This window comes from Paenibacillus silvae (genome assembly GCF_014639235.1).
Taxonomy (GTDB): Bacteria; Bacillota; Bacilli; order Paenibacillales; family Paenibacillaceae; genus Paenibacillus; species Paenibacillus silvae.
The window spans coordinates 1-57671 of record NZ_BMFU01000006.1 but is presented as its reverse complement, the minus strand read 5'-3'; the positions used below and the strand labels follow the sequence as shown (position 1 = coordinate 57671).

The window sequence follows — 57671 nt, the reverse complement described above, 5'->3', positions numbered from 1 at the left end:
CAAACGGGAGCTCGGTGAGCGGAGGCTCTTGTTCTTCATCAGATTCTTCTTCATGAACGGTAGTATGTTCTCTGTCTTCCAACCAGCGGTCCAGCATCCATTCCAGTTCCTGAATCCACAGCTGCAGCTGCTCTGCGCTGATGGCCTCAAGCTCTGTGAACGGATCAAGCCACTCAGCCACGGCAGCAGACACACTGGCAGCGCGACAGCTCATGGCTGCAATACGCATGGACTCTTCGAAGGAGGTGAGCCGCTTGCCTTTATTTCTGCTAGTCGTTTCTGTGGTGGCGTGAATACGCTGACGTGTGAGCAAAATATTACGCCTCCACAATGTGGAGCTAGCTTCCAGGTAGGCTGCTGATATGCCATCAGGGTAGTTCTGACAAGACGATATGCCAAAATGAAGCCGGCGCTGAATGGTCTGCTCCAATCCATCATTAATGGTACCAAGAATGTGTTCCAGTGAGGACTGCGAACCCCAGTGAAGCAGCACAATTTCATCAGGCTGATTAAGCTGATGGAAACTAACACCTTCTGCCGGAGTGCTCAGCATCTCTGCGCAGACATTCAGCACCGAGAATATCAGCAGGTCCGGCTGGCTGCGATATTTAGCCAGACAATCGGCATCCAGATGCGACAGGCTGGTGACGGCCACGCTGCATGCCGGAATATGGCAGGGCAGATTCAATTCCTCCTGTAAACGCTGAATGTGCGCGGATCTGCTGCCTCTGCCGATCGCCAGCTCTGTCAGCAGACGATCCTGATAATGCGGCCGCATCCGGTTCACGACGATGGACTGTCTGGCAGATTCTGTACGTGAAGTCTCCTCATCCATCCAGGCCTTAACCGCCTTGAGCAAAGAGGCATTCAATTCTTCGGCCTCAACGGGCTTCAGCAAATAATCCATGCCGCCGTGGCGGATGGCGTGCCTGACCAGTTCAAAGTCGTCATACCCGCTGATGACAATGACCTTACTGTGGGGGTTATGAGCTGATATCCATTCAAGCAATGCCATGCCATCCTTGCCAGGCATGCGCATATCACTAAGTATGATTTCCGGCTGATGTGCTGTAATCGCTTCGATTGCTTCGTGTCCATCTGCTGCTTCCAGCAATATGTCTATGCCTAGTTCCTCCCAATTACCGAGAAGCTGGATGGCATGACGGACATGTTGTTCATCATCGACAAGCAGTGCTTTCATGTAGTTCACTCTCCCGCATATAGTTTGACTAGAAGTTTCACACCGCCTGACCGGATATTATGCATTTCGATTCTGGCAGGTTTGTCCGGGTGGGAGTTCAGGGCAAGTCTGCGTGCAACGTTTCGAAGGCCGATGGATTCCGTCATTTCGGATTCCTGCATCATTTCCGTTGCTGTTTCCTGTGGTTGAAGCCAGCCTCGGATTTCACTGAGTTTGTCTTCAGGAATAGCGGGTCCATTGTTGATCAATTCAATTTCAATCCAGTGTTCATTTACGAAGCGGCTGGTGATGGAGATGTAGCCTTTTCCTGGCTGTATATCTGCACCATGTTTAAAGTAATTTTCAATTAACGGCTGCAGTGTCATCCGGGGCATCTGTACAGATAAGGTATCCTCGGCAAATTGCATCTGCACTTCAAGGCGTTCACCGAAGCGTTCCTGCTGAAGCTCCAGATACAACCGGGCATGTTCCGCTTCTTCACGAAGAGTTACACAGGTCTGGTCCCGCATGCTGTAGCGAAGCATTTTGGATAGAGAAGATAGCAGGGTATAAGCTCGTTTTCCTTGCTGCTGCAGCGCCAGTGTACCGATCGACTGCAAGGTGTTGTAGAGAAAATGTGGGTGAATCTGTGCTTGTAACGCTTTGAGCTGATTGGTCTTGTTAGCAAGCTCAAGCTGGTATTCCCGCAAAATAAGGTTATTGACCGTATCCATCATATCCCGAAAATGTCTAGCAAGTACCCCGAATTCATCCCGGCTCGACAGGTGAATATCCACATGCAGGCGACCTGCCTGAATCTGGTTCATATACCGCATCAGCTGTTTGAGCGGACCTGTAATGCGAATGGAAATAAACAAGGTTGCGACGATTACAAGTACAAGCGCTGCAATGGCAATCATGGCATTATTCCAGGTGAGCGAAGTAGCTCTTGCATATAACGTTTCGTTAGGAATCTGTTTCACGATGGTCCAGTCTGCATAGCTGTTTCCGAGCTGCTGATATACATACATCGAATGATCCTGCTCGAAATGCCCCTCTGCAATCCGCGCTTCACCGGTATGAGCCTGACCGTCCCGCAGTGCGTTCGCTGCCACCGATTGCAGATGATTGGCATCACCCGCCCCTTGTACCTCAGTGCGTCCTTGATAGACAATCCGATTCTGCCCATCCACGACATAGATCTGTTCTTTGTCCGGATCATACAGTCTGCTGCAGATTGCAGCAATGCTGTTCATGTTAAGGTCAATAGCCAGCACACCAAGTCGTTCAGGGGAAGGGATGTCCCGAATGATTCGATGCAAGGTTATGACCGTTCTTGGTGAATCATCGGGAGAAGCGGCCTTGAAGCCATAGGTATGGCTCATATGTGCGGATTCCACCCAGATATCGGAGCTTCCTGACCCTGCCTGGCCATGCAGTGAATCGGAATAGGCTTGCTTGCGTCCCTCCCGTTTCGGAAAAGGGCTTGTAATCAAGGTGGACTGGTTGGATGCAAAGGAATGCAGGTAAAGCTGAAATACATCCGGTACAGCGGCCTTGATCGTTTGCAACGTGGTATACACCTCGGCAACAGCCCGGTAATCACCCGGGAGTTTGGCGAGATTGCGCAGGAAGTTAGGGTCATTGTATACGGTGAGCGAGGCTCGTGCCACATTATCAACGTAATTGTTGAGATTTGTCGAAGCCTGATAGATAAGACGTTTGTTCTCTTCCAAGGCCTGTTCCCGCAAGGCTGTCTTGGTTTGGATAAACGTCATGCTGATGGACGTCAGCAGCGGGATAGTGGTTGCAATCAGCATAAAGGCAATCAGCTTGGTGCGGATACTGTAATATTTGGACATCAGTTACACCCCTTCTGGCTGCTCGTCAAGAGAGGACAATATTTTACACCCAACTGTTCACGAGTGTCGGTGTTTCCCTTCACGATTTTGGAGTTTAATAAAAAAAGAGACCAATATCATCCATCTATAGAAGGGGAGAACGATATGAAGCATCGCAAGTCTTCACAGCTGTTACAGCAGCTTGTGTTCGTGGGTCCCTCCGTTGTATTTTTTATTCTCATCATCGTGGTCCCTTTCCTGCTTGGCATGGTGTATTCCTTCACGGACTGGAACGGGGTATCTGCCAGCGTTAACTGGGTAGGGCTTGATAATTTCGTGCATATTTTTGCAAACGATCCCAAGTTTCAGACCGCGTTCTGGTTTACGGTACGCTTTACTGTGGTGGGGGTGCTTCTCACCAATGTGATCGGTTTTTTTCTGGCTTATTTTCTGACCAAACCGCTCAAGACGAGAAATGTGCTGCGTACTATCTTTTTTATGCCTAACGTCATCGGCGGGCTGTTGCTCGGCTTTATCTGGCAGTTCATATTTGTGAAAGGGTTTTCAGCAGTAGGCGACGTGACCGGCTGGTCCTTTTTCAACCTCCCGTGGCTGGGCGATGAACCGACAGCCTTCTGGGGAATTGTGATCGTATTTGTATGGCAGACCGCTGGATATCTGATGGTTATCTACATCTCATCATTGACGAATGTATCCCCTGATCTGCTGGAGGCCGCTGAAATTGATGGAGCCAGCCGCTGGCAGGTGTTACGGAGCATTATTTTACCACTCATTATGCCTGGTGTAACGATCTGTTTGTTCCTGGCGATCTCCTGGTCCTTCAAAATGTTCGATCTCAACCTGTCGCTCACCAAGGGTGGTCCGTTTGGATCAACCGAGTCGGTTGCACTGAACATCTATAACGAAGCCTTTGTTAACAACCGATACGGTATTGGAACCGCGAAAGCATTTATATTCTTTATCATTGTAGCAATCATCACGATGGTTCAGGTACGTGTGACGAAGAGCAAGGAGGTAGAAGCCTGATGGAGACAACGAAAAATTACCGTTTCGGTACTGTGATCACTGAGATTGTCATGGTGCTTATCGGCTTATTGTTCCTGATTCCGTTTTACTTCCTGTTTGTGAACTCGGTCAAAACGTTTGGTGATCTGCTCACCAACTCGGCTGCATGGCCGGAGGCATTCCAATGGGGCAATTATGCTAATGCCTGGGAGAAAATCAGCTTTCCGTCAGCGCTCATCAATTCGCTAATCGTAACGATTGTCAGCAATCTGCTGCTCGTGCTGATCAGCTCTATGGCCGCATACCGCATGGTACGCAGCAATACACGGTTTAACCGGATTCTGTTCGGCTTGTTCATCGCTGCGATGGTGATTCCGTTTCAGTCTATCATGATTCCACTTGTTACGGTAACCAGCAATCTGGGGCTGATCGACAGTCTGGGTGGACTGATCATCTGTTATCTCGGGTTCGGGGCCCCAATGTCGATCTTTCTGTTTCACGGCTTCGTCAAATCGGTTCCTCTGGAGATTGAAGAGGCTGCCCGGGTTGATGGAAGCTCGGTATACGGGGTATTCTTCCGGATTGTTTTCCCGCTGATGAAGCCGATGTATGTAACCGTCATTATTCTGAATACACTCTGGATCTGGAATGACTATCTGCTTCCTTCCCTGATCCTGCAAAGCTCCAATCTGCGCACTATTCCGATCGCAACCTTTGCGCTGTTCGGTCAATATACGAAGCAGTGGGATCTCGCACTGCCGGCTCTGGTGCTGGGCATCATGCCAATCATTATTTTCTTCCTGCTCATGCAGAAGTATATTATCCAGGGTATTACTGCGGGGTCCGTGAAGGGGTGAGTGCGATGGCAGGTCGCTCCGGCATTATGTGTGAGGGAGTGCGATGGCTGGTCGCTCCGGCTTTATGAGCGCTTCTGGTCGCTGTTGCTCCTCGGGGGCCTGAATGTATGAGAGCAAGGAAGCCCCCGAGTATCAAAGGCGAACGCTCCGCTCCTCCAGCGCATCATAAAGCCTCCGCTCCGTGCCACGCACGGAGGTGGCAAAGGGCCCATCTGCCCGCAGGGCTTGGGCAGATGGGCTGGAACAGGGCTCTTAAACATGGGATTACAAATGCAATGTGGACTTATAATCTCATGAAAGAGTATTGCAAAGGAAATCGAAAAAAGCTGGGGATAACTGCTACTCTCAAGGTTGTTCCGTCATGGGAGCGGATTGTGTAACTTCTTAATCTAAGATCAGCTGCGCATGCACACATTGTGTGAATGTGTCGGTTCATCTATATAGTATTAAAGAGAAGAAGAGGACAAAGCATGGGTCATTTGAAGTAAAAGCAGGTCAGAGCAAGAGAGGAAGAACGAGTAAGCGGTTATACTGAAACTACGACAGGGGAGAGTGTATCTATGAAAAGAATGACAAAGTTAACGCTGCTGATGTTAATTGCTTTTTCGGTGATGCTTGCAGGGTGCGGGAATGGTGACAAGAGCGGCAGTCCCGTAAATACAGATGCTCAGAATGGCGGCGGTGAAGCTGCGGCTGGCACCAAAACGATAAAAATTTTCCAATACAAAGTTGAAATTGCTGAAGCACTTAATCGTCTCAAAGCTGAATATGAATCTTCCCATCCAGGCATCAAGCTGGATATTCAGACAGTAGGGGGCGGAAGTGACTATGGTGCAGCGCTCAAAGCCAAGTTTGCGGCAGGCGAACAGCCGGACATTTTCAACGTAGGTGGATACCGTGAACTGGATACCTGGCTTGAATATCTGGAGGACCTGTCCGACGAGCCATGGGTCAAGGATGTACTGGAAGTTGCCAAAGAGCCAATGACCAAGGATGGCAAGCTGTATGGACAGCCGCTCGCGCTGGAAGGGTACGGTTTTATTTATAACAAGGATCTGTTCGCCAAAGCGGGCATTACAGAAATCCCGACAACGCTGGAACAGCTGGATCAAGCGGCGAAGAAGCTTCAGGATGCAGGCATTACACCATTCTCCAACGGTTATCAGGAGTGGTGGGTGCTGGGAAATCACAACGTCAATGTAGCCTTTGCGAATCAGGCGGACCCGGTAAAATTCATTCAAGGACTGAACGAAGGCACAGAGAAGATTCCAGGCAACCCTGTGTTTGATGAATGGCTGAATCTGCTGGACCTGACGCTGAAATACAGCAACAAAAACCCGCTGACGACAGACTACAACACACAGGTAACGCTGTTTGCCAGCGGCGAGGCGGCGATGATGCAGCAGGGGAACTGGACACAGGTGCAGATTGACGGTATCAACCCGGACTTGAATCTGGGCATTCTGCCAATGCCCATCACAAATGAACCTAACGACAAGCTGTTTGTAGGCGTACCTAACAACTGGGTTGTGAACAAAAACTCCCAAGTGAAAACCGAAGCTAAAGCATTTCTGGACTGGCTTGTTACATCCGATATTGGCAAGCAGTATTTGACGAAAGAATTCAAGTTTATCCCGGCATTCAGTTCGATTCAGGCTTCTGAGGAGGAGCTGGGTGATCTGGCGACAGATATCATGAAATACAGTCAGGCCAACAAAACATTAAGCTGGAACTTCAGCCGTTTCCCTGAAGGGGTTCCGCAAGAGTTCGGCAGCACAATTCAGGCATATGTAGCAGGTAAGTCTGACAAAAAGGCATTGCTTGATGGCTTGCAGCAGAACTGGGATAGTTTGAAAAAATAACGACAACATACGTATTCGAAGTCAGTTGCATCTTTTGCAGCTGGCTTTTTTGCTTCCCTGACATTGTACCGGTGTATCTTGAAAATGTGGATAACTGTGCTGCTTTACAGATTTCGAAATACAACTTTTACATCAGCTTGATACTATATGTGGATATCATGTGTGTATATCATCTAAATGTGGACAACTTTTCAGGAAACAGGATGGCGATATATTTTTATCAACAGATATGCTTGCATTTGTTAAAATAGTACTATATAGTTCTAGTTATGAATAACAAAAACGATAGTTCAAATCAAGATTATTCTAAAACGTCCAGACCCAGAGGCTCTAATCCAGTGAACCGCACCAAAGCGGTTGAAGTGGCTGCGCAGCTTTTTCTAAGGCAAGGTTATGCTTACGTCAGTATGGATGAGGTAGTGCGAGTCAGTGGTGTATCCAAATCCAATATCTATTATCATTTTAAAAATAAGGAGGAATTGCTTCAGGCAGTTGTTCAGTTCTGGATTGCCCAATACGAATCAGAGCTATATCTGCTGCTCAGCCAGCGTGAACGGGGCGTGGAGGAACGAATTAACTCCTTCCTGGCACTGCTTTCGGCAGGTATAGAAAGTCGAAACTTTGAAGGGGCATGTCCGTTTGTCACCCTTTATATGCAGGCACCCGATAGTGCCTCCCAAGCGAAGGAAAGCATCTCGATCTTTTTCCGGGAGCTTATACCTATGGTGGAGAAGCTGCTCCAGCAAGGGGTGGAACGCGGAGAATTCCGCAAAGGAGTTGAGCCTGGAGCGGCAGCGGCCCTGTTCGTTGCTGCACTTGAAGGTTCGCTGATCCTAGCCGGAACTTCTCGTAATCTGGGCATTATTGAACAGTCGGCACGAACGTTTTGTCAAATGCTTCGCTAAGCGAGGCTCTTTTTTTAAACTTTTTAGTACTGTTTGGTACTAATATAGATGGTATCATAGGAGTCTAAGACGAAAAATGAAGACCGAACTCAAAACTAAAAAAAGACTAAATAGTGTGGAGGTTTAATAGATGAATCAAACAGCGTTAGCACAAACCGTTCTGCTGATGACAGGCAGCACCGGTTTTATTGGAAGGGAAACCGTCAAACAACTTGTGGAGAAAACAGATATACATATGCTGCTTTTGGTTCGCTCTGAAGAGCGGGCCAGAACCGTACTGGAGAGCTACGGTGTGAGCAGCTTTGAACGGATTACGTTTATCGTAGGCGATTTATCTCTGACAGGTTTGGGGCTTGTTCAAGCGGATCGTGAACGGATCAGGAAGGCGAATGTCATACTTCATGCAGGGGGCACGATGGACATTACACTGGGACGAGAGACAGCGAACAAAATCTTTATGCATGGGGCGAGAGAAATAGCGCAGTTAGCAAAGGATATCCAGGATAACGGAGGATTGCGGCATTTTATTCATGTCGTTGGTTATATGAGTCCTTACGGGCAGGAGGGCGAGCAGCAAGAACAGACAAAGGTGAAACATGCAGACAGCCAAGAGAGTGCGTATGAAGAGATGAAATTTCAAGCGGATGGGTTTATTCGAACGCATGCGCAGACACATGGGTACCCTCTATCTGTCGTAAATCCCAGTACGGTGGTTGGCCCGCGTCCGACGGGTGAGACGGAGCAGACAGGCGGCATTGGATTGCTGATTGGCGCTGTGCAGAGAGGTTTCATGCCGGTTGTACCTGGTGGTTCATCTTACTGGCTGCCGCTCGTGGAGAATGATGTGGTGGCAGAGACACTGGTGTTTTTGACGCAGGATGAGACTCCTCTTGGGGGGACTTACCCGCTGTTGGCACGTAAAGAGGATAGTCCGAACATGAAGGAAATGCTGAATCAGATCACGAAGCAGCTGGATGTGCCCAGACCGGCAGGAGTACTACCGCTATCTTGGATTCAACGCCTTATGAAGCTTGGGGGAAGCCGCATCAGTGGTATTCCCGCACAGTCACTGGCTTTTATTACAGATAGGAGATTTCCGGTACAAGAGACAGAGGTGCTGTTGAAGCGAATGGGGAGAAGCTGGCCTGATATTCGGGAGCAGCTCCCGTTCATTATTGCGGATCTGGACTACCGTCTTCTACCCAAGCACGAAATGAAGGCTTATCCAGACCGCTATACTCGTTCACGATTAGGGAATTTGGCGAGGTTAGGCTGGGAAGGTGAAGGGGAGCCGTGGGTGATTGTGCATGGTTTACTCCAAAGCGCCGATGACTTGCTTCCCTTGGGATCACGGCTGAGGGAACTTACGGGCAATCCCGTCTGGATTGTTGATCTCGCAGGATTTGGTCGCTCACCTGTTCACCAGGAACAAGATGCATTTAACGGTCAGGTGAACGAACTTGTGCATGCTTTGGCAGAAATGCCGGTTCCCATCAAACTTGTTGGTCATTCTGTAGGTGCCGCTGTTGCAGCCGCAGCATTGAAGCGGAGCGGGCGTACCGATATTCGTCTAGCCTTGCTCCAGCCTGCTGCGGACAACGGAGGAGATGCACGTTTAAAACAAATGCTTCGCCTGCCGCGTCGTGTAGGTCGCGCGTTGCTTCGCTCCAGATCTCAGCAGAGTTGGGCACGAATGTTCCGTGAGGGTAGCAGCAGATCAGGTGATAATGACGAGAGCATGGTGACAGGAACAGCCCAGAGGGTACATTCTTATCTTCGCTCACCTCGTATAGCGGGCGCACATCTGGATCTGCTGAGGTGGATTCACTTGGGGCATACCAAGGAGACGGGCAGCTTCTGGGAGAAATACGGAAGTTTCCAGGGAATGGACTATGAACAGGATCAGTTGGTTGTTTGGGCTGACAGGGATCAGGAATATCAATTTCCAGCTGCATTACAAAACGGTTATAAGAAGGTTGATGTGCCGTACGGTCACTATTTTCCAGTATTCCAGTTTGAACAGACAGCGGAAATCCTCGTCGATTGGGCTGGTGGAACACATGTGAATAATATCAGCTAGGAAGTCTGTAATCCAGTACTGTAAGTGAAAGGCTTTCCACAATATGTCCACAGGAGAGGATAAGCAGACGAAAAAAGACAAAGTTTACGTTAGATTTACAAACAAATACACAACATGTCCACATTGAAATTGCGAATATCCACATAAAACAACGTATATATCCACAGATTGTGAGCAATATGTGCACAACTTATCCACAAAATAGGTATAACTCACTCTTTTCATCTGGAAAAAGCAAAATCAAAGCAGGATCTGATGTGTTGTCCACAGAAATTAGAATATATTTCGGCATACGTTGAATCCGGAAACGAAAACGGATTAGAAGTGCGATTCTTGTTGTGGAAAGCCTAAACATTTGCGCCAAAAGTGCCGATACAACATGTAACGACTAATCGTCTCATGACGACAGCCAAAAGTATGTTGAAGATTCTGATTTTACGGAATGAGAGGGTATGGGGACAATTATGAGTGAAGATGTAGTAATGCAATATATTAATTTCTCGGTCGGAGAACAGATTTTTGCACTTCGTATTGATGAGGTGCATGAAATTATCAGAATGGTAGAGGTTACAACGGTTCCTTTTGGCAGTCCCGAGATCAGAGGATTCGCTTCATTGTACGGTAAGGTGGTTTCGGTCGTGAGCCTTCGTGTGCTGCTGGGCATGCCGGAGCAGGAGGATACGCCATCGACACGGATTATCGTTGTTCCCTACAAGAACGGGTTTGTGCCTTTGATTGTGGATATGGTGGATTCGGTGGTGACGTATGATCGTTTTGAGGAGCCTGCTGAGGAGCATCGCCGTTTCATGATTGGTGTGTTTGATAAAATCGGTTTCTGTGCAGATCACCGCGCGGGTATTCTGAATCTGGATGTGCTGCTGGGCAGTCTGATCAGATCTTAATCATTAATAAAAAAATATAGCGGCAGCTTCGGCTGCTTAATCGTTTCATCTTAATAACGAAATGTTCCTTATCCGTTTTCTGGATCAGGGGCATTTTTTTATGCAGCAAAAGAGTGATATCTGCATTTTTTAAGTGTAAAGGTTTTTAAATCCGTTCATTTTCGTATATGATGGAGAGTAACAATGCGAAGGGATGACGGGAGACTGTAATGATGCAATCGCTGTATGGAGTATGGCTTGGAGACGTATTTTTTTGTTTTTCCGGTGAGACATCGGAACCGCGTGTAGATGCTTGGAGCCACGTGGTGAGAAGGCTGCAATTCGGCGACGAGGGTCGTCTGTTTCAGCCTGCCGCGCTGCGTCTTGCAGAGCTGCGCTGGCCGAATCCGCTTCGGAATGTGGCAGAAGCCAAAAATACGAAACGGCGGCAGCTGCTTGGTCGCACTCTGGAAGGGCTCGCGGTTTCCCCGAAGGATGCCTTCAGGCTGCTGCTGCAGTGGGACGATCAGATGTTGCATGCAGCCGGAATTCAAGCCGGAGAAGAGATGCGTTATTGGGTTAAGGCAGCACAGTTCACTCAGGAACTGCTGCTCCGCGGAGCGATCGCTCCAGCGGCTGCGTTTGCGGCCAAGACCGGTGCAAGACGCAGAACGGGACAGGAGACTTTAACAGGTGTATGGCGCCCGAGACTGCAGCTCGAAGAGGATCAGGAGCGTTTTAGAAGTCTTGCAGAGTCCATGCCGCCAATTGCATTATCTGCTCCGGGAGCATATGCCTCCACGGAGCCAGAGACACGTGAGGAAGCGGCTGGGGCGGTCTTATTTTCATTTATGAGTGGAATCATTCATGCGGTGGTGACAAGTGAACTGGAGAGCATGGATAGCGCGCTGTCTCGTTATCGGACAGCGTTCCGACGTGGCTCATCACCTGTGTCAGAGCTTTGGTGGAATAGCCTGATCTCGATGTTTCGCCCTGTCACCGTGCAGGGACCGACCGAGGAAATGGCAGACTTCGTGGATACACTTCATGAAGCAGGGGGAACGAGGATGCCTGCATTTGGTATCGAAGAGACTCCGCCCGTGGAAGGCAAATTCAAGCTGGTACTGCGTCTGGAACCGCCGCTGGGAGAGCAGGATTCAATCTGGGGTATCAGCTTCTGGGTTGATAGTGATCAGGAGTCTGGACTTAGACTGCCTGCGCGAAGCATATGGGCACACCCGGAGCGTGACCTGGACCGGGGCAAGGTGCTCTATATGTCCGCAGCCGAGCAGCTGCTAATGGCCATCGGTCAAGCGTCGGAGCTGGCCCCGGAACTGGAGACCGCATTACTGCATGCGCGTCCTGAGGCAATACAGCTGGAGCAGCAGAGCTTTTTTGAATTTCTGACCCATGCGGTTCCCAAGCTGCAGAAGGCGGGCATAACGGTGCTGATGCCTTCAAGATGGAGCCGTGCCGGGAAACGCCGTGCGGGTCTGCGATTGCAGATGATGAATGGTTCGCCGGAGCGTCAGCCAGGTGCTGGTTCTGCGCTGGGCATGGAGCAGCTGGTTGCTTTTACAGCAGAGCCGATGCTGGATGGCAAGCCGATTACGGCGGAGGAACTGGCTGCACTGGCTGAATCAACCGTTCCTTATGTGATGTTCCGCGGGGAATGGATCGAGGTAGACACGAAAGAGATTCGCCAAGTGCTTCGTTATATGAAAAAAGAAGAGGAGCAGTATATGCCGCTTTCCGAGTGGCTGCATCTTGCTGCAGATGAAGGAGAAGATTCCATCTGGAAAGGCATGTCCGTTTTCGGAGCGGAATCGGAAGGCATGCTTGCTTTTCTGTTGGATGGGCAGGTGCTTCGCAGCATTGAGCCGCGATCTGTGCCAGCAGAGCTGCACGGTGAACTGCGCCCGTATCAGGAACGCGGATTTCAGTGGTTATCCGCTATGGGTGAGCTTGGGTTCGGCGTGTGTCTCGCTGATGATATGGGTCTTGGGAAGACGATCCAGGTTATTACCTGCCTGCTGGATCGCAAGCAGGAGGAACGGCAGGCTGCACTGATTGAAGCGCAAGAGACACAAGGATTCAATGAGGCATCCGCAGATCAGACTGCAGAGCGAGAATGGATAGCTGAGAGAACGGAGAGCAAAGTGTCCGGGCTGCACCAATTGTCCAAATCCGGCGACTCCCATGCGGCCCTCAAGGCGACTGTTTCACAGAGAGCTGATGTTATTCCAGCGGAACAATGGCCTGCTCTGATTGTCTGCCCTACATCGCTGCTTGGAAACTGGCAGCGGGAGCTGAAGCGCTTTGCGCCAAACCTGTCCCTGTACATTCATCACGGCGGACAGCGGCTGCACGGGGATGCGTTCCAGGAAGAAGCCCGGAAGCATGACATTGTGCTCACCACGTATCATCTGGCTGGCCGTGACGGTCCCGATCTGGCCTTACTACACTGGTCAACGGTGGTGCTAGATGAGGCGCAGTACATTAAAAATTATCGAACAAAGCAGGCGCAGAGTGTAATGCGGCTGTCTACTTCACATCGTATTGCAATGACAGGAACGCCGGTGGAGAACCGGCTGAGTGAGCTTTGGTCGATTTTTCAATTTCTCAATCCGGGATATCTCGGCACATCATCATCCTTTCGCCAGCGTTATACAGGCTTGGGCCCCTCAGAAGAAAGTGCGGCCTCGCTGCGAGAGCTGCATCGTCTGGTATCCCCGTTTATGCTGCGCAGGCTGAAGAGTGACCCGGATATCCGCAAGGATCTGCCCGAGAAGCTGGAGCTGAAATCCTACTGCTCCCTCACGCCGGAGCAGGCGATCCTGTACCAGCGTGTGGTGGATGAGCTGATGGGCGGGCTGGATGGCCGCAATGGCATCGCACGCAAGGGCATTGTGTTATCCTCTCTCACCAAGCTGAAGCAGATCTGTGACCATCCTGTGCTGGCAGACAGCAGTCGGAAGGACCATGGCAAGACAGAGGCATCCGGCAAGATGGAGCGGTTGCTGGAATTGCTGGATGCCATTCGGGATAATGGAGAATCGGCACTTGTATTTACTCAGTATGTGTCCATGGGAGAGCTGCTCGTTTCCAGACTGGCCCGGCGTTATGAGGAGGAGCCTTATTTCCTGCACGGCGGTGTTTCCAAAGCCCAGCGGGATGAGATGGTGGAGACGTTCCAGAAGGGTGAAGGCCCGTCGATGTTTGTTCTGTCGCTGCGTGCTGGCGGGGTTGGCCTGAATCTGACACGGGCAAGTCATGTCATTCACTATGACCGCTGGTGGAATCCGGCGGTGGAGAATCAGGCAACAGACCGTGTATTCCGCATCGGGCAGAATCGCAACGTACAGGTACACAAGTTGATCTGCCAAGGGACTTTGGAGGAACGGATTGATGAATTGATCGAGAGCAAGAAAGCTCTCTCCGAGCAGGTTGTCGGATCGGGAGAGAACTGGCTGACCGAGATGTCGGATGACGAGCTGCGCAGCCTGATCTCCCTGCAGGGGGAGACGTGGCTGTAACACGGGCCATCAAAGCAGAGGTGTACCGAGGTACAAGGAACAGTCCAGGTATGGGTATGGATATAGAGACAGGTATAAGCCTGGAAGTTGTACAGTGACCATAAGGAAAGCTCGGATGAGCAACGTAGAAAGGGGCATGATGATGAGCGAAAAATGGAAAATAGAGCTGCATATGTCCCCCGGGGTGTGGACAGCAGAGGTGGATACATCGGCGGATCGGGCAGCGTCTGCCCCCGAAACTGCCGATGCCTTCCAGACCGGAACCGCCGACTCTGGCGTGTTCACGGTCACCGGCGCGCTGCCGCAGCTCAGCGAGGCGCAGCGCGAGGCCGTGCTGGCGCAGCTGCGCCAGCGCCCGCTAGCGCTGTACGCCCTGCTGCGCGGCGGCCCGGCACCGGCGGAGCTCGCCGGGCTGCTGCCCGCGCCTGCTGGCGCACAGAGCGCCGCCGTGCCCGGCGCTGCTGCGCCCGCGGCATGCACCTGCCGCCGCGCGGGCTGCGCGCATGCCGCCGCGGCGGAGCGCGCCGTTGCCGCGCGCCTCGCGGCCGAGCCGCTGCTGAAGCTGACGCACGCCGGCCTGCCGCGCGAAGCGCTGCTCGCCGGCGTGCTGGGATCATGGGCAGCGGAGCTTGCCCATGATCCCAGCGGCGCGGGCCGTGCCGCGGAGACGGCGGGCCGCCCGCAGGCGCGGGCTGGCGAAGGCGGCGCAGCCGTCGGCGAGTGGATCGCCGAGGCTGCCGCAGACGGCGCCATGCACCAGCCGGGGCCGGGCTTCGGCGCCGTGCAGGTGCGGCTCGCGCAGCCGGGCAAGCCGCCTGCGCTGCCCGAGCTGACCGCGCTGCTGCCAGGGGTGCCGGCAGCAGCGGGTCTGGATCTGATCCGCGAGCGCGTGGCAGCGCGGATGTGGCAGGCTGTCCAGAAGCGCAAGGACAGCCCGGCCGCCAAATAAATGCAATATGCCAATACAGCGGGGGTGATCGCAGATCGCCCCTGCTTGTTCTGGTTAACCGCATGAACAGACCTGTGCAGCCAAGTAAGATGTGCCTTACGCAAGCTGCCCGGATTTTCTTTTTCCAAACGGTGAATTGATGTGTTCATCTATTGAAAATGAAAGAAAACAAGCCTACAGGCTGTATTCAGGGTATACACTTGCGCAGAGCCTGGGAGATCACTGTCTTTGCTGGTGGAGGTTTGTACGCAATTAAGGTATACTGTCGCAGTGAACACTGTCGGATTGTGTGAAAATGAAACAGCAATAATCCGCTCGAATACTACGTTGATGGGAGTTTTACGATGAAATCAGGAACAGGAAGACAGCGCAGGATTGTGGTTCTGCTGTCCTCACTTATGATATGTGGGGCTTTGCTGGCTGCGTGCCAGAACGGCTCCGGTTCAAACGATAATGCAAACGCAAACGGACCCTCAAGCACGGAGCAGGGAGCCGATGGCACCACCGTTCATCTAACCGACGAATCTGGCTCGGATGGCAAGGGTGGAGCGGAAGGAGATCAGACGTCCAAGCCGGGCAGTGATGAAGGCACAGACCTAGGCTCGGACTCTGCATCCGCTGGAGAGGAACAGGGCTCCTCGAGCAATGGTAATGGGGAGGCGGCATCAGAAGATCCGCTGCTGGAGAAGCGCAGCATCAGTGCGCTGCAGACTACGGTAGATGCCCAGTCGGTTGTGACTAACGCGCAGGCAATGACGGTCATCGTCAACAAGCAGCGCAGTCTGCCGGAGGGATATGAGCCGAGTGATCTGGTTGAGCCTGACGTACCGTTCTCCTTCGAGGGACCGCATGAGAAGCGGCATATGCGCAAGGAAGCGGCTGAAGCGCTGGAGAAGCTGTTTGCCGGTGCCAAGGCAGACGGGATTGAGCTTCGTGCCGTGTCCGGTTATCGGTCCTACAAACGTCAGGTCGCCATCTACAACAACAATGTCAAAACCAAGGGAGAAGAGTACGCTTCCCGCGTCAGTGCCGTCCCCGGCCGAAGTGAGCATCAGACAGGACTTGCGATAGATGTGTCCAGTCCAAGTGTAGGTAATGTGCTGGAAGAGGTGTTTGGCTCGTCCAAAGAAGGCAAATGGCTGGATGAGCATGCTGCCGAGTATGGCTTTGTTATCCGTTATCCGAAAGGCCAGGAGAGCAAGACGGGTTACGTATATGAGCCTTGGCATATTCGCTATGTCGGCACAGATATTGCACCAGATGTCGTGAAGAGTGGTTTGACGCTGGAAGATTACTTTGACGAGGCTAATATTAAACTGTAATAGACGTGTCTCAATACTCATATCCCCTGAACATTCGACTATACTCAAGGTAAAAGTGAGCTGTTCAGGGGATGTTTATGTTTAATCATATTTAACGGAAAAATTAATTTATTTTGTTGATAGCGCTGCAGACAGCCTGATATAATTCATCTTTAATCTATATAAGTTGAACTAAAGAATGTACACAATCCACTCCAATATGCTCATCAATCCAGGCACATTAGGGCGTGTCTTGAAACCTACTGAAGTGCATGTTTTACTGCCTTTTCGCCCCCTACTGCGTCACTTTCCCTTGACGTGCCCCGGCACGCCTGCGGAAAACTTCCTTGCTTGGAACGAAAATTCAGCAAAATTGGCTTCCTTCAGAGTTTTCAGACACGCCCTAGTCAAATATCGTGCATCGCTCATGGCAAGTGCAAGTCTGCTACCCTCTACTGCGAGCGCTAACGATCAGGAGAAGCCTTATTTCGGCATATTTGGGCTTTGGAAAATTCTAACGATCCCCAGAGACGCTATTGTGCTGAAACCAGCTTGATCAGGCTCCTTTTTCAGGATTTTGAATGGAATAAGCTTCCTGGAGATCGTTAGCATTCAAATGTCCCCGATTCAGGGGAAATAAGCTCTATGGGGATCGTTAGCCTTCCCTCTTCGACTTAATGAGCCTGCCAAGGCTGATATCTTGCCCCATTACAGCGATATTTGACGATTATGGATCGTTAAGTGGCATAATGTCGTTTCTTTAGTTCAATTTATCCAAGAACCAGACTACATAACAAAGCGAGGCGTGAAGAATGAGCAGACAGCAGGTATTTACCGGCTCCCCTTGGGAACCGCTGGTGGGGTATTGCCGTGCAATCCGTGTTGGGAACCGGGTTGAGGTTGCTGGAACAACAGCAATGCAGGAGGGTGTTGTCGTTGGAGCGGGTGATCCTTACGTGCAGACCAAGTTTATTTTGCAGACGATTGAAAAAGCGCTGAATGAGCTGGGCGCCAGCTTGAACGATGTTGTCAGAACTCGTATGTTCGTCACAGATATTACGCGGTGGGAAGAAGTGGGGAAGGCACATGGAGAATTTTTTGGGCAAATTCAACCCGTGGCTACCATGGTCGAAGTGAACGCGCTTATTGATCCCTTGCTTATGGTCGAGATTGAGGCTGAAGCCATTATTGATACAGAGTGATATGAGACATGCCTTTTGAATATGAGAGATCATCTAGAAGTTTAAAAACGAACAAAAGACCTTACCCTCCTTGTCCGATGACAGGAGAGTAAGGTTTTTTATTCCATACAATAATCGCTTGCCCTGCGCTGGTTATATTGTCTTACTCCGCTTTAGGCTGAACCGTTGGAAGCTCTACTACCACTCTCCAGGCTGTGCCGATTGGAGGGAGACTGCGAGTCAGCATCGGACTGTAATAGCCGATGACCTTGGCGCCTTTGGTCAGCTGCTCTGCGTCTACCGCTTCACCATTTTGGTCCAGCAGCGAGGTATCTTTGTTGATATTTAGAACGACATGGTCAGGAGCAGTTTCAGTTAAGCGTGTACCGGTAATCTCAATCTGGGACACCGTACCCTCTTTTATATTTACATTTTCAATTGTGCCTGATGTTCCAAAAAGTTCTTTGGGCTGTGCTGTTAGTTCAGCAGCCGTATCCAGTACCGTCACTTTATACGTTGGTGTCTGTGGCGGCAGACTGCGAGTAGTCATCAGAGAATGCTCAGCCTCCACAACCATGCCGATGGACAGATCGGCAAGTGTAAGCTCTTTACCCTCCGCAGAAAGCAATTGACTGTCTTTGCTCAGATTCAGCACGATTCCATCCTGATTTGCACCGCCAATCTGAATTGACGGGTACTTCTCCTGGTTGGAGATGCGTGTAATTACACCTCGCTCGGTAACCGTCTTCACCTCTTCTTCACTCGTGATACTCACCTGATTCCCGGTTGTAGTCAATTGAGCGTGAAGTATCTTTTCTGCAAATACAGCAGGCACATAAAGTGTTCCATCCTTGATCTCGGGAGCTGTGCCAAGCGTGAGCAGCATTTTATTCACGGAATAACGGTCCTTGCCTGTAAAAACCTGAGTCCAAAGTGCATCACGAGTCAGCTCAGCTGACTTGTCCGCCTTGTTCCATTGCAGCTCGATTCCGAGTGCTTCGGTCAGGGCGCGCAGCGGAATCATCGCTGTCTGGTTATCCTTGCTCCAGTACCCGTCAGCTACAGCCGTGCCATTAATGGACACTTGAACCGTTCCAGCCAAGCTGCTGCTGGTAGAAACGATGCTTTGCTTCTCAGGCGGTGCTGTGTTATCCAGTGATGCAGCATAAGCGGCTCCCCCGCTCAGCGCCATGGAAAGGGCCATCACGGTGCTTACTTTTTTCATGTTGTTTTTCATTAGGATCATCCCTTCTCATCTGCGTTGTGTCACGGTAAACTCTTATACAGAGGTCCGTATCTCATGATTACTGACGGGATACCTCGTCTCGAAGTTGCAGCTGAAAGTAATAAATGTAACCGAGGCATGTCGGTTTTCATTTGTTGCAATGCGATAAAATCAGGTTATCGGCAGCGGGGACAGGTTAATTTTATGGTGAAACGGATTTGCGTACTATGGATTGGATTCATACTTCAGATGTGAGGGAGGATACAAAACGATGAGTGATATGTTGGTTGCGCTGTATCGTTTACCGGAGCAGGATAGCGGATTGGAGAGGCTAAAGGCGAACTCCATTGTCATCCGCAGAGCGATTGCTCCGGAGAAGCAGCAGGTGCTGGACTGGGTGAGGTCCCATTTTAGCCAGCCCTGGGTGGATGAATGTGATGTTGCTTTTGCACGTCAGCCCGTAACTTGTTATATTGCGCTCGAACATGGGAAAATGATTGGTTTTGCCTGTTATGAAGCGACCTGCCGCAATTTCTTTGGTCCGACAGGAGTGAGTCCGAGTGCCCGAGGTAAGGGCGTAGGAACTGCTTTGCTATTGGCCTGCATGCACGCCATGAGAGCAGACGGATACGGTTATGCCATTATCGGATCGGCTGGGCCATTGGACTTCTACAAACGAACGCTGGGCGCGGTGGAGATTGAAAATTCAACACCGGGTATTTATGAAGGCATGCTGCGGGCAGAATAAACGTTAATAAAGATCTGAAAGAGGAAGTCGTTAATGGAGTTTTGGTAAAAGGAGGCAGGACGAAGATGAGCAACAGGCAAATGCTGCACATCGGTATGATCGGTACAGGTTCCATCTCGGATCTTCATATGAGGTATTATGCCAAAAATGAGGATGCGGTCATCTATGCCATCTGTGATCTGAATGAAGAGAGAGCTAAGGCCGCTGCAGAGAAATATAATGCTCAGTGCGTGTACACCAACTATCGTGAGATGCTGAATGACCCACATGTGGATGCCGTCAGTATCTGTACATGGAATAACACCCATGCAGAATTTGCTATTGCTGCACTGGAGGCAGGCAAGCATGTCCTGCTGGAGAAACCGGTCGCTACGAATGTAGAGGACGCATTGCGAATTGAGGAAGCTGTGAAGAAGAGCGGACGTACGTTTGTGGTCGGTTTTGTACGCCGTTACGATAACAACATGCAGATGCTGCGCAGATTTATTGATGCCGGGGAGTTTGGCGAGCTGTATTATGCGAAAGCGTCCATCCTGAGGCGTCTGGGTAATCCGGGTGGCTGGTTCGCAGATAAAGCCCGTTCGGGCGGCGGTCCGTTGATTGATCTGGGTGTACATATCATCGACCAATGCTGGTATCTGATGGGCAGACCGAAGCCAGTGTCGGTCAGCGGCAATACGTATCGAAAGCTCGGCAATCGTGCGAATATTGACCATCTTTCATTTTATAAAGCGGCGGATTACAGCGCAGCCATCAACAACGTGGAAGATATGGCAAATGCCCTGATCCGCTTTGAGAATGGGGCATCACTGGCGGTGGATGTGAGCTTCACCCTGCATGCCCGAGAAGATGAGTCCTATGTTAGGCTATACGGTGAGCGTGGCGGCTTCGAACTGGAACCCAGAACACTGATCATCACCGAGAAACATGACACGATCATGAACATTGAACCCCAGACGGACCACCCCGGTCTGGACATTCACGGTGCATTCCAGAATCAGATCGACCACTTTGTTGAATGCTGCCTGAATAGTACGCCGCCCATCAGTCCCATTGCAGATGGTGTGACCTCCACCCGCATGCTGTGTGCGATTTACGAGTCTGCCGAGAAAGGGCAGGAGATCAGGCTGGATTAATAGCAGAACGCTACAATTAATCGGTTATTTAAACGTAAGATTATTAACGCGTAATGCCGGAAATCCAATGAGCAAATACCCTCCTTCTAAAAGTTCTCTTTTCAGAAGGAGGGTTGTTGATCGTGTCTTCGAATCTAAAGGCCCGACAGAACTTGTTCATGTCAGGTAATAATGCTTATTTCTCGCATAACGCTCATTTATTCATGGGTGAATTCTCATATCCCGGGTCATCGTAGTCAGTATTCTGCAGCTTGGGGAGCACATTCATACGATCTATGGCTTGTCTGGTCTCAGGAGTGCCGTGATCGTAGAGAAAGGTGTACAGCATCATCACGCCGTCCGTAAGCCGCTCATTCCCCTCATCATGATCTGCCGATTTGTAAGGCACCGGTGCCCGCTGCAGCGAATAGTCGTCTCCCTTTTCCAACACTTTCATCAAGTCCTGTAACGTAGCCAACTGTCCGTCATCCACTATGACTTCAAACGGTGTAGATTCGTTCCTCGTCTGCTCAATAAGGTTATGAGTTACCGATACATACAGATGCTGTTTACTGTCCTGCATAATTCAACCCCCCATTTCATTATTAGAAAACTCCGTTAACACAGTTCATTAAAAAAAGATCCTTTTGCTGTTAAATTGAAAATAAAAGACCGCTACCCTGTTGAATTGGAAAAAAGACGCTTCTACTGTTAATAAACAGCAGCAAGCGCCCTGAAACGATCGATGAAGCCAGTCTGAGGCGGATGATTGTGTTTCCATTTTTAGAGCATAGGTAAACCGTCTAGCGAATACTCTACTATATTTTACTTTCCAAAGCGGTTCGTAACGGGAACCTCCCGAGTGCCAGCAATCATCGTTCCTGAGCATAATGGACAGGCGGGCGGGACAGAGGTAGTTTTCTTCAATACTTTACCGGAAGGCACCGCCGGCTTTTGTCTTAACCATGCTTTGCACGAAGCAGAGCTGCATTTCCAGACAGCTACGGTTTCGGTCCACTCGGCCCTGCTTACACCTGCCGCAGCAGCGTGTGAGTCGGAACGGGAAGGGCTTGAGGTTGAGGTGGCTTGGGTAGCCCTTGGATGAAGCCCGGGTGTACTAAAAGCTTTATGATCTCGAATGATTCCGCTGCCGCGCTGCTCACTCAGGCGATCCTCATCCCGCTCGTCCAGCATTTCCATCTCCCGCTGATCCTTATGGTTTATCGCACTACGCTGCCGATCATGCTGTACATGCGAGGCTCGTTGACCTGTGCCACCCTGAATGGGTGGGCGCTGCATCAACCCATTGGCTGGCTGTGAATCGGCAGTGTATCGTGTCCCTGCTTTCTTCTTAGTTTCACGTGTGCCTTCATATCTGTTTCCGTTCCCGGTGCGGCTGTAATTGTCACGTCCGCTGTAGCTGCGACTTCCATGATCTCTATAGGATGCTTGATTATTGCCTTGCCCTTCTTCCCGTACCTTGCTTTTATCCGGTACCTCCATGCCAAAAGCTTCAAGCAGGAAACGCGAGACATCCGCAGGTTTGCCATGATGACTTGCTGGCGAGGTCACATACAGATGCTGCTTGGCCCGAGTGATGGCGACATAAGCAAGCCTGCGCTCTTCCTCCAGAGCCATATCCAGCTCGGCATCTGTCTGCTGTACAGAGAGTGCCGCTTTCTGATCTTCGGGGATATCGTGGCGCAGAGCCGTGCTGTGGGGCACGATGCCTTCGCTGGCTCCAATCCAGTAGACGCAGGGGAACTCCAGCCCCTTGGCCCGGTGAATCGTCATGAGCTGCACGGCATCACTGTCCTGCGAGCGGCGCAGCGATTCCATCTCGCGGTGTCTGCGGGACAGCTCATCAGCAAATTGCACAAATTCCTCTACCGTTTCGAACTTTTTGACCGCTGCTTCAAATTCATCCAGCGTTTCCAGCATCGTTTCCTTATAATGTGTGAAAATGGTCGGATCGCCGCTCTCCATATACTTGTCATAGAACTGGCGGCGCATCTCCTGAACCGCGATGATCGGTTTCAGCTTGTGCAGGGATTTGATCAGCTTGATCCGCTCCTTGACCTGCTCCTGTTGAAAAGGCTTCAGCTTGTCCCATTTGCTCAGATGAATCAGCGGATATTTCTTGGCCTGCTCCTGCTCACAGCGCTGAATCCACTCCAGCCCCGCATCCCGGGACACATACAGCGGCCCAAGAGCACTAGGGAGGGCATCCATGGCCCGTGGGTTCAACGACAGTCGCATATGGTCCATCAGCGGTTTAATCAGGGACTGATCGTAGAACACGGGGGAGGCCCCATGCTGTACAAAAGGCACATCCTTCAGCACCAGCTGCTCAAATACCGCCCGGCTGCTGCTGGCTGTCCGATGCAGAATCGCCATATCGCGATAAGTATACAGCCCTTCCTCGACCTGCTGACAGATCTGATTGACTACCCAGGCTGCCTCTTCCTCGGCGTTGGCCGGAGTAGCGAAGCGCGGTGCATCCCCGCGCTGTCCTGCCGCTCGCAGCCGTTTGTCACGTCTGCGTTTGTTGCGGGCAACCAGCTCACTGCCGAGACCCAGAATACGCGCATCACTGCGGTAATTGATATCCAGCGTCACGATGCGTGCACCCGGGTATACTTTATCGAATTCCAGAATCGATTCCTGCCGTGCGCCGTTGAACGTATAGATCGTCTGGTCGTCGTCACCAACCACCATCAGATTGCGATGGGCTGCAGCGAGCAGCTGTACAATCTCGTATTGCAGCCGATTGGTATCCTGAAATTCATCAACCATTATATATTGAAAACGCCGCTGAAGCGGCTTTAACACCGCAGGATCACGAAGCAGCGCAGCCGCGCGCAGCAGAATATCATCAAAATCCATCTTGCCGCGCTCCTGCTTCCAGGTCTCGTAGCCGAGCAGCACCTTTTTCGCATCCCGTTCCTCCTGGGATTGCTCAGGCAAGTCCGCCGTGTCCGAGCCCTGCATCTTCCACGCGGACAGCATCGCCAGCAGGCTTTCCGGCTGGAATGCCTCACTCATGCCTTGCTGGCGCAGCAGCATTTTCAGCACCGTGTGCTGGGCGCGCGGCTCGCCAAAAATATCTTCCTGCACGCCATAATGGCGCAGCAGAGTCAGCGCGAACGAGTGGAAGGTGCGAGCCTGCACGGCTCTGGCCGCAGCAGGTCGTATGCCAGGCAGGGCAGCTATACGGTCCTTCATCTCGGCCGCGGCCTTGTTGGTGAAGGTGACGAGCAGAATGCTGCCAGCGTGTACGCCGCTAACCTCCATCAGGTAGCCTGCTCTTGCCGCAAGCACGGTTGTTTTGCCGCAGCCTGCACCTGCAAGGGTAAGTATAGGTCCTCTGCCGTGGCGCACGGCAGAGATTTGCGGACCGTTGAGTTTGATGCCCGCTTCTTCAAGCGAGCGAAAATAAAAGGCATCCTGCTGATCATTACCCACAAGCTGCCGGCTTGTTTCCAGCGGTGCAGAGGGAGACTGGGGCAGAGATGCGGCAGGGGTCACCCCGAGTGGACGGGGGTAAAACGTTGAGTTCGGACTTAACATATTTCATCCACCTCTATATGCATTCAGGGATAGGACTATCCCGTTTCAAAAGTAAACCATTTGCCCTTTTCACAATCACATTGTAAATTGGTATGATAGAGTTAGCAGGCAGGCAATCAAGCATGCATTCTATTCGTATAACTCCATTCGTATGGGGCCAAAGTTCCATTATACCGAACGTATGGTCTTGACGAAAGCCCCTGTTTGTATCCAAAATCCGCATCTACCAGGGGAACTGCGCAAGTTTTCGCAACTTTTTGGCTTCATATCGTATAAGTAATATATCCGGGCTGTTCGCATGTCGCGAATGGCAGATCAACGACGAATGAAAATGAAATGATATTGTTTTGACGGGACAGAGGAGGAATGAATATGAATCTGCTTCAACGCATCAGAAACGGAGCAAACAAAGCAACAGAGCGTGCACAGCATGCGGTTGAGATTGGCAAAATAAACAATCAGATTGTGGGCTTGCAGCAGGAACAGGAAGTCCATTTTACCGATATGGGACGTATCTTCTACGAAGGTTATCGTGCTCAGGATATGACACGGGCCGAAAAAGAGATGGTGGACCTGTCTCATCTGTGTGACGAGCTGCAGGACGAGATTGACGCACTGCGGGGCAAGATTGCCGAGTTGAAAAATGAACGGCTGTGCGAGTGTGGACACGTCGCCTCGCTGGATGCCAACTTCTGTCCGAAATGTGGACGCAAGCTGGGCGAATTCAAACCAGGTGCAGCTGCATCGGGAACGGCAGGAGCTTCAGGAGCTGCGAAAACGGCGAGAAATGAGGCCGCTGTTGCTCAGAATCCGGCTGCGGAGCAGTCTATTTTCAATGGACCCGCTGTAGATGAGCATGAAGAGGATGAACCGTATCACACGGTAATTCCGTCCATTGCCGATCTGGAGACCGAGCCGGGATTTAACAGCACCGAGTTCACGCTGGAAGAGAAGGAAGCGTTCGATGCGGAATGGGAGCGCCGCAGAGAAGAGGAGATGCAGCGTGAGCGGGAGCGCCAGCAGGAGCTGGATGAGCGCATTCGTTACTGGAAAGAGAACAATCCAATCGTGAGCACAGTAGATGTGCAGACCGAAGTGCCGCGCGAAATGGTGAAATGTCAGATTTGCGCTTCAGAACTGCCCAAAGGCTCGAAGTGGTGCCCGCGCTGCGGAGCCGAGCAGATTTGATGCAGTAGAAGCACTGCCATAAGGCAGTGCTGGTTGCTGACAGCATGGGGGGACAGAAATATGGACCAACTGCTGCATCATTTGCGTCATCTCGGATTCACCGAGATGGAATCTAAAATTATGGTGGAGCTGGCCCGTCAGGGATCAGCCTCGGGGTATGAGGTTGCCAAACGTCTCGGCGTTTCACGTTCGAATGTGTATGCTACCTTGCAGCGGCTGGAGCAGCGAGGATTTCTCAGGTGCAGCCCCGGAGAGCCAGCGAAGTACAGTATGCTGAAGCCTGAAGAGATGACTCGTATGATCTCGGATCAGATGCACACTTCACTGGCGTATGTGGAGAGAAGCATGCCACAGAGCGAGCCGGAGAAGCCTGTGTTTTACAATGTAGAGGGCGACAAAAATGTGTTTGAGAACCTGAGCCGCGAGCTTGCCGCAGCGCAGCATGAGATTGTGGTGGACGTCTGGCGTGAGGAGGCAGAGTTGCTTCGGGAAGACCTGCAGCGTGCCGAGTCTCGGGGGGTGCGCCTGTTGTGGTCCTGTGAAGGCGGGGAAGGCATGCTGGACCAGCCACTGCCCTTGCCGAGGCTGCCGATAAGCGGGGCGGGCACAGGCCGCAAGTTCTCGCTGGTCGTGGATCGCCGCTGGTGCATGCTTGGCATGCGCGGAGAGTCCTGTCCGACCCAGGCGGTGGTCACAGAGCATCCGGTGATGACCGGACTGCTGCTGAGCCATTTTGCACAGGAGCTGGTGCTGTATGAGCTGGAGCAGGACATGGGCAGAGAACTGGAAAGCCGATACGGAGGGCGGTATGCAGATATTGCTGCGCGATACTGGTCCTCCTTTTCATCAGAGAATGAACAGTAACGGGTACAAACAGTAAAAGAATCAGAGGGAATCAGGAAAAGTATTAGAGGCAATTAGGAAGAGAACAAGGTAGAGGGAAAGTTCGAACAAAAAGGACAAGGCCTGCGCAACATTCATGCTGCCTGGTCCTTCTTTTTTTTAGTTGCTAGTGTAACTTGTGAGCCTAGTCGTGGCTTGCTCGGCGCCAGCTTCCAATGTACTTTTATGCTCCCACGTTCCCCGTGTCCCGTGACAGTGGCATCCACTCGATGTGAAGTATCCTACGTTCCCGCGTCCTGCGGTAGAAGCATAATGTATCCTGCGTTCCCCGCGTCCCGTGACAGTGGCACCCACATGATGTAACGTGTCCCACGTTCCCGCATCCTGCGGTAGCAGCATCCACACGATGCAACGTATCCTACGTTCCCGCGTCCTGCGACAGCAGAACTCACATGAAGTAACCTATGCCCCATGTTTCCCACTTCCCGCGGCAGCAGCCTCACACAATGCAACGTTTGATGCATCCAAGCTATGTAATCTCCGTGATCACCACCATAGTCCGAGCGCTAACGATTCCTACAAACCTTATTTGGCAGAAAATCGCATTATCTACTTTTTAACGATTTCCAGGAACGCTATTTAGTGCAAGGAGTGACTTTTCAACGCAAATCAGGCTATTTTCGGCCGAATAACGTCTCTGGGAATCGTTACGTTTTTAAACACTCCAAAATGGGGCAAATAGCGTTTCCTGAGATCGTTACAATGTTACCGGGTCTGATTGCCCAATGTTTCTCGGTTTCGGGATACATCCAGCCGATCACTGTTGAATTAGACTGTCTGGTTCGTGAACTAACTGGCCTTCAAGTCCCAATTACAGGATACGGCTGTCAAAATATGTGGTTGAAGAGCTGGTACAGCGCTGACTTGTGTGATGATCATGGATCATGGGTGAACGTAGGGGGGAGAGATGCAAGGTGATCCTGTCGGGTTACAAGCATCGTGAAATTTTGTGTGCCCGATGTATCATTGACGGTGTGCGGTTACAGCAGATGCTGTGACGTTTATCACAGCATCCGTTCGCCGCCCAGTGAATAGTAGAGGTATGATGTGAAGCTGTTATGGAGATATGAATAGTGCCATTGTAAAGATGTAAGTGGTGCAGTCGTCAGATACAAGTATGCTTTTGTATAGGTATGAGTGGTAGATACAAGTAGTGCTGTCGTATAGATATGAGTGGTGTTATAAGTAGCGCTTTTGTACAAATATAAATGGTACTGTAGTGCATAGATAAGTAATGTTGGTGCAGGCACGGGTAATGCTCACACAGGTATTAAGAGATGCTGTCAGACAGGTATAAAGTGATACTGTCAGGCAGTTATAAAGTGATGCTGTTATGCAGGTATGAAGCGGTACGATTATTGAGAAAATGAAGTTATGTGCTCCGCAGGCATTTCAGTGCTTCAAGCACATCCATATAATATTTTGTACCGTGCGGCACAAAATCTGTTGCTCGTACGTCGCTGATGATCCGTGCAGAATTGGCAAATGGCTTGTGACCGCTGCGATTGAAGTGTACCGCGTTTGAAGGTGCTGTACCCTCCGGCTTCAAGGCAGACACTTTCGGGCGTATACCTGATGCTCGAACCACATCTGTCTCTTGGCGGAAAAGGGCGAGTAACTCGTCCAGCGGTGCTTCGAACAGGCTGTCCACCTCGCTTGCTTGCAGCACATAAGACTCCAGAGGCTGGTTCAGGCACAGGCCATAAACGGAGCTGATCTCCCGATCAATAAATGGAACTCCACGTACCTCACCCTGAAGCTGCTGTTCGGCTGTAAGCAGGTAAGTGAGCGCATCAAAGGGAGTATGTACACCGAGCTCTTCCTCCAGTTCGCGGCTTGCATCCTGGAGCTGTTCGCCCGCAGCTAGATGACCAGCAGCGGTGATGTCATAATAGCTGGGGAACGTATCCTTGATATCCCGCCGCCGCTGAAACAGAACCATGCGTGTGTTACCTTCATCGCGCACGATCCAGCAGTGGAAGGAACGATGCCAATATCCGCGGGCATGCACCTCGCTTCGCGGCGCTGTACCAATCCATTGCTGCTGATTGTCATAAATGTCGAAACGTTCTTGGGTCATGAAACGTATCTCCTTATATAGCAGAATTTAAAGTTCAAAATTTCACAAAGTTTTTTAAAGGATGAAATTGTTTCAAAAAAAATATTTCAAAAAGCTTGTTTCTAACGAAAGGGGAACGATTGTATGGAATGCATTGTACACTTTCAGGTGATTTATCCGCAACCTCAGGAGCGTAAAACCCTTCGGGGACTTATATTTGTAGGGCAAGGCCAGGAGCCTGCGACCAATCAACTTGTAACGATGTTTAAAGACATGGGATTTAATGTTCGTCTGGAGGACGAGGCGCAATTGTTGTTCAAACCAATCGATGCAAGCGCAAATTTCGAGTTTATTCGGGTAACCGAGCTGGACACGGGGGAAGAGGTATACAAGGAAGACAAGGACCTCAAAGCGATTTTGGAGCATCTGTTGCCACGGCGCTTCTAGGTTTTTGTACGCTTATTGAACATTGCGATCGCAAAGACGAAACATAAACAAATTGCATTGCACAACAATGTATGAGGTCCCGGTTGCTATAGGAATGAAAAAAGGCCCCACCTGTAAGGTGGAACCTGAATATCCGCAGGTCTGATTACATATCCTGACCTCATGATAACTTGCTTTTCAACTATGCCGGAGCATTGCTTCCTTCTGCTTCCAGTTGTGAAGTACAGTGGGAGCAGCGGGTAGCTGCAGCCGGAATTTCAGACAGACAGTATTTGCATGCTTTGGTTGTCTTTTCGGGTTCCGGTTTGGTATGCTCTTTGCGCTTCAAATAGTTAATGCCTTTAACCAGCATAAAGATACAGAATGCCACGATAATGAAATCAATCAATACGTTGATAAATTGGCCATACGCAATGACCGTAGCGCCCGCTTCGTTCGCTTGAGCCAGTGTTGTGATATCTTGTCCGCTTGCTGTTTTCACACCGGGGTCAAGATTAATGATTTTCTGGCTGAAATCAATTCCGCCGAGCAATTTTCCCACTGGAGGCATGATGATGTCATTGACGAGGGACGTTACGATTTTACCGAATGCCGCTCCGATAATAACACCCACCGCCAGGTCAATGACGTTGCCGCGAACGGCAAACTCCTTGAATTCTTTCAATATACCTTTCATTGTGACAAACTCCTTTAACCTCTGGATTCAAGCTGCCGCCTCCTATATCGATTCCCTCAAGGACGCGCTTTGTTCTCATATTGTACAAAAAAAATGAAAATCAATCATCCCCTGTTTGCAAATAAAACATATTTTCCGCAAATTCCATGAAAATACTACTTTATTTCAAGCGGCAGATTCGGTATACTTCTAACATTGTCCGTGTTATTTAACTTTTTATATTCAAGGTTCGCAATTATACAATTGAGATCGAATCATGGAGTTAAAATGAATAGAATATGCCGTTACTCGTATATGTGCAGGAATAGGCCTGCATGTCTCTACCCGATCACCGGAATGATTGGACTACGGGAAGAATGCTTCTGCGCCCTGGGCGGACGAAGGTCAGGTATACCGCTGTATGCTGGTTGAGCCTCGCCCAAGGTGTTTGCAGTGTTCACGCGGCTTGTCCAATCAGGAACAAGCCCGTCTTTCCCGTCTCCGGTTAACGCCGCAGGTGTGAAAAGGCGGGCTTTTTGCCTTTTTATCCACGCGGGAGAGATATGAACTGACTGTACTTGCAGGTAAAGGGCTACTTGGGAGGAAAAAATAATGCAATTTTTAAAAGACAAAGTAAGACAGGAAGGCATTGTTCTGTCCGAGCAGGTACTGAAAGTAGACTCATTCCTGAACCACCAGATGGACCCGGTGCTGATGAAGGAAGTGGGGAAAGAGTTCATTCGCCGCTTTGAGGGCGAGAGCATCACACGAGTGCTGACGATTGAATCATCCGGGATCGCGCCGGGCATTATGACTGCACTTGAACTCAACGTTCCGCTGATCTTCGCCCGTAAGCAGAAGTCTCTTACCTTGACTGAAGATATTCTGGTGGAGAAGGTGTACTCTTTCACCAAGCAGGAGACGAATGAGATTACGGTTGCCAAAAAGTTTATGAACCCCGGGGATCGCGTACTGATCATTGATGATTTTCTGGCGAACGGCGAAGCAGCCTTTGGTCTGGCACGTATTGTGGAGCAGGTTGGCGCGGAAGTGGTCGGTATCGGGATTGTCATTGAAAAAGCCTTTCAGCCTGGAGGGCGTCTTTTGAAGGAAGCGGGTTACCGGGTGGAATCCCTGGTTCGCATCGGAGCGCTTTCCAATGGACAAGTAACTTTTGCGGATGAGGAGGGCACGAACTGATATGGCACGGGAACGTATTTTTCAGCGTCATCGGCATCCGGTCAAAACCTTCTCGCTCGGACTTCAGCATGTGCTTGCGATGTATGCAGGTGCTGTGGTTGTGCCGCTAATCGTCAGCAGCGCACTTGGATTTACACAGGAGCAACTTACCTATTTGATTGCAATTGACCTGCTTGCCTGTGGAGTAGCGACGCTGCTTCAGGTTTGGGGCAATAAATATTTCGGCGTAGGGCTGCCAGTCATGCTCGGCTGTGCTTTTCAGGCGGTATCCCCGATGATAATGATCGGACAGAGCAGCGGAGTATCTGCCATTTACGGTGCAATTATTGCCTCCGGTCTGTTCGTGCTCATTTTCTCAGGAATTTTCGGTAAATTAATTCGGCTCTTTCCACCAGTAGTTACAGGTTCCGTCGTCACCATTATTGGGCTGACACTGATTCCGGTCGCATTTAACGATTTGGGTGGCGGTCAAGGTGCTGAGGACTTTGGCAGCGGTGTGCACCTGCTGCTTGGTTTCGGTGTGCTGGTCTTTATCATTCTGATGACTCGTTTCACTACAGGGTTTGTACGTTCCATCTCTGTATTGATTGGTCTGTTCGCTGGTACAGTGGCTGCCGGCTTTATGGGGGAGGTTAACTTTGCACCCATTCGTGACGCAAGCTGGTTCCATATGGTTCAGCCCTTCTATTTCGGGAAACCAACCTTTGAGATCGTTCCTATTCTGACGATGATTCTGGTCGCGATTGTCAGTGTGGCCGAATCTACGGGTGTGTTTATGGCACTGGGTAAAATCTTGGACAAGGATCTGACTTCCAAGGATTTGGCGCGTGGATATCGTGCAGAGGGACTGGCTATTGTGCTTGGCGGGATTTTCAACTCCTTTCCATATACGACGTATTCGCAAAATGTAGGCCTTGTGCAGATGACCCGAGTCAAGACACGTGATGTCATCGTTGTTGCAGGTGGATTGCTGATTGTCATCGGCTTTGTACCGAAAATTGCCGCGCTTGCGCAGCTTGTACCAGGTTCGGTGCTTGGCGGTGCGATGGTTGCACTGTTCGGTATGGTTGTTTCCTCAGGCATTCGTATTATTGGTACTCAGGTAGACCTGAGCCGGCATGAGAACCTGTTCATTATTGCTTGTTCAGTTGGCATGGGGCTAGGTGTTACCGTAGTACCTCAGCTGTTCGCTGGTGCGCCAGCCTGGGCTCAGATTATGCTGGGCAATGGTATTATTGCAGGCAGCTTTACAGCCATCTTTATGAATCTGTTGTTTAATGGTCTTGGCAGCAAAGACATCGCTGCGGAACTGGCTGAATCACATACCGATGGCATGGTTGAGGCTTCAGGCAAGTCAGCATAAAACGGAGATTTATGGTCATGCAAGGCGAGCTACGGCTTAACGTCTCTAAGCCTTAGAACCGGCTGCTAACCAGCTGCCTGGAATCCAGATGCAATCGCTGTATGGATGGCGAGGTGACGTTTGGTCAGTGGAATCATTATGTAAACTGAATAGGGTGAATAATTCACGACGTAACCTATTTTGATCAAGGGCATGAATGGTTCATTACCTTTATGATTTATGCGCTAAAATATGAATGAGGTTAAATTAGGTTTTTGAGTATGGTTAACATAATATATATACACAGAAAACACCGAAACACAGGCTTCAGATTAGCCTGTTGTTTCGGTGTTTTTGGTTAGAGCGTATCTTGGAAAGACTACAGATGCCGCAGCTGCTTCTCGGCAAAGTCCCCGACCCAAGGCAGCTTGAGCCATTTTCCCTGCAGGCTGGCAATAACCGTCAGGAGCCATACAATGACGCCAAGCAGAGATAACAGAGATGCGACCAGTGGACCGAACAGAGGGAGAAAGGCAGAGAGCACATGCCCGACCATAATCAGGCCAAAAACCGTTACGGATTGCAGGGCATGGAATAACACAAACCGACTGCGCTTCTCCACAGCGAGAAAGATGATGCCGCCTACGAAGGTGAAGAGATAACATAGCATGCCGGCTATATTTTCATCCAGACCGCTGGACGATTTCATGGGTGACATTCGGCCCAGCCTCCTTTGTCCTTTTTATATAGGCTATGTAGGAGGTGGACAGAACTGAACCGGTGAATATGAATGAATCCAGCGGAATTGCTACGTTTGAATCTGTCTGCGGGGACTTGTAATTTTCCCCTTTTTGTCCTCGTGATCTTCCTTGGGAACGAGGCGCTCGTCGGTTTTTCCTTCGTGATGGTTATCAAAAGAATATTCGGTCAGCTTCCATTCGGTCTTGCCAAGTACCGGATCGGCAGGGAAATGCTGACCCCGATGCAGGTGCTCTTCCTGTCCTGCTTCATTGACATAAACACCGTCAACCTCGACTATTTCATGCGAAAGGGGCAACATATCCTGTTCTTTGCGCTCCATAACAGGTCCTCCTTTAATTTCCAGATCTTTTACTGATTTGGTGATCCAAGATAATATCCCCCGAATAGTCGCGGGTTATGCTGGACAGATTAATCCGTATAGAATAAACATTTTCAGAAAGATGATTCGGAATTAAACTTTTTGGGCAGTAAAACCGTTATATATATTAGGAAAAATCGTCAAGTCGTAACGAGGTTCCGAATATGATACAATAAGATTATGATTCAAACAGAATCATATCGGGTATTTATAGTGTCAGGTACTTGCTATTCGGCGAGGTTCCCGACCTAAAGCTTGCTTTAAGCCGCGCACACAACTTCATGAATGGCATTTAAGACTTATTCGGCGTTCTCTAAACGGAGCATTCACTTTCAACGTTTTGGGAGGGAATTACAATGGCAACGAAAGGTCACAATGAGGTCAAAGAAAGTTTGAGGGAAATGACTCGGATTTTCCGTCCTAAAGATCCAAAAAAATTCGTGAAGGAGTATGTGAGAAAATACCGGATTACGGGTGGATATGAGGAAGAATTGACTTCTGTGGTTGAGCATGAGCTTGTCAAGATGGATTCTTCCGTGTCCTGAAACAACACCAACTCTGATTATACTGTTCCGATATGAATAGAACCGTCTCTCGGGCCCTCATGGCTCCGGCAGACGGTTTTTTTTGCGTTCCCGGCTTTGGTCCAATAATCAATAACCTGCTTATTTTGTTCCTTGTTACTTTAGGGGCTTTGTTCTGAACTTCCTGCATATATATGGAAGTACACTTACAGCAGGAAGGATGAAGGCATGTGGACCCTATTTTGAAAACAAAAGAAGAGATTGGCTACATGCGGGAAGCGGGACGCATATTGCACAGCTGTCATCAGCATATCGAACAGTGGATGGTCCCGGGCATAACAACAGCAGAGATCGATGAACGGGTAGAGGACTTTCTGGCTGATCGTGGTGCCGCACCTGAGCAAAAAGGGTACAAAGGGTATCCATATGCTACCTGTGCTTCAGTGAATGAAGTCGTTTGTCATGGTTTTCCCGGGAAGCGTTCGCTCGTCAGCGGGGATGTTGTGACGATAGATATGGTAGTGAACAAGGACGGCTGGCTTGCTGACTCGGCCTGGACATATGCAATTGATGAACCTGCCAGATCCATTCGCAAATTAATGAGACGCACGGAGAAAGCACTGCATAAAGCAATAGCTCAGGCCGTCCCGGGCAACACGCTTGGAGACATCGGCAATGCAATTGAACGAACCGCAAGGCTGTACCGCTACGGGATTGTGAAGCCGCTCATCGGTCACGGGATCGGTCAGTATATCCATGAGCCGCCGAATGTGCTGCCTTACGGAAAACGTAAAACAGGAATGATGCTTACAGAAGGCATGGTCATCACCATTGAGCCGATTTTCACCAAAGGCAGCTCCGGTGCTGTCATATGGGATGAGGACGGCTGGACTGTTCGAACGCTGGACGGAAGCTGGGGGGTGCAGTATGAGCATACGATAGCTATCACGGGGGAGGGGCCGTTAATTCTGACAGATGGATCGTAAGGGTAAGGGTGCTTATCATTGGAGTCTTTTACCCGGAAAAATAGTAATATTGCTCCATGCTAAAATGAGCATGAACAGGTATGGAGCAGATTCGTTCATTTCCAGCAAACGTGGTAATGATTTCCTGCACGAGAGGCGGCTTCTTTTTGCATAATACCGCATGTTTTAATTGTGATAAAAATCGCTAAGAAACTTTAGTTTATCACCGAAATTTGGCAAAATTTTTCAGAAGAAGAGAGTAATACTTTTAAGTGAAATCGTTTGCAAAGCAAGTTGCAGAGCGGTTTTATACATAAAGTGAACAATTTGTGAACATGTGTCCAAAGATTGACAAAATCATACCCTCAACTTATATTTAATAAGTGATTGAAGCATATAGAATGAATTGGAAGAATGCGCAGACATGCCCTGGGCAGGAAATGACGGGAGTACTGGAAGCGTTATTTTTGTAAGCATTCTGTATGATGAAGAGGATTATGTTTATCGTACTGTAACGTACACGCGCTATCATTGTACCGAACGACAACCGTAATCTACGAAAACGTAAAAAAGTGGGGTAGATCAATGATGAAACAGTGGCAGGTTGCAAAGCGAATCCTCCCCTTGCTGGCGGTGTTCTCTTTGCTGCTATCCGCATGCGGGCGGGAAGACTTGTCGGTAATGAAACCTCAGGGTCCTGTGGCACAAGACCAATTAGATCTGATGAAGCTATCTATTGCGATTATGATCGTGGTGCTCATCATTGTATTTGCTATTGCTGCCTATGTCCTGATCAGGTTTCGCAGACGAGTCGGGCAGAACGAAGTGCCTGAGCAGGTTGAAGGAAACTTCAAGCTGGAAGTAATATGGACAGCCATTCCGCTTTTACTCGTAATTATTTTGGCTGTGCCGACGGTGCAGACGATTTTTGCCCACGGTGAAGATCTGTCTAACGACAAGAACGCAGTTAAGGTCCAAGTTACCTCACATCAGTATTGGTGGGAATTTACTTATCCTCAGTACGACATTACCACCGCTCAAGACCTCATCATCCCGACCGGAAAAAAAATTGCATTCGAATTGAAAACCGCTGACGTGCTTCATTCCTTCTGGGTGCCGTCACTTGCGGGCAAAATGGACACAAACCCGGATGGAACATTAAACAAGTTCAGCTTCTCTGCACCGAATGAAGGCGTTTACCGTGGTAAATGTGCCGAGTTATGCGGCAGATCACATGCGTTCATGGAGTTCAAGGTTAAGGCTGTTAGCCAAGAGTCCTTTGATCGCTGGGTTAACGAGATGAAGGCTCCTGCTGTCCTTCCTGAGGACGCACAGCTCGCCGAGAAGTTCAAAACCAATTGCCTTTCTTGCCACGCAGTAGGCGATCAAGGCGGACCTGTTGCTCCGAACCTTACAGGCATCGGCGGCAAGGAATCCGTCGCAGGCATTTTGCTGAATCAGCGTGAAGGTCAGGAAGAAGGCAAGCCTGTACTGGATAACATGAAAGAATGGCTTCATGATCCACAAGCCGTGAAGCCTGGCAATACGATGCCAAGTCCGAAGAGTCTGGGACTGACGGATGAAGAGATCGACGGTATTGCCGAGTATCTGGCCAACTACAAATTGCAATACGAATAGCACAGCAAGGATGAAGAAGGGGGTACACAACCTTGGCTCATGCGCATAGCGTCAAGCGGTACAGGGGCTTGATGGACTGGATTACCACCGTCGATCACAAAAAAATTGCCGTTCTTTACTTAATTGCGGGCGGACTTTTCTTCGGCATCGGCGGGATTGAAGCCATTTTGATCCGGATTCAACTGATGAAGCCGATGAATGATTTTGTGTCGGCGCAAGTGTTCAACGAATTGATTACGATGCACGGAACCACGATGATTTTCCTTGGTGTCATGCCGATTATTTTTGCTATTATGAATGCGGTTGTTCCTTTGCAGATCGGGGCACGTGACGTAGCGTTCCCTTTTGTTAACGCCTTGGGCTTCTGGACCTTTCTGTTCGGCGGCCTGCTGCTCAATCTGAGCTGGGTTATGGGCGGTGCGCCGGATGCAGGCTGGACTGCTTATACACCGCTTTCCAGTACGCAGTATAGCGGAACGCATGGTGTCGACTTCTATACGATAGGTCTTCAGATTGCCGGTTTGGGTACACTCATCGGCGGTATTAACTTCCTGGCGACCATTATTACGATGCGTGCGCCAGGCATGTCTTATATGCGGATGCCGATGTTTACCTGGACAACATTTATTACTTCAGCCATTATCCTGTTTGCTTTTCCGGCCATTACGGTAGGCCTTGTGCTTCTTACGTTTGACCGGGTTCTGGGAGCGAATTTCTTCGATGTTGCGAATGGCGGTAACCCCGTGTTATGGCAGCATATCTTCTGGATTTTCGGACACCCTGAAGTGTACATTCTGATCCTGCCGGCCTTTGGTATTATCTCTGAGGTTATTCCAACCTTCGCACGCAAGCGGCTGTTTGGATACAGCTCGATGGTATTTGCTACGATCCTGATTGCCTTCCTGGGCTTCATGGTATGGGCGCACCATATGTTCACTACAGGTCTCGGTACTGTGGCAAACGCGCTGTTCTCCATTTCGACCATGCTGATTGCGGTACCGACAGGTATCAAAATCTTCAACTGGCTCTTCACGATGTGGGGTGGACAGATTCGCTTCACGGCGGCAAATCTTTTTGCTGTCGGATTTGTTCCAACCTTCGTTATGGGTGGGGTTACCGGTGTCATGCTCGCATCTGCTCCTGCAGACTTTCAGTTCCATGACACATACTTTGTCGTTGCTCACTTCCACTATGTAATCGTAGGTGGACTGGTGCTTGGATTATTCGCCGGACTTCATTACTGGTGGCCAAAAATGTTTGGTCGCATTCTGAGTGAATCTCTTGGGAAGTGGACGTTCTGGACATTTATGATCGGGTTCCAGTTAACCTTCTTTGTACAGCATTTCCTCGGTCTGATGGGGATGCAGCGCCGGATCGTTACATATTTGCCGAATCAGGATTTTGACCTGCTCAATCTGGTCAGCTCCATCGGTGCATTCCTGATGGGTGTCGGGGTTATTATTTTCCTGGTAAACATCGTGATTACAACGAGAAAACCGATGGATGCACCGAACGATCCTTGGGAAGACGGGCGTACGTTGGAATGGACCATTCCATCACCGCCGCCAGAGTACAACTTCAAACAAACGCCGCTTGTACGCGGTATTGATGCATATTGGAAAGAGAAGATGGCAGGCAACAAGGAGATGACTCCGGCAGAACCGGTAGGTTCTATCCATATGCCATCTGCGACACCGTTGCCATTTGTGATGTCCGTAGGTATTTTCATCGCTGGTCTTGGACTGATGTTCAGCAAGGATAAGTTTCAATTGGAATTCATGAATATGATCTTTAACAATTATATTGTCGTGATTATCGGTCTTCTGATTACATTTGGTGCGATGGCTCTTCGCTCCTTATATGACGATCATGGCTGGCACATTGAACCGGAGGATCAGGACGAGAAGGGGGCGAGAACATGACAACCTCACACGCCGAGCCGGTAAACGGCAAGCTGCCGCATGAACCGGAGAAGGCAACGCTGGAGGGACGCAACAAGCTGATCGGCTTCTGGCTGTTCCTTGGCGGCGAGACGGTACTGTTCGGTACACTGTTCGCTACCTTCCTGGCACTCCGCGGACAGACCAACGAAGGACCAACGGCCAATGAATTGTTCCACTTGCCGCTAGTAGCGGCAGCAACGTTTATTCTCTTGGTCAGCAGTTTGACGAGTGTATTCGCCATTCAGGCGATGCACAAAGGGAAACGCAACGCGCTTGCTTTGTGGCTGGGCATTACCGTTGTTCTGGGCCTGGGATTCCTTGGCCTGGAAATTTACGAGTTCTATGAGTATGTGAAACATAAAGAGTTTGGCATGACCACGAGTGCCTTCAGTTCAGCATTCTATACGCTGGTCGGGTTCCACGGAGCTCACGTTGCATTCGGTATTGTGTGGATCGGAATCATTATCGGGCAGCTGTTCAAAAAAGGATTAACGGTCGTAACCGCACCAAAGGTCTATGTATCTGCTATGTATTGGCATTTCATCGACGTTGTGTGGGTGTTCATCTTTACGGTCGTGTACCTGCTCGGAAAGGTGGGATAACACATGTCCGCTCAGGATCAAACGGATCAACAGCCGGTGAAGCACCGCCACCGGGCGGAAGGGCCGCAGAAGCATGTCGTCGTGTTTATTTTCTCGATTATACTCACGTTGATTGCCTTTGCAGCGGCAGCAGCCGGAGGGGTTAACACAACCTTTACGATCATTCTTATGGTTGTGATGGCGATCTTGCAGGTATTTGTGCAGCTGGGCTACTGGATGCACTTGAAAGACAAAGGTCACTTGATGCCGATTCTGTTTATGGCCTTTGGATTTTTCGTAGCTTTTACATGTATTATTATGGCCCTGTTCTGGGTTTGGTGGTAAGAGAGATGGCGGCGGCGATTGTCGCCGTCTTTTCCCCTTTTATACGAACACAGCGCAGTGATTGTTATTGATATTCACCAAAACAGGTTCACGGGGAGGTTTCCCGTATGCTCGGGTTGCAATATTTCAGTTTTGATGATTTATGGAGTCCGCTTGTTCTTGCCCTGTTTCTGATCATCGCGGCAGCTTATCTGGTGCTGGTCGGACCATTCAGTGAGAGAGTACAGGGGGCAGCGCCAGCAACAGTCGGGCAGAAGGTACTGTTTCTCACGGGGCTGACTGTCCTGTATCTGGCACAGGCCGGGCCCTTCAATCTTCTTGGACATGTCATGTTCAGCTTTCATATGATCAGCATGGCCTTGTCTTATCTGGTTGCTCCACCGCTGATGATGAAGGGCTTGCCTGTCTGGGTGTGGCGCGCCATCGTGCGCTGGCTGCCGAAGCGCGGACTTTCTTTTCTGGCACATCCGATTGTAGCGGCGGTGCTGTTCAACGGATTGTTTTCCCTGTACCATCTGCCGATTGTGCATGATTATGTTATGTTGAATTTTACCGTTCACCGTCTGTATTATATCGTGCTGTTTATTACATCCATGCTGATGTGGTGGACGCTGCTGAATCCTTTGCCTGAAGGCAGACAAGCATCGGGCTTGTCGAAGGTTGGGTTTATCTTTTTGAATATGGTGCTCCTGACACCTGCATGCGGTTTGATTATTTTTGCCTCCGAACCGTTGTATCAGACATATAGCAATCCGGCTGCATGGGCCGAAGCGATGAGGTACTGCGTATCTGGTGACTCCTCGGCGCTGCTTCGTTCGTTCGGCGGGCCGGCCTTCTTTAACTTTCTGTCTTCCGCGAAGGAGGATCAGCAGGTGGGCGGTATCCTGATGAAGTTTATCCAGGAGGGGATATTTGTCTCCATGCTGGCCTATGTATTTGCACAGTGGTACCGGAAGGAGAGACAGGAAGAGGACGATGATCTTACACCTTCTGGCGGTGAAGAGCGGGGCCCACTCAATCCGGCTGCCAAATCGTGAGTATATCGTGAGCACAATGTGATGACAAAAGGGGGAACACACGATGGATATGTATTTCTGGCTGCCTACGATCAGTACTTCTTTCATTGTGATTAGTGCGGTACTTGTGGCAATTGGCTGGGCTTTAATTATACGGGGCAAACGTGAGGCACACCAGTCTGCTATGGTAGCGGGAGCGATTGCGGCTCTGATCTTTTTTGTAATATACATGTCCCGCACGGTATTTGTAGGCAATACAGCCTGGGGTGGAGACCCCGATATGGAGATTTTTTATCGGATTTTTCTGATCTTTCATATTATTCTGGCTACAGTGGCTGCTGTATTTGGTATCTCAACTCTGGTGCTCGGCTTCAAAAAGAAATTCAAAACACATCGTCGCTGGGGACGATTTACTTCCTTGATCTGGTTCGGTTCAGCTCTGACAGGGGTTGTCGTGTATGTGTTGTTATATATTCTATATCCAGGTGGACACACACGTCCGGTATGGGAAGCGATTCTCGGGGTGTAAGGGGGACAGGGCTGTTATAACGTTCTTCTTTCTGTAAATATATGAAATAGACGATTCTTGCAGATGATTGGTCCATACCTTCTCTCTTATTCATTCATAGAATGAGTTTGAGAGGAGGGAACAAAAACCTGAGAGATTTGGATGACTTGATCCGCGGTAATGATGTCGAATCGTTGATCTCCACCAACGAGCGTCTTGCGCTGGCCGAGATTCGGGCCATTCGTCGAAGCCGCAGCCTGCCCACAGGCTACACTCTTGTATAAAGCTCATGCCTCTTCTGCGATAAGATGATCGGATTTAAAAGAGCCGTACCCGCTGTGATTCATTCACAGTACCGGGTAGGGCTCTTTTTTTGGTTGCATTGCAGCAGTTACGTCAATCCCCGCCACCTCCGCCACTATCTCCTCCGCCACCGCTGTCCCCGCCGCTGTCGCTGCTTCCATGATCACTGCTGGAATGGTGATGAGACCCCGATGAAGAATTCGTATCGTGATCATGGTGATGATGATCTCGATGATCATGAGAATGCCTGGGATGAGCATCCGTAGAATAATCAGAGGTCATCATCGAAGAAGAGGATGCAGCGGAATCGGACTCGCGTCTGTTTTGTCTGGCGTCCTGTTTGGTGTTGTGTTTCGCCGTATGATGCCGATCAGAATCACTTCGAATGATAAGCCAGATCATCGCCAAAATAAAAATGAAAACAAGTATGGGTTCAATTAGCCACCCCATAGGGAATCATTCCTCTCTTCTAAGCTCGCAGGTTTATTTTATCGCAGAATGCATGTTTTTCCTATGCTGCTTTCCTGATTCAGGAAAAAAGGAGTTGACGGAATTAGAGACGGGTCTGTATACTGTGTATATTGATATATACAGTAGACACAGTGAAACAATCAAAAGCACAGTACAGCAATGAACATAATGTAAGACATTTGAAAGGCAGGCATGAATATGGATGCATGGAAGCAAGCGTGGTGGCTGACCCGCAATGAGTTCAAGAAGGATAAGCTGCAGTGGTTATGGACCGCCATATTTATGATCTATACGGGCAGTATGAGCGGTGTGCTGTTGATTGGGCAACAGGAAAGCAATCTTGTTAATCCGGTGGTGGATGCATTTTTTTTGATTATGCTGCCGTTCCAGGGATTTCTCTTTAGCAGACGTTCCTTCCGATACATACAGGAGGACTCTTACACACAGATGCTGGCCTATTATCGCAGACTTCCGATCCCGAATGAGACGGTGATGTGGTCAAGACTGCAGCAATCTCTGATTGCGTTTGCGTACAATGGATTCTTTTTCTACGGATCACTATATGCTGTCAGACTGCATACGGAGAACTTCACATGGGATCAGTATTTGGCCTTTGCGCTGAGCTGCACAGGATATGGGCTGTTGATTACGGGCTTGTATATTTACGGGGAATTTTTGTTTAGCGGGAAAAAATATTTGCTTCTCAGCTTTTTGTTCCTGCCATTGACGATTGTTATATCCTTGGTGATTCGTATGTCGGGCAACTATGGATTCTGGTATGTCATTCACTATAGTAAGGCCTGGGGCTTGTTATCTCCGATGATGTGGATTGCAATGGTTGCCGGATCAGCAGTGTTATGGGGATTTAGTCGATTAACACTGAGGAAGCTGGCCGTAAGGGATTTGAATTAGAGACAGTTGGGATGAATTGAATTAATAGAGAAGAGATAAATACAATTTAAAAGAATATGGATGAAGCCGGCACGTTCAGGCAAGTGAATGAAGTGTACCGGAGGGCGAGGTGCAAGTTGTGAAAATACCCATTCAAATCAATGAAAATAGCGCTGAACCTTTGTATCACCAGATTGAGAATCAGTTAAGGTCGTTAATTATAACGGGTCAATTGGGGGAGGGGACACATTTGCCGTCCATTCGTGAGTTTGCCGGGGCACTGAATTGCAGTGTAATTACGGTTAGACGGGTCTATCAGGATCTGGAGAATGAAGGTCTGCTTCGTACGAAGCAGGGGACAGGTACATTTGTGGCCCAGGTTGAAGCAGGAGATCGTGAAAATTACAGGCTGAAGGCTGCGGAGGAAGCGATGCAGGCTGCGGTACAGTCGGGCAAGGCTGTTGGTTGTACAGAAGAAGAGATGGAAAGCTTGTTTCGGGAAGCGCTGAGAGCAATCTATTCCAAATAAAAGGGGGGAGGTGTTCATATGACAGAACCGATAGCTATTCAGTTAAACGGGGTATCGAAAATGCGTAAGCGCAGGGTTATCGGACCGATTGATCTGACCATCCCGGAGGGCTATGTGGTGGCTATTCTGGGGCATAACGGCTCTGGCAAAAGCACACTTCTGAATATGCTGCAGCAAATTGTACTGCCGGACAGCGGAGAGATCATATGGTTTGGACAGGAGCATTCGGGACCGCTTCCGGTTGAGCTAAGGCAGCAGATCGGCTTTGTGGCCGATAACAGTGGTCTGGAAGAGAACCGGATGACACCGCAGGAGGCTGCTGATTTTCGGTCACATTGGTACCCGAGGTGGGATACGAGGCTGTTTCAACAGCTGATACAAGACATGGATGTGCCAAGTGATGTGAAGCTCAACAAGATGTCCAAGGGAGAACGGCGGAAATTCGAGATTGCCGCGGCGCTTGCCGCTCGTCCGAAGCTTCTGCTGCTGGATGAGCCTTCATCCGGTCTTGATCCTTTTGCATGGAAGGTCATGGTTGAACAGTTCCGCGATTATATGGAAGGTGGAGACACGACCATTCTCATTGCCACTCATATTGCAGATGAAGTGAAGCGGCTCGCGGACTATATCGTATTGATGCATCGCGGTCAGGTTCTGGGTATGGCAGAGAAGGACCTTGTGCTCGAGCAGTGGAAGGAAATCTGGTATGAAGGGGACCTGCGGCCTGAGAGTATTCCGGGGGTTGTGGAATCTTTTCGGGAAGAGAATGGCTTGATCCGTGTCATTACAACCCGGGTGAGCGAGGCTCAGGAAAGGCTGGAGTTGTCCAATCACCGGGTGCTTCAGATTCGCAATCTGGAGCTGGGAGAAGTGCTGGAATATTGGATTGCCGGGTATGCACCCGTACAGTGGAGATAACCGAAGGGAGACGATTCTGAATGAACCGATTGGAATTAAAGCAAGTCGTCAAACAGTATGCAGACAAGACAGCCGTTAATGGAGTAACACTGAATGTCAAAGAGGGTGAGATTTATGGGCTGCTCGGAGCCAATGGCGCAGGTAAAACAACTACAATGCGCATGGTGCTGGGGCTGATTCACCCGGATGGCGGTAACATTTTATACAACGGCAAGCCTTATAACACGGAACTGCAGCAGATCATGGGGTATTTGCCTGAAGAACGAGGGTTGTATCCGAAAGTAAAGGTAAGTGAACAGATCAATTATCTGGCACGCCTGCGTGGCATGAAAGCCAAAGATGCAGATGAGAGCTTGAAATACTGGTTAAAGCGGTTTGAAGTGCCGGAATATTACGATAAAAAGATTGAAGAGTTATCCAAAGGGAACCAGCAGAAGATGGGTTTTATTGCAGCAGTGGTGCACAGACCTCAGATTCTGATTCTGGATGAGGCGTTTAGCGGACTTGATCCGGTTAACGTGGAGCTGCTTAAATCTACGGTTAAGGAACTGCGTGATGAAGGTACGGCGATCCTGTTCTCCACGCATCGTATGGAACATGTTGAGGAGCTGTGTCGTCAGATCACGATATTGCATCGCTCTAACACAGTAGTGCAGGGTGAAATCAAGGAGATTAAAAGCCGTTATCCACGTGAACAGGTATATCTCAGCACGATCGGACAGGTGGAAGGTTTGGAGCAGCTGGAAGGTGTAAAACACGTGGACCACAACGAACGCGGATATCTGATCCATGTCAGCCAGGCTGAGGTGGCTCAGGAGATTCTGAAGACAGCGATGAGTCAGACGACCGTAGAGCATTTTGAGATCAAGGAACCAACGCTTAACCAAATCTTTATTCGTGAGGTAGGTGAGTCGAATGAATAAAATGGGCACAATTACAGGTTTCACGTTCAAAAACAAAGTAAAAACGAAGTCGTTTATGGTCACGACCATTGTACTTGCACTTTTAATTACGATTGGACTCAATGTTCCATATTTCATTACCTTATTTAATGGCGGCTCCATTGGTGGCGGAGCTTCTGGCAGTAATCCCGTAAACATTGGAGTTCTGACAACAGAGCAGCAGGATGTGGCACAGAAGCTGGAGAACTTCTCTTCTGCACAGGGTAATCAGGCTTATCGTCTGATTATGGGTGGAGATAAGGATGAAGCGGCGCTGAAAGAAGATGTGAATAAAGGTGTAATCGACGGTTATTTGAAGCTTGAAACGGTACAAGGACAGGAGTTCCCGAAGCCTGTGCTCTATTCCTCAGACGATATTTCACCGCAGATTATAACGTCGCTTGAAGCGGCCTTGCAGAGTGTGAAGCTGGATGTCGTCGTTAAGGATGTGCTGACCGCCGAACAAAAGGCGCTGATCACTACACCTGTAAAGCTGACTGCTCAGAGTTTAAGCACAGATGAAGGAGAAGCGGGTGCGGGTTCCGAAAAATCGATGAGTCCGATTAACTACATCGTAGTCTATCTCTTGATCATCCTGCTGTTCACATCCACAATGATGACAGGTAATATGATTGCTTCCGAGATTACAGCCGAGAAAAGCTCGCGCATCATGGAAATTCTGATTACAAGTGTGTCTCCGCTCAGTCAGATGTTCGGCAAAATTATCGGTATCTTCATGGTAGGCCTGCTGCAGATCGGTATCTTCGGAGCTGTTGTAGCCGGTAACATCATGCTACCGCACAACCGTGCAGTGCTTGGTGATCTTAATATGAGTGTTAACGACATTAATATAGCGGTGATCGTATACGGGCTTATTTTCTACATTCTGGGTTACTTCCTGTATGCCGTTATGTTCGCAGCTATTGGTTCGATGGTAAGCCGCACGGAAGAGCTTGGTCAGGCTGTGCTGCCAATTACGATGCTCTCGCTGGTGTCCTTCTATATTGCGATTTTCAGCATTTCTACACCAAATATTTTATTGTTAAAAATCGCAAGCTTCATTCCGTTCACCTCGCCAACGGCGATTCTGGTACGGATCGGGGCAGGAGTCGCACCGACCTGGGAGATTCTGCTCTCCCTTGCCATTCTGGCCGTATCCATCCTGATCTTCGGCTGGCTTGCAGCCAAAATCTATCGTACTGGCGTACTGATGTACGGTAAACGTCCAACCTTCAAAGAGCTGTTCAAAGCGATGAAGGCGTACAAGATATAGTTATTGTTTTTTTACTACTTTTTATTAAGAAATGTTATATATGACGTCTACCCGATATGAATCATCAGCGGGGAGCCGCAATCAGAATTAGCAGACAGGATGACAGAGCTTTACAATATTATAAAAAAAGGTAGCGCCTGTATATGCCTGAAACCGGCATTTATAAATTTAAATCTTTTGCAAGAGACAAAAATAGAAACGACTCTGAAGTACTTGAGGAAACGATTAAAGTAGATACAACCAATCCTACCAATCCGAAGATGGTTGTAGAGCCTTTGAAATGGACGAACAAGTTTGTCAGTGTAACCTTACTGGATGCAGTGGATGAGGACAGTGGCTTCCAAAAATACCAGTACAAAATTAACAATAGTGAAGATTGGGTAGACTATAAAGAACCTGTGATTATCAGTAATGAAGGCCTACATCAAGTCTATGCAAAATCATTAGATAATGTTTTTAATGAAAGCGAGATAGTTTCTGGAGAGGCGAAGGTAGATAAGACAGCCCCCTCACAACCAAAAAACATTACAACATTAATCAGAGACTATAAAAGAATAAAAATATCTTGGGCTGCATCAAATGATAATGTTGGTGTAACGGGGTATGACGTTTATTTAGATTCAACTTATATAGCGACAGTTATAGACACAGAATATACTTTTGAGAATCTAAAACAAAACAAATCTTATGAAATTAAGATAATCGCAAGGGATGAGGCTGAGAATTCCTCTCAAGAGGGAATTTATTTTGAAAGCACCCCACTTAGTCTCATAAGTACAAGCAGTAATCATAGCATTATGATAAAAGCTGATGGTACCGTATGGACCTGGGGAGTGAATACCTATGGTCAACTAGGCGATGGAACGACAACGAACCAAACCACAGCAGTACAAGTTAAAGGTTTGAGTGATGTCATTGCAGTGGCTGCAGGTGAAAATCACAGTATGGTGTTGAAACGAGATGGGACAGTCTGGACGTGGGGCTTGAATACGACTGGGCAATTGGGAACCGGGAATACCACTACGAGTCTTGTTCCGGTACAAGTACCAGAACTGGAAGGAATCATCGCCATTGCCGCGCGAAACAACAACAGCTACGCATTGAAACGTAACGGTACGGTTTGGTCGTGGGGGATAAATAACCGAGGCCAACTGGGAGATGGAACAACTGTATTGAAGACCAAACCGGTACAAGTCTCTGGGTTGACGGGGGTCAGTGCATTATCGGCGGGCCGAGAGTATGCAATGGCTTTAAAAAGTGATGGAACGTTATGGGGCTGGGGAACCAATTCCTACTACCAATTAGGGGCAACTGGACTCGGACAACAAACCAGACCCATTGAAATCACTACCATTAAAAATGTGTCTCAGGTTGCCGCAGGCGACTATCATGTAGTAGTTTTGCTTACCGATGGTACAGTCTGGGAGTGGGGAAGTAACTTTGCCTACAGTACAGCTACTGCAGCCCCCTATAAACTGGGAGGATTCAACCAAATAACATCTATTGGCGTAGGATTGAGTAGTGGTTTTGCCGTGGAGAGTGACGGAAGTGTGTGGGCCTGGGGAAGAACGAATAACTATGGCCAACTGGGTAATGGAACAACGGAGGTGATCCAATCTTCTCCCAAAAAATTATCTGGGATAACAGGAGTACGCACTATAGCCGGAGGCGAGTATTCTACTCTGGCATTGAAAGCAGATAATACGGTCTGGTCCTGGGGACGAAATGATAAAGGTCAACTGGGTGACGGGACCTTAAGCAATAGTTTAATACCTATAATGGTTTCGGGCCTAAATGAATCTAATTCATTTAACTTGGCTGCGTTACCATCATATTTCACTGTTGAAGTGGATAATGGCAGCAAAATGGACACTGGCCAAGTTACAGTGACATTATCTGTATATGGCGCTGATGGAGTACATGACAGTTCATATAATGCTATTAGTAAACTGAATATGACTAAGTATCACACTTCAAATGATAACCAAGTGACTATTGATCCTACAATTGAAGATATAAACTTTAATGGAGGGATCGCATATCTTCCTTTAACATTTGATGATGAAGGATCATATATTTTAAATTTTGAACTTCAAGGATTTGATAAGCAACAAGTAATCACTTTGAATATTTCAACGGATAGGTCAGAAGCAGTTTTAGACTTTGTGAGTCTTCCTTCAACAAGTGCAATTAATGGAGAAATCTTTGATGCCCAGCCAGTCCTTAGAGTTATTAATGGTAATGGAGATCCTGTTTCTGGTGCAAGAATTGTGGCTGAGATAGCAGGAGATATTATTGGTACTTTGTTAGGGAATGTTCATATAACCTCAGATTCTGAAGGTTATATCACATTTGAAGATTTAGGTGTCTTGCTAGAGACTACAAATGGAGAGATTGTTATTAACTTCAGAATTGAAGAAGATGAATCATACCTCACAAGTCCTTCGATAAAGGATAGTAGCTAGTGAAGAAAATTCAATGGATATCAACTAATTATTAGTTAATAAGACCTCCAGTAGAGTAATCCTCTATATGGAGGTCTTATTATACTCCTAGATCTTGTTGAAGAAATAAGACATAGCCTCCATTATAATTCGCTAATTTAGCGTTATTTTGGTATATACCATATATCTAACCTCTATTTATTAAATTAGACAGATAAAGAAAGTGTGAGTATTAGATTTATGTGAATGGTAAAGAACGTTGAACTAACGGGCGTTAATAGTACATTGCCTGCAATCCCTTGCTTAAACGCTCGGTTTAACGTGTTAGGACAGGTTTAATGCTCTTTAGTAGTTTTGGCCGTACGACGTGCGGGATTCGCTTTTCGAATCGGACAAACGATGTTGTACTTTTGCATGACACGACGAATTCGCTTGAGATTGTATGTGATTCCATATTGGTACTCCAGCGTGATCTAGGTATTCTTGTATTAAAATGACCTGAAATATCGGTGGTGAGAGAATTTGAGAAAAATTCTTCGGATACTCAAAAAAAATGAATATTTAATAAAAAGAAGAAGATCATAAACGAGAATTTCCGTTTATGATCTTCTTCTTAGTTAAGACGAGTTTTAATTTGTTGTAAAACCATTAAAGAGCCAACCATCATTATTCGAGCGAACAAAGTCGAAATTCAACTCAATGTTACCTTCAGAACCTTTAGTGGTGATAACTTTAGCTAAAGCGAGCATAAAGTGATCTTTATCTTTTTGGTTGTATCCTCTAAATTCAAGTTCTTCCAGACTTATTTCTTTAAGAAAAGCAACTTCTGAGGTAGATTCTGCGTTCTTTAAAAGAATGGAATTGTTTTGTTGTGATACTTCAACGTCGGAGGAAGATACGGATTCAATATACGCGTAGTCCTTATTTTCCATAGCAGAAATTATTTTGAAAGTCAGATTAAGTGTCTCCCTTAAACTATTGACAAGATCTGTCTCATCCGTCGCGCCTTTGCTGTTTTCCAATTGTTCTTTAAGTGAATTGTTCTCATTCTGAAGTTCCTCAATTTTAGAAGCATCTGTATTTCCTGGTTCTTGAGCATTTGAGGAGTTCGTTGAATCTTGTCCGTTACTGCAAGCTGATAATATCACGACTAAAAATAACATAAAAAGAATTTTTTTCATTATATACCTCCTTTTTCTAAAAATATAATAACACACTTAAACAAAAAAGGAATTAAGAACTTGTAAGTTCTTAGTCCCTTTTTTGTTTTTAATTAATTGGCGGGAGAGTCATGGCAAAGCTGTTGATCCCGTTAGCAATTGCGCGGGCACACGTTTGTTTATTAGCAACCAACGTATTGCGGCCGATGCGGTATCGATAAACAGCATTTCAGGGAGAATGGCCCATGCTTTAGTATTTTTAGGATCAATGACGTGGATATTTGTCCCACCACGTTGGCTTGGCGCTTTCTTCACCCCACGATCGGTTTTGCCCAGTGCAGCAACCAGTGCATTGTTGACGGCATTAGCCAATGAAGTGGTGTAGCTACTAGCATTGTCGTGGATCCATTCTGTTTAACTTTTATTTGAAGTGAATTATTTCCTCTTCACTATGTAGGAAAAGTAGAGGGCCTTTATTCAACCTGAAGTCAAAAATTACTTAGACAAAAAACCAAAAAAAGATTAAGAACGGTTAAGTTCTTAATCTTTTTTTTGGATTACGAATTAAATCGGAGGTAGAGTCATGGCAAAGCTGTTGATCCCGTTAGCAATTGCGCGGGCACACGTTTGTTTATTAGCAACCAACGTATTGCGATCCGATGCGGTATCGATAAACAGCATTTCAGGGAGAATGGCCCATGCTTTAGTATTTTTAGGATCAATGACGTGGATATTTGTCCCGCCACGTTGGCTTGGCGCTTTCTTCACCCCGCGATTGGTCTTGCCCAGTGCAGCAACCAGTGCATTGTTGACGGCATTAGCCAATGAAGTGGTGTAGCTGCTAGCATTGTCGTGAATCCATGTTTCAATACCTGTACCGCCACCCGCATTAATGTGGAGACTCACATAAATATCGGCCCCAAAGTTATTGGATGCTTTAGCGCGATCCGGGTTTTCTGGATAGGTATCAGTGGAGCGACTCATCTGGACCGTAGCACCCAGTTTCTCCAATTCGGTCTTCAGAAACTTACCGATATCCAGTACGATTGCTGCCTCCGTATACCCGCCGCCTACAGCCCCCGGGTCTTTACCGCCATGCCCGGGATCAACGAAAACCTTGTAACCATTAAGTGCCATAAATAATACATCCTCTCTGTTTAACTTTTATTTGAAGTGGATTATTTCCTCTTCACTATGTAGGAAAAGTAAAGGACCTTTATACAACCTTGAGTCAAAAAATTACTTAGACAAAAAACCAAAAAAAGATCAAGAATGGTTAAGTTCTTAATCTTTTTTTGAATTACGAATTAAATCGGAGGTAGAGTCATGGCAAAGCTGTTGATCCCGTTAGCAATTGCGCGGGCACACGTTTGTTTATTAGCAACCAACGTATTGCGATCCGATGCGGTATCGATAAACAGCATTTCAGAGGAGAATGGCCCATGCTTTAGTATTTTTAGGATCAATGACGTGGATATTCGTCCCGCCACGTTGGCTTGGCGCTTTCTTCACCCCACGAATGGTCTTGCCCAGTGCAGCAACCAGTGCATTGGTAGCAGCGTTGGCTAATGAAGTGGTATAGCTGCTTGTATTGTCATGGATCCAAGTTTCGATGCCGGTACCGCCACCCGCATTAATGCGGAGGCTCACATAAATGTCGAACCAAAAATTGTTGGATGCTACTGAGTGATCCGGGTTTTCTGGATAGGTATCGGTAGAGAATTGGAATTTAGGCTTGGATTGCCTGAACTCTTTCTCTGTTGAGGGAATCCAATTACATGATTTATTCTTATGTACTAAGATACGTGTGGTTATGTTCAATTCTTCTGATATGAATGTTAAAATTCTCACCTGTGTTTCTACAACAATCCACCATTTAAATGAATTCTGTTGTAAAGTTAATTATTTTTAGGTGTTGATATATTACAGATACTATTGAATTTGAAAACCATATGCCTGATAATCTATAGCTATAATAACAATTTATTACTTATAAGTAATGAGGATATTACAGGTGCTTACTGCTTCTGTGTTCTCTATTTGTGTTCTCATTCTTGTTAAATGGAAACGTTAACATCTGAAAACGAATTGCATAATTATTATATTTGGTTGGGAAGGAGGCTCTTAATGCTAGCCCAAAGTTGGATTGTTAATAGATATGATGCTTTATCGGTTTCGATACATCAAGGCTCTGATTTAAATAATGATTGTGCTATCTTGTTTGCTGGTTTTACTAATTCCTCAAGTGATATAGATTACTTTATGAGCCGACTTGCTCGTTTATTAGGTAGGAGTGGACTTACTGTATATCTAATTGATCCTAGAGGGCATGGCGATAGCTCAGGCAACATAGACGACGTTACATTAGAATCGATTCGGGAAGATATTTATAATTCGTTTCAGTATGTTACAAAAAGAAACAATGGATATGTATTTTGTATAGGACATGGATTAGCTGGTGTCTTGGCAGCTGATGTTTTAGGGGGAAGATCTAATTTAGGTTTTATTTGCATATACCCATATCTTATTCATCCTTCTCAATTTAAAATAGATCTCTTTTGTGATGAAGGGAAAATTGATGCAAGCCGACTTGAGAGTAATTTTAAGGCTAATTTATTAGATGATGAAGTAGAAGACTTATCTTTGATGGGGGCCATGGGGGCTGATAGAGGTAATATGCTTGGGAGGGAGCTAAGCATCAAACTTATCGAGCAGCTTACGACATATAACCCGTTTGAATCTTTAGAGAATTTTAAAGAAAACATTCTGATAATAAACAACGAAAAAGATTTCGTGCGTGAGGTGCGCTTTTGGAAGGGCAGGGTCAGATATCTTCCACGTAGTCCTTACGCGCAAGAAAAGATAATGAGACTTGTTGTTGATAAGATTAATAAGTGGGTGAAATAAATGATTATTCCGATTCAAATCAACTCCAATAATAAATTTATTATGGGTATGCTCCACATGCCAATGATCCGATCGAAAGGGTCTCCTATAGTGATAATCTGCAACGGTCTAGGTGGGACTAGGGCCGATGTCAATCGAATAGGAATTGAAGCAGGTCGTATAGCAGAGCAGTGTGGGGTAATGGTATTTAGATTTGATTACACAGGTCAAGGTCAAAGTGGGGGTGATTTTTGGGATGTTACTATTGATGGAAGAGTTGGGGATGTATTAGAAATAATTCATTTCTTTAAAGGGTGTTTTAATACGGAAGAACACAAAATCATTTTATTAGGATTCAGTGATGGCGCAAAAGTTGTAATTAGGGCATCGGAGTCTACAGAAGACGTGAATGCCTTAATTCTTTGGAGCCCAGTGTTTTTTAACTTGTTTCAAGAAGCAAATTCAGAGAATGATACGATCAATATAAGCAAGACGAGAATAGTCCGCCATCCTAAATCACAAAAATTAGTATATCCATTCCAAGGGCTGTGGATGAATTCGCAATATTTGAAGGAATTAAAGGAAGAAGAGACTCTAGATATTTTACATAATTCTACTATTCCAAAAATTTGTGTGTTAGGCAGTGATGATGAATTTCTGAATAATTTCATGATTCAAGAAATTGAGCGACTTATAACTAAGAATAGTGGCTCAGAAGTTTTTCATGTTAAAGGAGCTAATCATGTATTCTCGAAAAAAAAATGGGCTAAGGAAGTAATTGATGTAACGCTCAATTGGATAGTTGAATTTTCAATGAATAATTTAGATAACAATATAAGGGAGTAGTTTGATGTTGAGTGAAAATTTTAAAGATAATATTTGTATTGTTGAGATAGAAAATTCATCCTTCTGTAACCGGAGATGTAGTTATTGTATTAACTATCACGTAGACAGAATTACAGAAAAAAATATGATGCCTTACGAAATATTTAAGAAGATAGTAGATGAGTTGAATTCTATAAACTATGATCGATTGATGACTTTTCACAGGTACAACGAACCCTTCGCATTTAAGAATGATATGATTCTGGAGAGAATTTCTTATGCACGAAGAATGCTTCCAGATGCAGTTTTGGCCACAAGTTCAAACGGTGACTATCTTGATCCACAGTACTTAAGTAGAATACAACAATCGGGTCTTAATGAATTGTATTTACAATGCCATTTGGAAAATTATTCAAGCTATACAATTGACGATATAAAAAATAAAATATTATTAATAAATCAGAGAATCGGAGGGTTCAAAGGTAAGTTTGTTACGACAGAGTCATCTTGCGTATATGTCACAGTGGATTCGAAATTTGACGTTCTCACCATACAGGCTAAAAACTTTGCGGATATAGGATATCCGAGAGGAGAGATAGTTGAAAATGTCAAGAAAGAAGTTGGCTCTGGCCCATGCTTTCAACCGTTAACTTCTTTTACAATAGACTATAACGGTTGTGTAACAATGTGTTGTAACACTGTCTCATACTACAACCAGCATAGCCAATATGTACTAGGCAATTGTAAAGAGCAAACTATATTTGATATTTATAATTCAGATAGGGCGGTTTCTTTAAGGGGAAGATTGTTAGAAGGTATCAGAGAGAAAGTATGTATGCATTGCACCAATGATGGTAGAGGAATAGCGGAACGATTTATTCAGCTACCTTAGTCCATTTTTGGCTTTTTATTATCTAATTATAAAGGAGTTTTGATTATGAAATTGAATTATTATCAAAAAATGGATATTTTTGAGAGGGGATATGTTCGTATTCCCGGAGTAGTGCCAAAAATAATGATTGAAGAAGCACTGAAGGCGATCAACCACACTATGGGAAAAGGCAATGTGTCACCGGATTATACAGGTTCTAATTATTTCGATCAACTTGCTAACTCACCAGTAATAACTGATCTACTAAGAAAATCGCCAGCTTGGTCATTAATAGAGTCTTTAATTGGTGAAGGTAATTTAGCTGATTATTATGGATCTCAAATTGCCTTACGCTTTCCAACTTATGAGGAACTTCCAGTAAAGTACACTCCACATATGGATGGAATATTAAAAGTGAATGAGGGTTTGGTGGAAAACTTCACTTTACTAGCAGGTGTATTATTAAGAGATGTACCGGAAGAAAATATGGGTAATTTCACAGTATATCCAGGCTCTCATCAACTATATGAGAAGTATTTCAAAGAAAAGGGACCAGATATTTTGTTCACTGATGAATCGTTTTCTAGACAGCATTACTCTGATCATGTAAGTCTTCCAGATCCTGTACAAATTACTGGAAATGCAGGTGACTTAATTATTTCACATTATCAGCTGATACATGAAGGGGGACCTAATATATCAGATCAAATAAGATATGCGACCTATTACAGGGTCTATCATAAAGATTTTACAGAAGATAATTGGAGATCGGCTCTTACAAATTTATGGATGTATTTACCAGGAATGCAAGATATACTGGATGGGAAATAGTATGATTCGAATCAAATCGATTAAGGAGAGAATTATTATATTTCCTGGAGAAATTGAAAAATGGGCCTTGACCAAGGGAGATTACCTGTATTTCTTCACCAAAGGAAAAGTAGAAATTTGCTTTAATCGGACTAAAACTGTGTATTCTGGGAATACACACGTAGTTATTCAATACTCTCATGGTTCGTTTTATATTAATAATATTGATTTACAACCGATTGAGTTATCCAGTTTTCAATTTGTAGGAGTTATTCAAACAGCCAATTTTAAATCTTTGAGAGTAAATTTTAACCCTAATCCTTTTCGAACGGTTATAAAATTGGGTAAATCAAATGAATTGCTGTCAAAAAGAATTATCGAAACGCTAAAAAAATTCCAAGATGATAGTTTAGATTTCAATGATAATAAATTTACGGACTTCAAGGATAAGAAAATGGATCTAAGACTCATTATGGTCAATAGATACATAAGAAAAAATTATTATCGTGAAATCACTCTACAAGATCTGGCTGATTTGGCAGGTGTACATCCGACATATCTGAGTAATATGTATTCTAAGGTGTTTAGCATTTCACCAATATACTTTATGAATCAATTGCGAATAAAAAAAGCAAAAGATTTATTGGAGCATACAGATCGAACAATTAAAGATATAGCAACTACTGTAGGCTACAGAAGTTTATCTCAGTTTAGTTCCATTTTTAAACGATCTTTTTCAAAATCACCAAGTATATATCGAAAAGAGTTATACGAGTCACAAACAGCCGAGAGAGAGTCAAGGAGGATGCTTCAGTGATTCATTCGACGATCTTAATAAATGCTGATTTAAAAAGTAAAGTTTTAGAGATAATGAGCAGGTATGTTTGTGTGGCAGGTGCAGGGGGAATTGGAGCTGCTCAAGATACATTAGAGTATCTGGGTCTCAATTCATTGAAATTTATTAACATTGTAGTAGAGCTTGAATATGAGTTTGATTTTGAATTTGACGATGAATATTTGGATAATTTCAAATTCTCTAAAATTGAAGATATTATAAGATATATTTCTAAAAAAATAGAATAAGTAGTATTATTCATTTTAAATATATAAAAATACCTAAAATATAACATAATCACCCTTTAAAAGGGCTTATGTTATATTTTTTTTAGGGATATATGCCTATATTGAGAAAAGTAGATCGTTCATTCAAAAAAATTATAGATATTTATTAACCTTTGTTCCGGTAAAAGGCGTTAAGATAAATTTATTAATTACTTTATGAAAAAAAATTAGTAGTGGGGCTGTAAGACCTGCTATAGCTCATGCTTTGGTTAAGATCTCCTATCCTCAAAAATTTGACAGGTTTTTTAGATCCTTTTTTTGGGCCAGTACAATTGCAGCTGAACGTGCCTATTTTGATGCTGCACGAATTGTTACTAGTGACATTGCTTTGAAAAATACGAAGATTTTGAAGTATTCTATATAACCGTTGCTGATACTTCTTATAGCGAAAGAACACACCAGTTTAAAGAAATCCTTTGTAATTTTATAATGTTGCTGCATACAATCGGCTTTGCGTGGTAATTATAACCTTCATTACTGGATGTGCCTTATCTGAATAAGGCTCCACAGGAAAGGGATGTGCGACATGCCAGAATGGTTAGAGGTTATGATACGAACACTTTCTGCGGTAACGATGTTGTTTCTCATCACCAAGATTTTAGGAAAACGGCAGATATCAGAACTATCTTTGTTTGAGTATATTACGGGCATCACCTTGGGGAACCTCGTTGGATACATATCACTGGATACAGACACAAGCTGGTACTTGGGATTTCTTGCGGTGTTCGTGTGGGTTGCTGTCTCCGCAGCCGCGGAGTTTCTGACGATGAAAAGTAAAAAATTCAGGGACATTGTGGACGGAAGATCAACGATTCTTATTGAAAATGGAGCCGTTATTCAAGAGAATCTAAAGAAGGAAAGGCTGACCATTGATGAATTTCTGGAGCAGCTTCGCAAAAAAGATGTGTTCCGGGTTGCCGATGTGGAATTTGCTATAATGGAGCAGAGCGGGGATATCAGTGTCATGTTAAAAAAGGAATATCAGCCGCTTACCGCTGATTTGCTAGGTTATCGTCTTTCGTCGGAAAAGGAGCCGCGAACGATAATCATGGATGGAAATATTTTGCCAGAATCTCTTCAGGATGCTGGAGTAAGTGAGGATTGGGTAAAAAAAGAACTTCGCAAGCTTAACATCACATTGAATCAGGTAGCGATTGGTCAAGTGGATAGTAAAGGAGAACTGACCGTGCAGACTGGAACGGAAGCTTTGCCCAAGCCAGCTCATTCGAATCCGAATGATCAGATCAAAGATCTGGTACAGCGATTGCAGGATGACCTGAAGATGCGTAAGCAGCTTGCCTCTAATGACAAGGATCGACTTGAATATCAGGAAGCATTGAATCAATTTCAGGCGGCCATGCATGCTTATCAGACCAAAAAACAATCGTGACCATCAACGATTACATAGCCTGAATTGATCTAGAAGTCCCGGTGGACCTATGTCAAGAAAGTAGACACTACGCTGCGGATTTGTCCGTAAATTTCATTGCAAAACGAGCAGGAGAAAGATAACCTAGCGCCCCGTGCATTCGCTTG

General features: G+C 47.3%; 53 protein-coding genes and 1 riboswitch (1 of these 54 running past the window's edge). Of the genes, 38 read left to right on the top strand and 15 right to left on the bottom strand.

What is annotated here, in order from left to right; translation table 11 throughout:
* Both IEW26_RS19615 and IEW26_RS19610 read right to left on the bottom strand, forming a co-directional pair.
* Positions 1-1201 carry the 5' portion of a response regulator gene (locus IEW26_RS19615; protein WP_188593557.1) on the bottom strand. Its footprint begins 428 nt before the window's first position, so 1201 of the gene's 1629 nt are visible here — the first part of the coding sequence; its start codon is at positions 1199-1201; its stop codon lies beyond the left edge, outside the window.
* A gap of 5 nt (positions 1202-1206) precedes the next feature.
* Positions 1207-3042, bottom strand: a complete 1836-nt coding sequence (locus IEW26_RS19610; RefSeq protein ID WP_188593556.1) for a cache domain-containing sensor histidine kinase — start codon at positions 3040-3042, stop codon at positions 1207-1209.
* A gap of 144 nt (positions 3043-3186) precedes the next feature.
* Here IEW26_RS19610 and IEW26_RS19605 point away from each other — a divergent pair, with 144 nt between their 5' ends.
* The 10 genes from IEW26_RS19605 (at position 3187) to IEW26_RS19560 (ending at position 17620) form a co-directional block, all read left to right on the top strand.
* Complete coding sequence (locus IEW26_RS19605; protein WP_111269203.1) at positions 3187-4068, top strand: carbohydrate ABC transporter permease; 882 nt, start codon at positions 3187-3189, stop codon at positions 4066-4068.
* Entirely contained in the window at positions 4068-4904 is an 837-nt protein-coding gene (locus IEW26_RS19600; protein WP_111269202.1) for a carbohydrate ABC transporter permease, read from the top strand. Before IEW26_RS19605 ends, IEW26_RS19600 begins: the two co-directional genes overlap by 1 nt.
* Before the next feature lie 560 nt (positions 4905-5464).
* On the top strand, positions 5465-6766 hold the full coding sequence (locus tag IEW26_RS19595) for an ABC transporter substrate-binding protein (protein ID WP_188593555.1): 1302 nt from the start codon (positions 5465-5467) through the stop codon (positions 6764-6766).
* Positions 6767-7104: 338 nt separating this feature from the next.
* A complete protein-coding gene (locus IEW26_RS19590) occupies positions 7105-7671 on the top strand; it encodes a TetR/AcrR family transcriptional regulator (RefSeq protein ID WP_188593554.1) in 567 nt (188 codons plus the stop codon).
* A gap of 130 nt (positions 7672-7801) precedes the next feature.
* On the top strand, positions 7802-9751 hold the full coding sequence (locus IEW26_RS19585) for an alpha/beta fold hydrolase (protein ID WP_188593553.1): 1950 nt from the start codon (positions 7802-7804) through the stop codon (positions 9749-9751).
* Positions 9752-10215: 464 nt separating this feature from the next.
* Positions 10216-10653, top strand: a complete 438-nt coding sequence (locus IEW26_RS19580; protein ID WP_186323150.1) for a chemotaxis protein CheW — start codon at positions 10216-10218, stop codon at positions 10651-10653.
* A 212-nt stretch (positions 10654-10865) separates the two neighbouring features.
* Positions 10866-14168 carry a DEAD/DEAH box helicase gene (locus IEW26_RS19575; RefSeq protein ID WP_188593708.1) on the top strand — a complete coding sequence of 1101 codons (3303 nt, stop codon included), beginning with the start codon at positions 10866-10868 and terminating at the stop codon, positions 14166-14168.
* Positions 14169-14283: 115 nt separating this feature from the next.
* Entirely contained in the window at positions 14284-15117 is an 834-nt protein-coding gene (locus IEW26_RS19570) for a hypothetical protein (RefSeq protein WP_188593552.1), read from the top strand.
* Positions 15118-15461: 344 nt separating this feature from the next.
* Positions 15462-16439 carry a M15 family metallopeptidase gene (locus tag IEW26_RS19565; protein WP_188593551.1) on the top strand — a complete coding sequence of 326 codons (978 nt, stop codon included), beginning with the start codon at positions 15462-15464 and terminating at the stop codon, positions 16437-16439.
* 791 nt (positions 16440-17230) lie between these two features.
* Positions 17231-17620 (top strand): RidA family protein, encoded by a 390-nt coding sequence (locus IEW26_RS19560; RefSeq protein WP_188593550.1) that lies wholly within the window; start codon positions 17231-17233, stop codon positions 17618-17620.
* Between the two features lie 142 nt (positions 17621-17762).
* Here IEW26_RS19560 and IEW26_RS19555 read toward each other — a convergent pair whose 3' ends face one another.
* Positions 17763-18836, bottom strand: coding sequence for a copper amine oxidase N-terminal domain-containing protein (locus tag IEW26_RS19555; RefSeq protein ID WP_188593549.1), 1074 nt, complete (start codon positions 18834-18836; stop codon positions 17763-17765).
* Between the two features lie 259 nt (positions 18837-19095).
* On the opposite strand from IEW26_RS19555, the gene IEW26_RS19550 reads away from it, so the two are divergent.
* Both IEW26_RS19550 and IEW26_RS19545 read left to right on the top strand, forming a co-directional pair.
* Positions 19096-19572 (top strand): GNAT family N-acetyltransferase, encoded by a 477-nt coding sequence (locus IEW26_RS19550; RefSeq protein WP_188593548.1) that lies wholly within the window; start codon positions 19096-19098, stop codon positions 19570-19572.
* 65 nt (positions 19573-19637) lie between these two features.
* Positions 19638-20708, top strand: a complete 1071-nt coding sequence (locus tag IEW26_RS19545; RefSeq protein WP_188593547.1) for a Gfo/Idh/MocA family protein — start codon at positions 19638-19640, stop codon at positions 20706-20708.
* Positions 20709-20901: 193 nt separating this feature from the next.
* Here IEW26_RS19545 and IEW26_RS19540 read toward each other — a convergent pair whose 3' ends face one another.
* Together IEW26_RS19540 and IEW26_RS19530 are read right to left on the bottom strand one after the other, a co-directional pair.
* Positions 20902-21270: a hypothetical protein gene (locus tag IEW26_RS19540; RefSeq protein WP_188593546.1), complete on the bottom strand. Its 369-nt coding sequence runs from the start codon at positions 21268-21270 to the stop codon at positions 20902-20904.
* A 242-nt stretch (positions 21271-21512) separates the two neighbouring features.
* Positions 21513-24257: a UvrD-helicase domain-containing protein gene (locus tag IEW26_RS19530; RefSeq protein ID WP_229729936.1), complete on the bottom strand. Its 2745-nt coding sequence runs from the start codon at positions 24255-24257 to the stop codon at positions 21513-21515.
* Between the two features lie 372 nt (positions 24258-24629).
* On the opposite strand from IEW26_RS19530, the gene IEW26_RS19525 reads away from it, so the two are divergent.
* Both IEW26_RS19525 and IEW26_RS19520 read left to right on the top strand, forming a co-directional pair.
* Positions 24630-25445 (top strand): zinc ribbon domain-containing protein, encoded by an 816-nt coding sequence (locus tag IEW26_RS19525; RefSeq protein ID WP_188593545.1) that lies wholly within the window; start codon positions 24630-24632, stop codon positions 25443-25445.
* Between the two features lie 60 nt (positions 25446-25505).
* The gene (locus IEW26_RS19520) at positions 25506-26309 is read left to right on the top strand and encodes a TrmB family transcriptional regulator (RefSeq protein ID WP_188593544.1); all 804 of its coding nucleotides are present in this window, start codon (positions 25506-25508) and stop codon (positions 26307-26309) included.
* A gap of 138 nt (positions 26310-26447) precedes the next feature.
* Here IEW26_RS19520 and IEW26_RS19515 read toward each other — a convergent pair whose 3' ends face one another.
* Together IEW26_RS19515 and IEW26_RS19510 are read right to left on the bottom strand one after the other, a co-directional pair.
* Positions 26448-26693 carry a hypothetical protein gene (locus tag IEW26_RS19515; RefSeq protein ID WP_188593543.1) on the bottom strand — a complete coding sequence of 82 codons (246 nt, stop codon included), beginning with the start codon at positions 26691-26693 and terminating at the stop codon, positions 26448-26450.
* A gap of 1027 nt (positions 26694-27720) precedes the next feature.
* Complete coding sequence (locus IEW26_RS19510) at positions 27721-28428, bottom strand: NUDIX hydrolase (protein ID WP_188593542.1); 708 nt, start codon at positions 28426-28428, stop codon at positions 27721-27723.
* Between the two features lie 123 nt (positions 28429-28551).
* Between IEW26_RS19510 and IEW26_RS19505 the strand changes: the two genes are divergently transcribed.
* On the top strand, positions 28552-28854 hold the full coding sequence (locus tag IEW26_RS19505; RefSeq protein ID WP_188593541.1) for a hypothetical protein: 303 nt from the start codon (positions 28552-28554) through the stop codon (positions 28852-28854).
* Positions 28855-29035: 181 nt separating this feature from the next.
* On the opposite strand, the gene mscL is transcribed toward IEW26_RS19505, so the two are convergent.
* Positions 29036-29530 (bottom strand): large conductance mechanosensitive channel protein MscL, encoded by a 495-nt coding sequence (mscL, locus tag IEW26_RS19500; protein WP_145405721.1) that lies wholly within the window; start codon positions 29528-29530, stop codon positions 29036-29038.
* 268 nt (positions 29531-29798) lie between these two features.
* Positions 29799-29898, top strand: a riboswitch (purine riboswitch).
* Between the two features lie 223 nt (positions 29899-30121).
* On the opposite strand from mscL, the gene IEW26_RS19495 reads away from it, so the two are divergent.
* Both IEW26_RS19495 and IEW26_RS19490 read left to right on the top strand, forming a co-directional pair.
* Positions 30122-30709 carry a xanthine phosphoribosyltransferase gene (locus IEW26_RS19495; protein WP_188593540.1) on the top strand — a complete coding sequence of 196 codons (588 nt, stop codon included), beginning with the start codon at positions 30122-30124 and terminating at the stop codon, positions 30707-30709.
* 1 nt (position 30710) lies between these two features.
* A complete protein-coding gene (locus IEW26_RS19490; RefSeq protein ID WP_188593539.1) occupies positions 30711-32072 on the top strand; it encodes a nucleobase:cation symporter-2 family protein in 1362 nt (453 codons plus the stop codon).
* A 358-nt stretch (positions 32073-32430) separates the two neighbouring features.
* Here the strand turns inward: IEW26_RS19490 and IEW26_RS19485 are convergent, their stop codons facing one another.
* Complete coding sequence (locus tag IEW26_RS19485; RefSeq protein WP_111272199.1) at positions 32431-32769, bottom strand: DUF4870 domain-containing protein; 339 nt, start codon at positions 32767-32769, stop codon at positions 32431-32433.
* A 90-nt stretch (positions 32770-32859) separates the two neighbouring features.
* Positions 32860-33132 carry a transposase gene (locus IEW26_RS19480; protein ID WP_188593538.1) on the bottom strand — a complete coding sequence of 91 codons (273 nt, stop codon included), beginning with the start codon at positions 33130-33132 and terminating at the stop codon, positions 32860-32862.
* Between the two features lie 395 nt (positions 33133-33527).
* On the opposite strand from IEW26_RS19480, the gene IEW26_RS19475 reads away from it, so the two are divergent.
* From IEW26_RS19475 to IEW26_RS19440, 8 genes are all read left to right on the top strand, one after another.
* On the top strand, positions 33528-33716 hold the full coding sequence (locus IEW26_RS19475) for a hypothetical protein (protein WP_017690840.1): 189 nt from the start codon (positions 33528-33530) through the stop codon (positions 33714-33716).
* Between the two features lie 209 nt (positions 33717-33925).
* Positions 33926-34681 (top strand): type I methionyl aminopeptidase, encoded by a 756-nt coding sequence (map, locus tag IEW26_RS19470; RefSeq protein WP_111272197.1) that lies wholly within the window; start codon positions 33926-33928, stop codon positions 34679-34681.
* Positions 34682-35245: 564 nt separating this feature from the next.
* On the top strand, positions 35246-36298 hold the full coding sequence (gene coxB / locus IEW26_RS19465; RefSeq protein ID WP_188593537.1) for a cytochrome c oxidase subunit II: 1053 nt from the start codon (positions 35246-35248) through the stop codon (positions 36296-36298).
* Positions 36299-36369: 71 nt separating this feature from the next.
* The gene (gene ctaD / locus IEW26_RS19460; RefSeq protein WP_145405750.1) at positions 36370-38220 is read left to right on the top strand and encodes a cytochrome c oxidase subunit I; all 1851 of its coding nucleotides are present in this window, start codon (positions 36370-36372) and stop codon (positions 38218-38220) included.
* Positions 38217-38843, top strand: coding sequence for a cytochrome (ubi)quinol oxidase subunit III (locus tag IEW26_RS19455; protein ID WP_111272194.1), 627 nt, complete (start codon positions 38217-38219; stop codon positions 38841-38843). The genes ctaD and IEW26_RS19455 overlap by 4 nt, the downstream gene beginning before the upstream one ends.
* Positions 38844-38846: 3 nt before the next feature.
* Positions 38847-39167: a cytochrome C oxidase subunit IV family protein gene (locus IEW26_RS19450; protein WP_145405727.1), complete on the top strand. Its 321-nt coding sequence runs from the start codon at positions 38847-38849 to the stop codon at positions 39165-39167.
* A 107-nt stretch (positions 39168-39274) separates the two neighbouring features.
* Positions 39275-40204, top strand: coding sequence for a cytochrome c oxidase assembly factor CtaG (gene ctaG, locus IEW26_RS19445; RefSeq protein WP_188593535.1), 930 nt, complete (start codon positions 39275-39277; stop codon positions 40202-40204).
* A gap of 43 nt (positions 40205-40247) precedes the next feature.
* Entirely contained in the window at positions 40248-40712 is a 465-nt protein-coding gene (locus IEW26_RS19440) for a DUF420 domain-containing protein (RefSeq protein ID WP_111272191.1), read from the top strand.
* A 375-nt stretch (positions 40713-41087) separates the two neighbouring features.
* On the opposite strand, the gene IEW26_RS19430 is transcribed toward IEW26_RS19440, so the two are convergent.
* Entirely contained in the window at positions 41088-41444 is a 357-nt protein-coding gene (locus tag IEW26_RS19430) for a hypothetical protein (protein WP_145405729.1), read from the bottom strand.
* Positions 41445-41663: 219 nt separating this feature from the next.
* Between IEW26_RS19430 and IEW26_RS19425 the strand changes: the two genes are divergently transcribed.
* From IEW26_RS19425 to IEW26_RS19400, 6 genes are all read left to right on the top strand, one after another.
* Positions 41664-42377: a hypothetical protein gene (locus IEW26_RS19425; protein WP_145405730.1), complete on the top strand. Its 714-nt coding sequence runs from the start codon at positions 41664-41666 to the stop codon at positions 42375-42377.
* 118 nt (positions 42378-42495) lie between these two features.
* Entirely contained in the window at positions 42496-42885 is a 390-nt protein-coding gene (locus tag IEW26_RS19420) for a GntR family transcriptional regulator (protein WP_111272205.1), read from the top strand.
* A gap of 18 nt (positions 42886-42903) precedes the next feature.
* Positions 42904-43803 (top strand): ABC transporter ATP-binding protein, encoded by a 900-nt coding sequence (locus IEW26_RS19415; RefSeq protein WP_188593533.1) that lies wholly within the window; start codon positions 42904-42906, stop codon positions 43801-43803.
* A gap of 20 nt (positions 43804-43823) precedes the next feature.
* Positions 43824-44726 carry an ABC transporter ATP-binding protein gene (locus IEW26_RS19410; RefSeq protein ID WP_111272188.1) on the top strand — a complete coding sequence of 301 codons (903 nt, stop codon included), beginning with the start codon at positions 43824-43826 and terminating at the stop codon, positions 44724-44726.
* Positions 44719-46017, top strand: a complete 1299-nt coding sequence (locus IEW26_RS19405; RefSeq protein ID WP_188593532.1) for an ABC transporter permease — start codon at positions 44719-44721, stop codon at positions 46015-46017. Before IEW26_RS19410 ends, IEW26_RS19405 begins: the two co-directional genes overlap by 8 nt.
* A gap of 143 nt (positions 46018-46160) precedes the next feature.
* A complete protein-coding gene (locus IEW26_RS19400) occupies positions 46161-48482 on the top strand; it encodes an RCC1 domain-containing protein (protein ID WP_188593531.1) in 2322 nt (773 codons plus the stop codon).
* A 314-nt stretch (positions 48483-48796) separates the two neighbouring features.
* Here the strand turns inward: IEW26_RS19400 and IEW26_RS30865 are convergent, their stop codons facing one another.
* The 4 genes from IEW26_RS30865 to IEW26_RS19380 all read right to left on the bottom strand — a co-directional run bounded on the left by IEW26_RS30865 (position 48797) and on the right by IEW26_RS19380 (position 51472).
* On the bottom strand, positions 48797-48928 hold the full coding sequence (locus IEW26_RS30865) for a hypothetical protein (RefSeq protein WP_444543965.1): 132 nt from the start codon (positions 48926-48928) through the stop codon (positions 48797-48799).
* A gap of 162 nt (positions 48929-49090) precedes the next feature.
* Positions 49091-49642, bottom strand: a complete 552-nt coding sequence (locus IEW26_RS19395; RefSeq protein ID WP_188593530.1) for a membrane lipoprotein lipid attachment site-containing protein — start codon at positions 49640-49642, stop codon at positions 49091-49093.
* A gap of 543 nt (positions 49643-50185) precedes the next feature.
* A complete protein-coding gene (locus IEW26_RS19385; protein ID WP_188593528.1) occupies positions 50186-50758 on the bottom strand; it encodes an N-acetylmuramoyl-L-alanine amidase in 573 nt (190 codons plus the stop codon).
* 288 nt (positions 50759-51046) lie between these two features.
* On the bottom strand, positions 51047-51472 hold the full coding sequence (locus tag IEW26_RS19380; RefSeq protein WP_188593527.1) for an N-acetylmuramoyl-L-alanine amidase CwlD: 426 nt from the start codon (positions 51470-51472) through the stop codon (positions 51047-51049).
* Positions 51473-51748: 276 nt separating this feature from the next.
* On the opposite strand from IEW26_RS19380, the gene IEW26_RS19375 reads away from it, so the two are divergent.
* From IEW26_RS19375 to IEW26_RS19345, 7 genes are all read left to right on the top strand, one after another.
* Positions 51749-52528, top strand: coding sequence for an alpha/beta hydrolase (locus IEW26_RS19375; protein ID WP_188593526.1), 780 nt, complete (start codon positions 51749-51751; stop codon positions 52526-52528).
* Positions 52529-53353: a serine aminopeptidase domain-containing protein gene (locus IEW26_RS19370; RefSeq protein WP_188593525.1), complete on the top strand. Its 825-nt coding sequence runs from the start codon at positions 52529-52531 to the stop codon at positions 53351-53353. It abuts the gene before it with no gap.
* A 4-nt stretch (positions 53354-53357) separates the two neighbouring features.
* On the top strand, positions 53358-54224 hold the full coding sequence (locus tag IEW26_RS19365) for a radical SAM/SPASM domain-containing protein (protein WP_229729935.1): 867 nt from the start codon (positions 53358-53360) through the stop codon (positions 54222-54224).
* 45 nt (positions 54225-54269) lie between these two features.
* Positions 54270-55034 (top strand): phytanoyl-CoA dioxygenase family protein, encoded by a 765-nt coding sequence (locus tag IEW26_RS19360; protein ID WP_188593523.1) that lies wholly within the window; start codon positions 54270-54272, stop codon positions 55032-55034.
* Between the two features lies 1 nt (position 55035).
* Complete coding sequence (locus tag IEW26_RS19355) at positions 55036-55830, top strand: helix-turn-helix domain-containing protein (RefSeq protein WP_188593522.1); 795 nt, start codon at positions 55036-55038, stop codon at positions 55828-55830.
* Complete coding sequence (locus IEW26_RS19350) at positions 55827-56096, top strand: acyl carrier protein (RefSeq protein WP_229729934.1); 270 nt, start codon at positions 55827-55829, stop codon at positions 56094-56096. The genes IEW26_RS19355 and IEW26_RS19350 overlap by 4 nt, the downstream gene beginning before the upstream one ends.
* 565 nt (positions 56097-56661) lie before the next feature.
* Positions 56662-57525: a DUF421 domain-containing protein gene (locus tag IEW26_RS19345; RefSeq protein ID WP_145405736.1), complete on the top strand. Its 864-nt coding sequence runs from the start codon at positions 56662-56664 to the stop codon at positions 57523-57525.
* The last annotated feature ends 146 nt before the right edge of the window (positions 57526-57671 follow it).

Excerpts from the sequence above, each read along its gene's own strand:
- IEW26_RS19610 (WP_188593556.1), bottom strand. The coding sequence starts at position 3,042 with ATGTCCAAATATTACAGTATCCGCACCAAGCTGATTGCCTTTATGCTG.
- IEW26_RS19605 (WP_111269203.1), top strand. The coding sequence starts at position 3,187 with ATGAAGCATCGCAAGTCTTCACAGCTGTTACAGCAGCTTGTGTTCGTG.
- IEW26_RS19600 (WP_111269202.1), top strand. The coding sequence starts at position 4,068 with ATGGAGACAACGAAAAATTACCGTTTCGGTACTGTGATCACTGAGATT.
- IEW26_RS19595 (WP_188593555.1), top strand. The coding sequence starts at position 5,465 with ATGAAAAGAATGACAAAGTTAACGCTGCTGATGTTAATTGCTTTTTCG.
- IEW26_RS19585 (WP_188593553.1), top strand. The coding sequence starts at position 7,802 with ATGAATCAAACAGCGTTAGCACAAACCGTTCTGCTGATGACAGGCAGC.
- IEW26_RS19580 (WP_186323150.1), top strand. The coding sequence starts at position 10,216 with ATGAGTGAAGATGTAGTAATGCAATATATTAATTTCTCGGTCGGAGAA.
- IEW26_RS19575 (WP_188593708.1), top strand. The coding sequence starts at position 10,866 with ATGCAATCGCTGTATGGAGTATGGCTTGGAGACGTATTTTTTTGTTTT.
- IEW26_RS19570 (WP_188593552.1), top strand. The coding sequence starts at position 14,284 with ATGAGCAACGTAGAAAGGGGCATGATGATGAGCGAAAAATGGAAAATA.
- IEW26_RS19565 (WP_188593551.1), top strand. The coding sequence starts at position 15,462 with ATGAAATCAGGAACAGGAAGACAGCGCAGGATTGTGGTTCTGCTGTCC.
- IEW26_RS19560 (WP_188593550.1), top strand. The coding sequence starts at position 17,231 with ATGAGCAGACAGCAGGTATTTACCGGCTCCCCTTGGGAACCGCTGGTG.
- IEW26_RS19555 (WP_188593549.1), bottom strand. The coding sequence starts at position 18,836 with ATGAAAAACAACATGAAAAAAGTAAGCACCGTGATGGCCCTTTCCATG.
- IEW26_RS19550 (WP_188593548.1), top strand. The coding sequence starts at position 19,096 with ATGAGTGATATGTTGGTTGCGCTGTATCGTTTACCGGAGCAGGATAGC.
- IEW26_RS19545 (WP_188593547.1), top strand. The coding sequence starts at position 19,638 with ATGAGCAACAGGCAAATGCTGCACATCGGTATGATCGGTACAGGTTCC.
- IEW26_RS19540 (WP_188593546.1), bottom strand. The coding sequence starts at position 21,270 with ATGCAGGACAGTAAACAGCATCTGTATGTATCGGTAACTCATAACCTT.
- IEW26_RS19530 (WP_229729936.1), bottom strand. The coding sequence starts at position 24,257 with ATGTTAAGTCCGAACTCAACGTTTTACCCCCGTCCACTCGGGGTGACC.
- IEW26_RS19525 (WP_188593545.1), top strand. The coding sequence starts at position 24,630 with ATGAATCTGCTTCAACGCATCAGAAACGGAGCAAACAAAGCAACAGAG.
- IEW26_RS19520 (WP_188593544.1), top strand. The coding sequence starts at position 25,506 with ATGGACCAACTGCTGCATCATTTGCGTCATCTCGGATTCACCGAGATG.
- IEW26_RS19510 (WP_188593542.1), bottom strand. The coding sequence starts at position 28,428 with ATGACCCAAGAACGTTTCGACATTTATGACAATCAGCAGCAATGGATT.
- IEW26_RS19505 (WP_188593541.1), top strand. The coding sequence starts at position 28,552 with ATGGAATGCATTGTACACTTTCAGGTGATTTATCCGCAACCTCAGGAG.
- mscL (WP_145405721.1), bottom strand. The coding sequence starts at position 29,530 with ATGAAAGGTATATTGAAAGAATTCAAGGAGTTTGCCGTTCGCGGCAAC.
- IEW26_RS19495 (WP_188593540.1), top strand. The coding sequence starts at position 30,122 with ATGCAATTTTTAAAAGACAAAGTAAGACAGGAAGGCATTGTTCTGTCC.
- IEW26_RS19490 (WP_188593539.1), top strand. The coding sequence starts at position 30,711 with ATGGCACGGGAACGTATTTTTCAGCGTCATCGGCATCCGGTCAAAACC.
- IEW26_RS19485 (WP_111272199.1), bottom strand. The coding sequence starts at position 32,769 with ATGTCACCCATGAAATCGTCCAGCGGTCTGGATGAAAATATAGCCGGC.
- IEW26_RS19480 (WP_188593538.1), bottom strand. The coding sequence starts at position 33,132 with ATGGAGCGCAAAGAACAGGATATGTTGCCCCTTTCGCATGAAATAGTC.
- IEW26_RS19475 (WP_017690840.1), top strand. The coding sequence starts at position 33,528 with ATGGCAACGAAAGGTCACAATGAGGTCAAAGAAAGTTTGAGGGAAATG.
- coxB (WP_188593537.1), top strand. The coding sequence starts at position 35,246 with ATGATGAAACAGTGGCAGGTTGCAAAGCGAATCCTCCCCTTGCTGGCG.
- ctaD (WP_145405750.1), top strand. The coding sequence starts at position 36,370 with ATGGACTGGATTACCACCGTCGATCACAAAAAAATTGCCGTTCTTTAC.
- IEW26_RS19455 (WP_111272194.1), top strand. The coding sequence starts at position 38,217 with ATGACAACCTCACACGCCGAGCCGGTAAACGGCAAGCTGCCGCATGAA.
- IEW26_RS19450 (WP_145405727.1), top strand. The coding sequence starts at position 38,847 with ATGTCCGCTCAGGATCAAACGGATCAACAGCCGGTGAAGCACCGCCAC.
- ctaG (WP_188593535.1), top strand. The coding sequence starts at position 39,275 with ATGCTCGGGTTGCAATATTTCAGTTTTGATGATTTATGGAGTCCGCTT.
- IEW26_RS19440 (WP_111272191.1), top strand. The coding sequence starts at position 40,248 with ATGGATATGTATTTCTGGCTGCCTACGATCAGTACTTCTTTCATTGTG.
- IEW26_RS19430 (WP_145405729.1), bottom strand. The coding sequence starts at position 41,444 with ATGGGGTGGCTAATTGAACCCATACTTGTTTTCATTTTTATTTTGGCG.
- IEW26_RS19425 (WP_145405730.1), top strand. The coding sequence starts at position 41,664 with ATGGATGCATGGAAGCAAGCGTGGTGGCTGACCCGCAATGAGTTCAAG.
- IEW26_RS19415 (WP_188593533.1), top strand. The coding sequence starts at position 42,904 with ATGACAGAACCGATAGCTATTCAGTTAAACGGGGTATCGAAAATGCGT.
- IEW26_RS19410 (WP_111272188.1), top strand. The coding sequence starts at position 43,824 with ATGAACCGATTGGAATTAAAGCAAGTCGTCAAACAGTATGCAGACAAG.
- IEW26_RS19405 (WP_188593532.1), top strand. The coding sequence starts at position 44,719 with ATGAATAAAATGGGCACAATTACAGGTTTCACGTTCAAAAACAAAGTA.
- IEW26_RS19400 (WP_188593531.1), top strand. The coding sequence starts at position 46,161 with ATGCCTGAAACCGGCATTTATAAATTTAAATCTTTTGCAAGAGACAAA.
- IEW26_RS19395 (WP_188593530.1), bottom strand. The coding sequence starts at position 49,642 with ATGAAAAAAATTCTTTTTATGTTATTTTTAGTCGTGATATTATCAGCT.
- IEW26_RS19385 (WP_188593528.1), bottom strand. The coding sequence starts at position 50,758 with ATGGCACTTAATGGTTACAAGGTTTTCGTTGATCCCGGGCATGGCGGT.
- IEW26_RS19375 (WP_188593526.1), top strand. The coding sequence starts at position 51,749 with ATGCTAGCCCAAAGTTGGATTGTTAATAGATATGATGCTTTATCGGTT.
- IEW26_RS19370 (WP_188593525.1), top strand. The coding sequence starts at position 52,529 with ATGATTATTCCGATTCAAATCAACTCCAATAATAAATTTATTATGGGT.
- IEW26_RS19365 (WP_229729935.1), top strand. The coding sequence starts at position 53,358 with ATGTTGAGTGAAAATTTTAAAGATAATATTTGTATTGTTGAGATAGAA.
- IEW26_RS19360 (WP_188593523.1), top strand. The coding sequence starts at position 54,270 with ATGAAATTGAATTATTATCAAAAAATGGATATTTTTGAGAGGGGATAT.
- IEW26_RS19355 (WP_188593522.1), top strand. The coding sequence starts at position 55,036 with ATGATTCGAATCAAATCGATTAAGGAGAGAATTATTATATTTCCTGGA.
- IEW26_RS19345 (WP_145405736.1), top strand. The coding sequence starts at position 56,662 with ATGCCAGAATGGTTAGAGGTTATGATACGAACACTTTCTGCGGTAACG.